Annotated in this window: 62 protein-coding genes (2 of these 62 only partly in view); 25 read left to right on the forward strand and 37 right to left on the reverse strand. The window is 68.2% G+C overall.

The window, feature by feature from the left end; all coding sequences use genetic code 11:
- A protein-coding gene (hemC, locus tag O3139_RS01695; RefSeq protein WP_269515171.1) for a hydroxymethylbilane synthase crosses the window boundary here: on the reverse strand, positions 1 to 515 show its 5' portion. Its footprint begins 421 nt before the window's first position; the window shows 515 of its 936 coding nt (coding positions 1-515); it begins with the start codon at positions 513 to 515; the stop codon falls past the left edge of the window.
- Between the two features lie 105 nt (positions 516 to 620).
- On the opposite strand from hemC, the gene tsaD reads away from it, so the two are divergent.
- The 3 genes from tsaD to O3139_RS01710 are packed head-to-tail and all read left to right on the forward strand — an operon-like array spanning position 621 to position 3,174.
- On the forward strand, positions 621 to 1,793 hold the full coding sequence (gene tsaD / locus O3139_RS01700) for a tRNA (adenosine(37)-N6)-threonylcarbamoyltransferase complex transferase subunit TsaD (protein WP_269516511.1): 1,173 nt from the start codon (positions 621 to 623) through the stop codon (positions 1,791 to 1,793).
- An 8-nt stretch (positions 1,794 to 1,801) separates the two neighbouring features.
- Positions 1,802 to 2,800, forward strand: a complete 999-nt coding sequence (locus O3139_RS01705; RefSeq protein ID WP_269515172.1) for an NAD(P)H-dependent glycerol-3-phosphate dehydrogenase — start codon at positions 1,802 to 1,804, stop codon at positions 2,798 to 2,800.
- The gene (locus tag O3139_RS01710; protein ID WP_269515173.1) at positions 2,797 to 3,174 is read left to right on the forward strand and encodes a Rieske (2Fe-2S) protein; all 378 of its coding nucleotides are present in this window, start codon (positions 2,797 to 2,799) and stop codon (positions 3,172 to 3,174) included. The genes O3139_RS01705 and O3139_RS01710 overlap by 4 nt, the downstream gene beginning before the upstream one ends.
- Positions 3,175 to 3,180: 6 nt before the next feature.
- Here the strand turns inward: O3139_RS01710 and O3139_RS01715 are convergent, their stop codons facing one another.
- From O3139_RS01715 to O3139_RS01740, 6 genes are all read right to left on the reverse strand, one after another.
- The gene (locus O3139_RS01715; protein ID WP_269515174.1) at positions 3,181 to 3,333 is read right to left on the reverse strand and encodes a hypothetical protein; all 153 of its coding nucleotides are present in this window, start codon (positions 3,331 to 3,333) and stop codon (positions 3,181 to 3,183) included.
- Between the two features lie 55 nt (positions 3,334 to 3,388).
- Positions 3,389 to 3,892 (reverse strand): phasin family protein, encoded by a 504-nt coding sequence (locus O3139_RS01720; RefSeq protein ID WP_269515175.1) that lies wholly within the window; start codon positions 3,890 to 3,892, stop codon positions 3,389 to 3,391.
- Between the two features lie 23 nt (positions 3,893 to 3,915).
- On the reverse strand, positions 3,916 to 4,668 hold the full coding sequence (locus tag O3139_RS01725; RefSeq protein ID WP_269515176.1) for a creatininase family protein: 753 nt from the start codon (positions 4,666 to 4,668) through the stop codon (positions 3,916 to 3,918).
- Between the two features lie 81 nt (positions 4,669 to 4,749).
- Positions 4,750 to 5,346 (reverse strand): TetR/AcrR family transcriptional regulator, encoded by a 597-nt coding sequence (locus O3139_RS01730; protein WP_209322318.1) that lies wholly within the window; start codon positions 5,344 to 5,346, stop codon positions 4,750 to 4,752.
- A complete protein-coding gene (locus tag O3139_RS01735) occupies positions 5,346 to 6,944 on the reverse strand; it encodes a DHA2 family efflux MFS transporter permease subunit (protein ID WP_269515177.1) in 1,599 nt (532 codons plus the stop codon). Before O3139_RS01735 ends, O3139_RS01730 begins: the two co-directional genes overlap by 1 nt.
- Positions 6,941 to 8,053, reverse strand: a complete 1,113-nt coding sequence (locus O3139_RS01740) for an HlyD family secretion protein (RefSeq protein WP_269515178.1) — start codon at positions 8,051 to 8,053, stop codon at positions 6,941 to 6,943. The genes O3139_RS01735 and O3139_RS01740 overlap by 4 nt, the downstream gene beginning before the upstream one ends.
- Before the next feature lie 141 nt (positions 8,054 to 8,194).
- On the opposite strand from O3139_RS01740, the gene O3139_RS01745 reads away from it, so the two are divergent.
- Both O3139_RS01745 and nth read left to right on the forward strand, forming a co-directional pair.
- Positions 8,195 to 9,484, forward strand: a complete 1,290-nt coding sequence (locus O3139_RS01745) for a flavin monoamine oxidase family protein (RefSeq protein ID WP_269515179.1) — start codon at positions 8,195 to 8,197, stop codon at positions 9,482 to 9,484.
- Between the two features lie 41 nt (positions 9,485 to 9,525).
- Positions 9,526 to 10,278 (forward strand): endonuclease III, encoded by a 753-nt coding sequence (gene nth / locus O3139_RS01750; protein ID WP_269516512.1) that lies wholly within the window; start codon positions 9,526 to 9,528, stop codon positions 10,276 to 10,278.
- On the opposite strand, the gene O3139_RS01755 is transcribed toward nth, so the two are convergent.
- Complete coding sequence (locus O3139_RS01755; RefSeq protein ID WP_269515180.1) at positions 10,209 to 11,081, reverse strand: ATP-grasp domain-containing protein; 873 nt, start codon at positions 11,079 to 11,081, stop codon at positions 10,209 to 10,211. The genes nth and O3139_RS01755 overlap by 70 nt on opposite strands.
- A 98-nt stretch (positions 11,082 to 11,179) precedes the next feature.
- Between O3139_RS01755 and O3139_RS01760 the strand changes: the two genes are divergently transcribed.
- Positions 11,180 to 12,187 carry an adenosine kinase gene (locus tag O3139_RS01760; protein ID WP_269516513.1) on the forward strand — a complete coding sequence of 336 codons (1,008 nt, stop codon included), beginning with the start codon at positions 11,180 to 11,182 and terminating at the stop codon, positions 12,185 to 12,187.
- Here the strand turns inward: O3139_RS01760 and O3139_RS01765 are convergent.
- From O3139_RS01765 to O3139_RS01775, 3 genes are read right to left on the reverse strand one after another with little or no spacing between them, the layout of a single operon-like run.
- Positions 12,184 to 12,762 (reverse strand): Smr/MutS family protein, encoded by a 579-nt coding sequence (locus tag O3139_RS01765; RefSeq protein ID WP_269515181.1) that lies wholly within the window; start codon positions 12,760 to 12,762, stop codon positions 12,184 to 12,186. The two genes, O3139_RS01760 and O3139_RS01765, sit on opposite strands and share 4 nt — an antisense overlap.
- Before the next feature lie 4 nt (positions 12,763 to 12,766).
- Entirely contained in the window at positions 12,767 to 13,006 is a 240-nt protein-coding gene (locus O3139_RS01770) for a helix-turn-helix domain-containing protein (RefSeq protein WP_269515182.1), read from the reverse strand.
- A 2-nt stretch (positions 13,007 to 13,008) separates the two neighbouring features.
- Positions 13,009 to 13,629, reverse strand: a complete 621-nt coding sequence (locus tag O3139_RS01775) for a DUF2975 domain-containing protein (RefSeq protein WP_269515183.1) — start codon at positions 13,627 to 13,629, stop codon at positions 13,009 to 13,011.
- A 601-nt stretch (positions 13,630 to 14,230) separates the two neighbouring features.
- On the opposite strand from O3139_RS01775, the gene rdgB reads away from it, so the two are divergent.
- From rdgB to O3139_RS01800, 5 genes are read left to right on the forward strand one after another with little or no spacing between them, the layout of a single operon-like run.
- The gene (gene rdgB / locus O3139_RS01780; RefSeq protein ID WP_269515184.1) at positions 14,231 to 14,833 is read left to right on the forward strand and encodes an RdgB/HAM1 family non-canonical purine NTP pyrophosphatase; all 603 of its coding nucleotides are present in this window, start codon (positions 14,231 to 14,233) and stop codon (positions 14,831 to 14,833) included.
- Positions 14,826 to 15,977, forward strand: coding sequence for a radical SAM family heme chaperone HemW (gene hemW / locus O3139_RS01785; RefSeq protein ID WP_269515185.1), 1,152 nt, complete (start codon positions 14,826 to 14,828; stop codon positions 15,975 to 15,977). Before rdgB ends, hemW begins: the two co-directional genes overlap by 8 nt.
- Positions 15,978 to 16,027: 50 nt before the next feature.
- Positions 16,028 to 16,903: a 16S rRNA (cytidine(1402)-2'-O)-methyltransferase gene (gene rsmI, locus O3139_RS01790; protein ID WP_269515186.1), complete on the forward strand. Its 876-nt coding sequence runs from the start codon at positions 16,028 to 16,030 to the stop codon at positions 16,901 to 16,903.
- A complete protein-coding gene (locus O3139_RS01795; RefSeq protein ID WP_269515187.1) occupies positions 16,900 to 17,307 on the forward strand; it encodes a YraN family protein in 408 nt (135 codons plus the stop codon). Before rsmI ends, O3139_RS01795 begins: the two co-directional genes overlap by 4 nt.
- Before the next feature lie 38 nt (positions 17,308 to 17,345).
- Positions 17,346 to 18,161: a SirB1 family protein gene (locus O3139_RS01800; RefSeq protein WP_269515188.1), complete on the forward strand. Its 816-nt coding sequence runs from the start codon at positions 17,346 to 17,348 to the stop codon at positions 18,159 to 18,161.
- 3 nt (positions 18,162 to 18,164) lie between these two features.
- Here the strand turns inward: O3139_RS01800 and O3139_RS01805 are convergent, their stop codons facing one another.
- Positions 18,165 to 18,491, reverse strand: a complete 327-nt coding sequence (locus O3139_RS01805; RefSeq protein ID WP_269515189.1) for a PilZ domain-containing protein — start codon at positions 18,489 to 18,491, stop codon at positions 18,165 to 18,167.
- A gap of 55 nt (positions 18,492 to 18,546) precedes the next feature.
- Positions 18,547 to 18,867: a 2Fe-2S iron-sulfur cluster-binding protein gene (locus O3139_RS01810; protein ID WP_269515190.1), complete on the reverse strand. Its 321-nt coding sequence runs from the start codon at positions 18,865 to 18,867 to the stop codon at positions 18,547 to 18,549.
- Between the two features lie 86 nt (positions 18,868 to 18,953).
- Here O3139_RS01810 and O3139_RS01815 point away from each other — a divergent pair, with 86 nt between their 5' ends.
- Positions 18,954 to 19,175 carry a hypothetical protein gene (locus O3139_RS01815; protein ID WP_269515191.1) on the forward strand — a complete coding sequence of 74 codons (222 nt, stop codon included), beginning with the start codon at positions 18,954 to 18,956 and terminating at the stop codon, positions 19,173 to 19,175.
- Complete coding sequence (locus O3139_RS01820; RefSeq protein ID WP_269515192.1) at positions 19,172 to 19,549, forward strand: PIN domain-containing protein; 378 nt, start codon at positions 19,172 to 19,174, stop codon at positions 19,547 to 19,549. The genes O3139_RS01815 and O3139_RS01820 overlap by 4 nt, the downstream gene beginning before the upstream one ends.
- On the opposite strand, the gene O3139_RS01825 is transcribed toward O3139_RS01820, so the two are convergent.
- From O3139_RS01825 to sdhC, 4 genes are read right to left on the reverse strand one after another with little or no spacing between them, the layout of a single operon-like run.
- Complete coding sequence (locus O3139_RS01825; protein ID WP_269515193.1) at positions 19,550 to 20,347, reverse strand: succinate dehydrogenase iron-sulfur subunit; 798 nt, start codon at positions 20,345 to 20,347, stop codon at positions 19,550 to 19,552.
- A gap of 7 nt (positions 20,348 to 20,354) precedes the next feature.
- On the reverse strand, positions 20,355 to 22,139 hold the full coding sequence (sdhA, locus tag O3139_RS01830) for a succinate dehydrogenase flavoprotein subunit (protein ID WP_269515194.1): 1,785 nt from the start codon (positions 22,137 to 22,139) through the stop codon (positions 20,355 to 20,357).
- Between the two features lie 6 nt (positions 22,140 to 22,145).
- Positions 22,146 to 22,550, reverse strand: coding sequence for a succinate dehydrogenase, hydrophobic membrane anchor protein (gene sdhD / locus O3139_RS01835; protein WP_269515195.1), 405 nt, complete (start codon positions 22,548 to 22,550; stop codon positions 22,146 to 22,148).
- Positions 22,547 to 22,981: a succinate dehydrogenase, cytochrome b556 subunit gene (gene sdhC / locus O3139_RS01840; protein WP_269515196.1), complete on the reverse strand. Its 435-nt coding sequence runs from the start codon at positions 22,979 to 22,981 to the stop codon at positions 22,547 to 22,549. Before sdhC ends, sdhD begins: the two co-directional genes overlap by 4 nt.
- A gap of 108 nt (positions 22,982 to 23,089) precedes the next feature.
- Here sdhC and O3139_RS01845 point away from each other — a divergent pair, with 108 nt between their 5' ends.
- Positions 23,090 to 23,758: a hypothetical protein gene (locus O3139_RS01845; RefSeq protein WP_269515197.1), complete on the forward strand. Its 669-nt coding sequence runs from the start codon at positions 23,090 to 23,092 to the stop codon at positions 23,756 to 23,758.
- Here the strand turns inward: O3139_RS01845 and O3139_RS01850 are convergent.
- Both O3139_RS01850 and O3139_RS01855 read right to left on the reverse strand, forming a co-directional pair.
- Complete coding sequence (locus O3139_RS01850) at positions 23,755 to 24,168, reverse strand: HIT domain-containing protein (RefSeq protein WP_269515198.1); 414 nt, start codon at positions 24,166 to 24,168, stop codon at positions 23,755 to 23,757. The two genes, O3139_RS01845 and O3139_RS01850, sit on opposite strands and share 4 nt — an antisense overlap.
- Before the next feature lies 1 nt (position 24,169).
- Positions 24,170 to 25,057 (reverse strand): SIMPL domain-containing protein, encoded by an 888-nt coding sequence (locus tag O3139_RS01855; protein ID WP_269515199.1) that lies wholly within the window; start codon positions 25,055 to 25,057, stop codon positions 24,170 to 24,172.
- A gap of 186 nt (positions 25,058 to 25,243) precedes the next feature.
- On the opposite strand from O3139_RS01855, the gene mdh reads away from it, so the two are divergent.
- Positions 25,244 to 26,206: a malate dehydrogenase gene (mdh, locus tag O3139_RS01860; RefSeq protein WP_269515200.1), complete on the forward strand. Its 963-nt coding sequence runs from the start codon at positions 25,244 to 25,246 to the stop codon at positions 26,204 to 26,206.
- 89 nt (positions 26,207 to 26,295) lie between these two features.
- On the opposite strand, the gene O3139_RS01865 is transcribed toward mdh, so the two are convergent.
- On the reverse strand, positions 26,296 to 26,832 hold the full coding sequence (locus tag O3139_RS01865; protein ID WP_269515201.1) for a YbjN domain-containing protein: 537 nt from the start codon (positions 26,830 to 26,832) through the stop codon (positions 26,296 to 26,298).
- A gap of 56 nt (positions 26,833 to 26,888) precedes the next feature.
- Positions 26,889 to 27,995 carry a cell division protein ZapE gene (gene zapE / locus O3139_RS01870; protein ID WP_269515202.1) on the reverse strand — a complete coding sequence of 369 codons (1,107 nt, stop codon included), beginning with the start codon at positions 27,993 to 27,995 and terminating at the stop codon, positions 26,889 to 26,891.
- 165 nt (positions 27,996 to 28,160) lie between these two features.
- On the opposite strand from zapE, the gene O3139_RS01875 reads away from it, so the two are divergent.
- Complete coding sequence (locus tag O3139_RS01875; protein WP_269515204.1) at positions 28,161 to 29,207, forward strand: aspartate-semialdehyde dehydrogenase; 1,047 nt, start codon at positions 28,161 to 28,163, stop codon at positions 29,205 to 29,207.
- Positions 29,208 to 29,211: 4 nt separating this feature from the next.
- Positions 29,212 to 30,141: an EamA family transporter RarD gene (rarD, locus tag O3139_RS01880; RefSeq protein WP_269515205.1), complete on the forward strand. Its 930-nt coding sequence runs from the start codon at positions 29,212 to 29,214 to the stop codon at positions 30,139 to 30,141.
- 3 nt (positions 30,142 to 30,144) lie between these two features.
- Here rarD and O3139_RS01885 read toward each other — a convergent pair whose 3' ends face one another.
- Complete coding sequence (locus O3139_RS01885) at positions 30,145 to 31,293, reverse strand: serine hydrolase domain-containing protein (protein ID WP_269515207.1); 1,149 nt, start codon at positions 31,291 to 31,293, stop codon at positions 30,145 to 30,147.
- Positions 31,290 to 32,525: an NAD(P)/FAD-dependent oxidoreductase gene (locus O3139_RS01890; protein WP_269515208.1), complete on the reverse strand. Its 1,236-nt coding sequence runs from the start codon at positions 32,523 to 32,525 to the stop codon at positions 31,290 to 31,292. Before O3139_RS01890 ends, O3139_RS01885 begins: the two co-directional genes overlap by 4 nt.
- A 66-nt stretch (positions 32,526 to 32,591) precedes the next feature.
- Here O3139_RS01890 and greA point away from each other — a divergent pair, with 66 nt between their 5' ends.
- Both greA and O3139_RS01900 read left to right on the forward strand, forming a co-directional pair.
- Positions 32,592 to 33,068, forward strand: a complete 477-nt coding sequence (gene greA, locus O3139_RS01895) for a transcription elongation factor GreA (protein ID WP_269515209.1) — start codon at positions 32,592 to 32,594, stop codon at positions 33,066 to 33,068.
- Positions 33,069 to 33,171: 103 nt separating this feature from the next.
- On the forward strand, positions 33,172 to 33,348 hold the full coding sequence (locus O3139_RS01900; protein ID WP_269515210.1) for a hypothetical protein: 177 nt from the start codon (positions 33,172 to 33,174) through the stop codon (positions 33,346 to 33,348).
- 2 nt (positions 33,349 to 33,350) lie between these two features.
- Here O3139_RS01900 and O3139_RS01905 read toward each other — a convergent pair whose 3' ends face one another.
- From O3139_RS01905 to O3139_RS01920, 4 genes are all read right to left on the reverse strand, one after another.
- On the reverse strand, positions 33,351 to 34,028 hold the full coding sequence (locus tag O3139_RS01905; RefSeq protein ID WP_269515211.1) for a hypothetical protein: 678 nt from the start codon (positions 34,026 to 34,028) through the stop codon (positions 33,351 to 33,353).
- A gap of 171 nt (positions 34,029 to 34,199) precedes the next feature.
- The gene (locus tag O3139_RS01910; RefSeq protein ID WP_269515212.1) at positions 34,200 to 34,952 is read right to left on the reverse strand and encodes a DUF1223 domain-containing protein; all 753 of its coding nucleotides are present in this window, start codon (positions 34,950 to 34,952) and stop codon (positions 34,200 to 34,202) included.
- Positions 34,953 to 35,043: 91 nt separating this feature from the next.
- Positions 35,044 to 37,215, reverse strand: coding sequence for a prolyl oligopeptidase family serine peptidase (locus tag O3139_RS01915; RefSeq protein WP_269515214.1), 2,172 nt, complete (start codon positions 37,213 to 37,215; stop codon positions 35,044 to 35,046).
- A gap of 54 nt (positions 37,216 to 37,269) precedes the next feature.
- Complete coding sequence (locus O3139_RS01920; protein WP_420022332.1) at positions 37,270 to 39,459, reverse strand: prolyl oligopeptidase family serine peptidase; 2,190 nt, start codon at positions 39,457 to 39,459, stop codon at positions 37,270 to 37,272.
- A 94-nt stretch (positions 39,460 to 39,553) separates the two neighbouring features.
- Here O3139_RS01920 and dapF point away from each other — a divergent pair, with 94 nt between their 5' ends.
- The gene (dapF, locus tag O3139_RS01925) at positions 39,554 to 40,387 is read left to right on the forward strand and encodes a diaminopimelate epimerase (protein WP_269516514.1); all 834 of its coding nucleotides are present in this window, start codon (positions 39,554 to 39,556) and stop codon (positions 40,385 to 40,387) included.
- Here dapF and O3139_RS01930 read toward each other — a convergent pair whose 3' ends face one another.
- Positions 40,388 to 40,609 (reverse strand): DUF1674 domain-containing protein, encoded by a 222-nt coding sequence (locus O3139_RS01930; RefSeq protein ID WP_269515216.1) that lies wholly within the window; start codon positions 40,607 to 40,609, stop codon positions 40,388 to 40,390.
- 148 nt (positions 40,610 to 40,757) lie between these two features.
- Here O3139_RS01930 and O3139_RS01935 point away from each other — a divergent pair, with 148 nt between their 5' ends.
- The 5 genes from O3139_RS01935 to O3139_RS01955 all read left to right on the forward strand — a co-directional run bounded on the left by O3139_RS01935 (position 40,758) and on the right by O3139_RS01955 (position 44,760).
- Complete coding sequence (locus O3139_RS01935; RefSeq protein WP_269515217.1) at positions 40,758 to 41,990, forward strand: argininosuccinate synthase; 1,233 nt, start codon at positions 40,758 to 40,760, stop codon at positions 41,988 to 41,990.
- 188 nt (positions 41,991 to 42,178) lie between these two features.
- Entirely contained in the window at positions 42,179 to 42,613 is a 435-nt protein-coding gene (locus tag O3139_RS01940) for a hypothetical protein (protein ID WP_269515218.1), read from the forward strand.
- Between the two features lie 93 nt (positions 42,614 to 42,706).
- Positions 42,707 to 43,234: a hypothetical protein gene (locus O3139_RS01945; protein WP_269515219.1), complete on the forward strand. Its 528-nt coding sequence runs from the start codon at positions 42,707 to 42,709 to the stop codon at positions 43,232 to 43,234.
- Positions 43,235 to 43,289: 55 nt separating this feature from the next.
- Positions 43,290 to 43,556 (forward strand): DUF6356 family protein, encoded by a 267-nt coding sequence (locus O3139_RS01950; RefSeq protein WP_269515220.1) that lies wholly within the window; start codon positions 43,290 to 43,292, stop codon positions 43,554 to 43,556.
- 10 nt (positions 43,557 to 43,566) lie between these two features.
- On the forward strand, positions 43,567 to 44,760 hold the full coding sequence (locus tag O3139_RS01955; RefSeq protein WP_269515221.1) for a CaiB/BaiF CoA transferase family protein: 1,194 nt from the start codon (positions 43,567 to 43,569) through the stop codon (positions 44,758 to 44,760).
- Here O3139_RS01955 and O3139_RS01960 read toward each other — a convergent pair.
- The 9 genes from O3139_RS01960 to sucC all read right to left on the reverse strand — a co-directional run.
- Entirely contained in the window at positions 44,757 to 45,221 is a 465-nt protein-coding gene (locus O3139_RS01960) for a PIN domain-containing protein (RefSeq protein WP_269515222.1), read from the reverse strand. The genes O3139_RS01955 and O3139_RS01960 overlap by 4 nt on opposite strands.
- A complete protein-coding gene (locus O3139_RS01965; protein WP_269515223.1) occupies positions 45,215 to 45,493 on the reverse strand; it encodes an antitoxin in 279 nt (92 codons plus the stop codon). The genes O3139_RS01960 and O3139_RS01965 overlap by 7 nt, the downstream gene beginning before the upstream one ends.
- Before the next feature lie 58 nt (positions 45,494 to 45,551).
- On the reverse strand, positions 45,552 to 46,805 hold the full coding sequence (gene odhB, locus O3139_RS01970) for a 2-oxoglutarate dehydrogenase complex dihydrolipoyllysine-residue succinyltransferase (RefSeq protein ID WP_269515224.1): 1,254 nt from the start codon (positions 46,803 to 46,805) through the stop codon (positions 45,552 to 45,554).
- A 90-nt stretch (positions 46,806 to 46,895) separates the two neighbouring features.
- A complete protein-coding gene (locus O3139_RS01975; protein ID WP_269515225.1) occupies positions 46,896 to 49,892 on the reverse strand; it encodes a 2-oxoglutarate dehydrogenase E1 component in 2,997 nt (998 codons plus the stop codon).
- Positions 49,893 to 50,131: 239 nt separating this feature from the next.
- A complete protein-coding gene (sucD, locus tag O3139_RS01980; protein WP_269515226.1) occupies positions 50,132 to 51,034 on the reverse strand; it encodes a succinate--CoA ligase subunit alpha in 903 nt (300 codons plus the stop codon).
- An 18-nt stretch (positions 51,035 to 51,052) separates the two neighbouring features.
- A complete protein-coding gene (locus O3139_RS01985) occupies positions 51,053 to 51,478 on the reverse strand; it encodes a PIN domain-containing protein (protein ID WP_269515227.1) in 426 nt (141 codons plus the stop codon).
- Positions 51,462 to 51,725 carry a DUF6364 family protein gene (locus tag O3139_RS01990; RefSeq protein WP_269515228.1) on the reverse strand — a complete coding sequence of 88 codons (264 nt, stop codon included), beginning with the start codon at positions 51,723 to 51,725 and terminating at the stop codon, positions 51,462 to 51,464. The genes O3139_RS01985 and O3139_RS01990 overlap by 17 nt, the downstream gene beginning before the upstream one ends.
- A gap of 55 nt (positions 51,726 to 51,780) precedes the next feature.
- On the reverse strand, positions 51,781 to 52,353 hold the full coding sequence (locus tag O3139_RS01995; protein WP_269515229.1) for a hypothetical protein: 573 nt from the start codon (positions 52,351 to 52,353) through the stop codon (positions 51,781 to 51,783).
- A gap of 83 nt (positions 52,354 to 52,436) precedes the next feature.
- Positions 52,437 to 53,605: the 3' portion of an ADP-forming succinate--CoA ligase subunit beta gene (sucC, locus tag O3139_RS02000; protein ID WP_269515230.1), read on the reverse strand. It continues 22 nt past the right edge of the window; only the last 1,169 of its 1,191 coding nucleotides appear in the window; its start codon lies off the right edge, out of view; its stop codon occupies positions 52,437 to 52,439.

Below are 53,605 nucleotides of genomic sequence, written 5' to 3' on the forward strand. Positions count from 1 at the left end.
GAGGCCGCCAGCAGGATGGCGTCGAAATCGCCCTCGGCCGCGCGGCGCAGGCGGGTGTCGATGTTTCCGCGCAGCATCTCGATCTGCAGATCCGGGCGCAGGGCCAGCGCCTGGGCCTGACGCCGCAGGGAGGCGGTGCCGAGGCGCCCGCCGTGGGGCAGGCGCTCCAGCGCGTCGTAGTCGCGGCTGATGAAGGCGTCGCGGGCATCCTCGCGTTCCGGGATGGCGGCGATGGTCAGGCCGGGGGGCTGTTCGGCGGGCACGTCCTTCATCGAATGGACGGCGATGTCGACCCGGCCGTCCAGCAGGGCCTCCTCGATCTCCTTGGTGAACAGGGCCTTGCCGCCGACCTCCATCAGGCGGCGGTCCTGGATCTGGTCGCCGGTGGTGACGATCTCGACCAGCACCACCTCCTCGAGCGGCAGGTCCATGGCGGCGGCGATGGCCCGCTGCATCATTCCCGACTGGGCGAGCGCCAGGGCGCTGCGTCGGGTGCCTATACGTATCGTGGCCATGCGTGTCCGTTGCGCCAATTCGTTGCTTAGTGGGGTCCGGGTCGCTACCTGAACCCGGTGGAAATCGAAGCGGACCTTACCAGCGAAAACCGTGCCGGAAAGCCGATTTCCACGCGCACCGGGGCAGAGAGCGACCGCGCCTTATGCGGCGGTGCCCTTGTCGTCCTGGGCATCGAGACCAGCTGCGACGAGACGGCGGCCTCGGTCGTGCGGCTGACGCCCGATGGCGAGGCGACCGTGCTGTCGTCCGTGGTCCATTCCCAGATCGACGATCATGCGGCCTTCGGCGGGGTGGTGCCCGAGATCGCGGCGCGCAGCCATGTCGAGATGATCGACGGCGTCGTGCGTCGGGCGATGACCGGGGCGGGTCTCGGATATGACCGACTGGACGGGGTCGCGGCGACGGCGGGGCCGGGGCTGGTCGGCGGCGTCATGGTCGGGCTGGGGTTCGGCAAGGCGGTGGCCCTGGCGCGGGGCCTGCCGCTGATCGCGGTCAATCATCTGGAAGGTCATGCCGTGTCGGCCCGTCTGGGGGCGAAGGTCGCCTACCCCTTCCTGCTGCTGCTGGTCTCGGGCGGCCATTGCCAGCTGCTGGAGGTGCGCGGCATCGGGGACATGAGCCGCCTGGGCACCACGATCGATGATGCGGCGGGCGAGGCCTTCGACAAGATCGCCAAGGCCATGGGGCTGGGCTATCCGGGCGGACCGGCGCTGGAGGCGATGGCCGAGGGCGGCGACGGCTCGCGATTCGACCTGCCGCGGGCGCTGCTGGGGCGCAAGGACTGCGATTTCTCGTTCTCCGGACTGAAAACGGCGGCGTCGCGCCTCGCCCAGGCCTGCGAGACCGACGCGGACCGGGCCGATCTGGCCGATGCCGTCCAGTCGGCGATCGCACGCCAGCTGTCGGAGCGTTCGGACCGGGCGATGGCGGCCTATGCGGAGAAACACGAACACCGCTTCAAGCAGCCTCGCTCCGCGAGCGAGGCGGTCGGCCAACAAGGTCTCCTTTTCGTGGTCGCGGGGGGCGTCGCGGCCAACCGGACGGTGCGGCGCGTGCTGGAACAGACGGCGGCGAAACGGGGATTCGGATTCCTCGCCCCGCCGATGGCCTATTGCACCGACAATGCGGCGATGATCGCCCTTGCGGGGGCGGAGCGGCTACAGCGGGGGCTGGTTTCGGATATCGATTCGCCCGCCCGCCCGCGATGGCCGCTGGACGAGGCGCGCGCCCTGGCCGATCCTGTCCATCCGGCGGGCCGTAAAGGCGCCAAGGCCTAGGAGACGGCATGCAGTTCAGGACCGCAGGGGTCATCGGCGCGGGGGCCTGGGGCACGGCCCTGGCCCTGGTCTGTGCGCGAGCCGGACTGAAGGTGGTCCTGCAGGCGCGCGAGCCGGAGGTGGTGGACAGCATCACCCACCGCCGCATCAACGAGGCCTTCCTGCCCGGCGTGACGCTGGACGATACGATTTCGGTCACGGCGGATCTGGACGGGCTGTCCGGGTGCGACCTGGTGCTGGCGGTGCCTCCGGCCCAGTTCATGCGGTCGACGCTGGCAGCCTATGCGCCTTTCCACCGGGCGGGGGCCCCGATCGTCCTGTGTTCCAAGGGCATCGAGCGCGGTTCGCTGAAGCTGATGACCGAGGTGCTGGCGGAAACCATCCCCGATGCGCCCGCCGCCGTCCTGTCGGGCCCGAGCTTCGCCGCCGATGTGTCGAAGGGGCTGCCAACGGCCGTGACCCTGGCCTGTGCGGACGTCGGTCTCGGCGAGGCCCTGATGGAGACCCTGTCGGGTCCCGGCTTCCGGCCCTATCTGGCCACGGACCTGATCGGGGCGGAGGTCGGGGGCGCGATCAAGAATGTGCTGGCGATCGCCTGCGGCCTGTCGGAGGGGCGGCGGCTGGGCAAGTCGGCCCATGCCGCCCTGATCACGCGCGGCTTCGCCGAAATGACGCGGCTGGGGGTCGCGCTCGGCGGGGAGCCGGAAACGGTGGCGGGGCTGTGCGGCCTGGGCGATCTGGTCCTGACCTGCTCCAGCCCGCAGTCGCGCAACATGAGCCTGGGGCTGGCGCTGGGCGAGGGCCAGTCGATCGAACAGGCGCTGGCCGGAAAACGCTCGGTCGCCGAGGGCTATGAAAGCGCGCCGGCCGTGCGCGAACTGGCGCACAGGCTGGGCGTGGAGATGCCGATCTGCGAGGCGACCGCCGCGCTGCTGGCCGGCGAGACGACGGTCGAGGCCATGATCGAGGCCCTGCTGTCCCGACCGCTCAAGGCCGAACGCGAATGAGCGACACGCCCGTGTCGGGGCGAAAGCGGGTCTGGACGACGCCGGCCGGCGTGGCCCTGTGCGCGCTGGACGACATCGCCGAGCCGGGGTCGCGGGGCTTTGTGCTGCAGATCGGCGAGGCCTGGTTCCACGGCTTTGTGGTGCGCAAGGCCGGCGAGGTCGCCGGCTGGGTCGATCGCTGCCCTCACCAGGGCTTTCCGATCGCCATCGAGCTGGACCGCTATCTGACGCCGGACGGGTCGCTGATCCTGTGCGGCTGGCACGGAGCGGTGTTCGAACCGCTGTCGGGGGCCTGCGTCGGGGGGCCGTGCGCAGGCGGCAAGCTGACGCCCTGGCCGGTCCGGATCGACGGGGCGGTCATCCGGACCGGGTGAGCGGCTTCAGCCTTTTTCGTCGCCGCCGAAGGCTTCGTCGACTTCGTCTTCCTTGATCCGCCTGGATCGATCGCCGGGCTGATTGAGGTTCTGTTCCTCGGTGCCGTCGCCCAGCATGCCGGGGTGTTTTTCGGTGTCCTGGGTCCTGGGGTCGGCCATGGTCGTCGTTCCTTGTGGATGACGAGGACCGAACGCCCGGAAAGCGTCGCTGTTCCTACCGCTTGAGCCGCTTCGCGTTCGCCACGGCTGCAGAATGAATGGGCCTGAGCGCATCGGCCTGGGCCTTCAGCAGTTCGGTGTTCAGGGTCAGCATCTGACCGGCCGCGCGGCCCCACCAGGCGACAGCGTAGTCGTGGTGGGCGGCCGCGGCGGCCAGGGGCGAGGCGGCCGTGGCGATCCGGGAGGCGGCGTCCCGGGCATGGCCGACCTCGTCCATGGCGGACTTCGACACGCGGGCGGCCAGGTCGCCGAGGTTGTTGGCGACGGCGGTGGCCGAGGCGGTCATGGCCTCGACCTTCTCGGTGCCCATCAGCGACATCTCGCGCATGTCGGCCTTCATGGGATTGGCCAGTCCCTCGGCCATGATGTTGAGTCGGGCGGCGATGACGTCGGAGGCCGCGCGCAGCATCTCGCCGCCGTGGACCGCATTGTCACCCGCCGAGCGGGCATTGCGGGCGGCGCGTTTGCCGTTGCGGATCGTCTTGTCGAGCGGGGTCATGTCAGGGGCTTGGGCCGGTTTCGTCAGGTGGGCAAGGGTTCATTGGCGAAGGCGACGACGTCCTTCAGCAGGGCGGGCACGGCGGCATCGATGATCCGCTGGCCCTTTTCCGGGCTGGCCTGGGCAGGATCCGAGCCGATCCGGCCGTCGGGGAAGCGCGCGCGATAGTCGGCGGCATCGCGGATCGGGCCGGACGGCGCGATCTGAGGCGAATAGTCGGCCGTCTTGATCCGGTCGGGATATGCGGCCTGGGTGACCGCGATTTCGGACGGGGTGGCGTGCATCCCGTGGCCGGTCGGGAAGATCGAATTGCACAGGCTGTTCACGCCCGGCAGGTCCCACCAGTTTCGCAGCTTGAGCACGAAGGGCGCGGGTTCGTCGACGAAGCTCCATTCGGCATAGAGCTCCGAGAAGGTCGCCTCGATGGTGGCGACATTGCCGCCGTGGCCGTTCAGGAAATAGATCCGCTCGAAGCCGTGGCGGTGGAGCGAGGACACCCAGTCGGAGATGGCGGCCATGAAGGTCGACGGCCGCAAGGAGATCGTTCCGGCGAAGGCCAGATGATGCTGGGCCATGCCGATGTTGAAGGTGGGCGCGACGATCAGGCCGTCGTCGGCCTTCTCCGCCGCATGGGCGATGATTTCCGGGCACAGCCAGTCGGTGCCGAGCAGGCCGGTCGGGCCATGCTGTTCGTTCGAGCCGATCGGGATGACGACGGTCTTCGTCGCCTTCAGGCGGGCATCGATCTCGGGCCAGGCGGAAAAGGCGATCAGCATGAAAGGGCATCCTTCTGGCGTGCCCGCTGCCCGGACGCAGCGTGCCGCCGGGTTCTAGCGCGATGCCGGGGCGGCGAGAAGTCAGACCGCGAACGCGCGAAGGAAGCGCCGGGCGGTCTCGCGGGCGCGGGCGGGGATGTCGATGGCGCGCGGCTCGTCGATCCCCAGGATGCCGCGCAGATGCCCGTGGCCCATGGTCATGCCGCTGAACATCTCGGCCGCCAGTTCGGGATCGGGCACCCGGATCAGGCCCTCACGGTCCTGTTGCGACAGCCATTGCGCCAGGCGGCGCAGACTTTCGCCCGGCCCCGCGTCATAGACGGCCTCGGCCAGGTCCGGTGCGTGGGGCGACATCAGGGCGACGCCCCGCATGGAGCTGCGCCCGTCGGCGGTGCACAGCTTGGTCAGCATGGTCTCGGCCAGGGCGGTCAGCACCGTCAGTGGATCGCCTCCGGCACGCAGCGGGGCGGTGATCAGGTCGGACCGGCGCTCGGCCAGGGCCCGGCCGATGTCGGTCTTGGAGCCATACCGGTTGTAGAGCGTCTGTTTGGACACCCCCGCCCGGCGCGCGATCGCGTCCATGGAGGCGGCGGCGCCCTTTTCGGCGAACAGGTCCATGGCCGCGTCCAGGATGGCCTCGGACTTCCGTTCGTCGATCTGACCGGCGACGCGGGCCATCAGTGGGCATCCGTGGCCGGTGCCACACTGCCCGGCTTGACCGGCTGGGCCAGCAGGGTGACGCAGGCCCCGACGGCGCAGCCGATCGCCAGCATGGCAAAGGCGTCGCCGAATGCCAGCGTCGTCGCCTGCCGGTTCAGCATGCCGTACATCGCCTTCATCGCGGCGCCGTCGGGGTCGATGGAGCCGGTCATGCGGGCCGATATGCCGGCCAGCATCTCCTGCATCCGGGTGTCGCCGATGCTGATGCCGCTGGTCAGCTCGCCCAGGTGAATGGCGGTATTGGTGGTCAGGGAGGTGTTCAGGAAGGCCAGACCGAAGGCCCCGCCCACGTTGCGGAACAGGTTCACCAGGCCCGAGGCGTTCTTGACCATGTGCGGCGGCATGGTCGACATCGTGACCTGCTGGGCCGCCAGCATGGCCAGCATGATTCCGGACCCGCGCAGGGCCTGGATGCCCGCGAATTCCCAGAATCCCCACTCGGTGGTGACGGTACGGGCGTCCCACATGCCCCACGACGCCATGACGAAGCCGCCGCACATCAGGATCCTCAGATCCAGGATCCGGACCAGCCGCCCGGCGATCGGGGCCGTCATGAACATGGCCAGACCCGACACCACCAGGGTCGTGCCGACCTCGGCCGGCGAATAGTCCCGCACGCGCGACAGGAACAGCGGCAGCAGGAAGCTGCCCCCGAACAAGGCCGCGCCGACGGTGAAGGTCATTACGATGCCGACCAGAAAGTTTCGGTTGTTGAAGGCGCGCAGCTCGACCACCGGATTCCAGTAGGTCAGCGAGCGCCAGACGAAGGTCGGTCCGGTGACCGCCGCCACGACCGACAGCAGCAGGATCAGGTCGTCGGCGAACCAGTTGTTCTTCGACCCCTCCTCCAGCACGAACTGAAGGCTCATCAGGAAGGTGGCCATCAGGCCGAGGCCCCACCAGTCGAAGCCCCTGGACAGACCGGGGTCGCCCTTGTCGAACCTGGCGTAGCGCCAGACCAGGAAGAAGGACAACAGGCCGAACGGCACATTGATGAAGAACAGCCAGCGCCAGCTGAGCGCCTCGGTCAGATGGCCGCCCAGCGTCGGCCCGATGGTGGGGGCCAGGGTCACGATCAGGCCGATGAAGACCGATGCCGTGACGCGTCTGGACGCCGGGAAGGCGGTGAAGGCCACGGCGAAGACGGTGGGAATCATGGCCCCGCCGACGAAGCCCTGGATGGCCCGGAAGACGATCATCACCTCGACCGAGGAAGACAGGCCCACAGCGATGCTCATCAGCACGAAGCCGGCGCAGCTGATCATGAACACCTTCTGGGTGCCCCACAGCCGCGACAGATATCCCGACAGGGGGATCATCACGACCTCGGGGATCAGATAGGCGGTCTGGATCCAGCTGATCTGATCGGCCGACGCCCCGACGCCCGACTGGATCTGGGGCAGGGACGAGGCGACGATCTGGATGTCCAGGATAGCCATGAACTGGCCGATCACCATCCCGGCGAAGCCCAGGATCAGGAAGGTCCAGTTGACCTTCGGCTCGGCCGTCGCCGGGGCGATCGGGGCCGGGGCACCGTCCAGGGTGGCGGCGGTCATTGGGCGGTCGCGGTTCCGGCATCGGCAAGACGGGTCGGTCCGACGGCGGCTTCGGCGAAGCTGGGCCCGCCGGGGCTCTTCAGATCGACCTTGACCTCGACCGACAGGCCGGGGCGCAGGGCCGCGCCGCCGTCGGCGCGCGACACCAGGATGCGGACCGGCACCCGCTGGGTGATCTTGGTGAAATTGCCGGTCGCATTCTCGACCGGGATCAGGGCGAACTCGGCCCCCGTGGCCGGCGCGAAGCTTTCGATCCGGCCGGTCAGGTCCTGATCCGGGAAGGCGTCGGCCGAGATGTGGACGGTCTGGCCCAGACGCAGGCGACCCAGCTGGGTCTCCTTGAAGTTGGCCACCACATAGGTGTCGCCCAGAGGCACCAGCGACAGCAGCTGGCCTCCGGGGCGGACATACTGTCCGGCACGGACGCCGCGCGCGCCGACGACGCCGGCGACGGGCGCGCGGATGACGGTGCGGTCCAGATTGGTGCGGGCCAGTTCGACCGCAGCGCGGGCCTGCTCGACGGCGGCCAGGCTCTGGCTGCGGGTCGAGCCGAGGACGCCGGCCGTGCGCTGTTCGGCGACCAGGGCGGCCTGGGCTTCGGCGACGGAGGCGGCGGCGGTCTGGGCCCCCGCCTGTTCGGTCTCGATGCGCTGCTGCGAGACCCAGCCCTGACGCTGCAGGGTGGAATACCGCTGGACCTGGGCCTGGGCCAGGTTGGCCTGGGCACGAGCCTGGGCCACGCCGGCCGCGCGCGAGGCGATCATGGCCTGTTCCTGGGCCGCCCGGGCATCGACATTGTCGACCGCCGCCAGCAGGGCCGCCAGATTGGCCTCGGCCTGGGCCAGCCTGGCTTTGGCGTCCGCGTCATCCAGACGCACCAGGATCTGACCCTGTTCGACCCGCTGGTTGTCGGACACCAGAACCTCGGCGACGTAGCCGTCGATCTGGGGACTGACCAGGGTGGTGTCGGCCTGGACGAAGGCGTTGTCGGTCGATTCCCACCGCTGCTTGTTGGTCCACCACAGGCCGCCACCGATGACCAGGCCGACGGCCACGACGACCGCCAGGATCAGGGGCAGGCGCTTCTTGACGACAGGGGGGAGGGCCATGGGTCGAAATCTCTGAACAGCGGGCGTCGGGGAAGAGCATCCGGGGGAGGATGCGGCATAAAATGGACTGTATCGTCCAAAAATCAATAACCGGTTGTCAGGTTCCCTGAACACGTCATGTTTCCGCGCATTCCAGAGCCCATGACCCAGCCCCTCCGCCTGCCTTCCTCCATCGATGTCGCCGTGATCGGCGCGGGTGCCGCCGGGCTGTCGGCCGCGCGTCGGCTGGCGGCCGCCGGTGTCGCCTGCATCGTGCTTGAGGCGCGCGACAGGGTCGGAGGCCGGGCGCACACGATCCGGCGCGAGGGGCACGGCCTCGATCTCGGCTGTGGCTGGCTGCATTCGGCCGACCGGAACGTTCTGGCCATCAAGGGGCGCGCCGCAGGGTTCACGCTCGACGAGACCCCGCCGCCCTGGCGACAGCAGGCCTTCAACCTGGGCCTGACCGCTGATGAGCAGAAACAGTTCGGTGAAGCCTACGCCGCCTTCGACGACCGGGTCGCGCGCGCCGCCGAGGGGGGTCAGGACCGGCCCGCGTCGGACCTTTTCATTCCCGGCGAGCGGTGGAACGGGCGCATGGACGCGATCTCGGGTGCGCTGAACGGAGCCCGGTTCGCCGAGGTCTCGACGCTCGACTACGATGCCTACGAGGACACCGGCGTGAACTGGCGGGTGCTGGAGGGCTATGGCACCCTGGTCGAGGCCCTGGGCCGCGATGTGCCGGTGGTGCTGAACTGCCCCGTCGAGCGGATTGACCGGTCCGGGCCGGTGCTGAAGATCGACACCGCCCGGGGGCGGATCGAGGCCAGGGCGGTCGTCCTGACCCTGCCCACCTCGGTGATCGCTTCCGAAACGGTCCGGTTCGATCCGCCGCTGCCCGACCTGATCGAGGCGGCAGCGGGCGCGCCCCTGGGGCTGGCGTCCAAGCTGCACATGGCGGTCGACGGCGCGGATGACTTCCCCCCCGACAGCCAGCTCTGGGGCCGCAGCGACACCGCCCAGACCGGTGGCTATCACCTGCGCCCGTTCGGCCGGCCGATGATCGAGGGTTGTTTCGGCGGCGATCTGGCCTGGGGGCTTGAGGCGGATGGCCCGGACGCCTTCTTCGATTTCGCGGCCGGCGAACTGGTCGACCTGCTGGGCTCCGGCTTCCGGCGGCGCCTGACCCCGCTGGCGACCTCCATGTGGGGCGCCGAGCCGTTCTCCATGGGGGCCTATTCCCATGTCCTGCCGGGACAGGGCGACCCCGGGACCGGCGCGCGGGCGCGGCTGGCCCGGCCGGTCGAGGACCGGATCTTCGTCGCGGGCGAGGCGACGTCGAAAGGCTTCTACGGGACGGCCCACGGGGCCTGGGAAGAGGGCGAACGGGCGGCCGTCGAGGCCATCGTGGCGCTGGGGATCGACCCCCGACTGTCGCGCGAGGCCGCTTGAAGACGCCCGCCCGCAAGCCCGGCAAGAAGCCCGGTGGCATCATGACCGGTGCGCCGGTCCCGGTGTTCGCCTGGCCGCCGGACGAGGACCGGGTCGAGACGATCTTCGAACGGCTGTCGAAGATCATGCCGGAGCCGAAGACCGAACTGACGTTTCAGGACTCCTTCACCCTGGTGGTCGCCGTCGCCCTGTCGGCCCAGGCCACGGACGTCGCGGTCAACAAGGCCACCGAAAAGCTGTTCGCCGTCGCCGATACGCCCGCGAAGATGCTGGCGCTGGGGGAGGAGGGGCTGGTCCCCTACATCGCCTCGATCGGCCTGTACCGGAACAAGGCGAGGAACGTCATCGCCCTGTCCCGCATCCTGCTGGAGCGGCACGGCGGGGTGACACCGCTGAACCGGGCCGATCTTCAGGCCCTGCCCGGCGTGGGTCGAAAGACGGCCAGCGTGGTCCTGAACGAGCTGGGGATCGAGCCGGCCATCGCCGTGGACACTCACGTCTTCCGCGTCTCGCACCGGCTGGGCCTCGCCAATGCCGCGACCGCCGACAAGGTCGAGGACCAGCTGCACCGGATTGTGCCGGAAGCCTTCCTGCCCAAGGCCCACCACTGGCTGATCCTGCACGGCCGCTACACCTGCACGGCGCGGAAGCCGAACTGCCCGGGATGCGTGATCTCCGACCTGTGCCCGGCGCGGGGGTTGATGACGGCGACCGGCGACGCCTTTCAGCCGGCCAGCCGCGCCCGCACGGCTTCGGCGAAGAGCAGACCCCGATCCGGAGCCTCCGACAAATAGAAGTCCGGCTCGATCAGCTCGGCCTCCATCAGCAGCCACTGCCCTTCGTGTTCGACCATGTCGATGCGGGCGTAGAGCAGGGGCTCCTCGATCGCCGCGAGCACCCGGTCGGCGAGGGCCAGCGCCTCCTCCGGGGGATGGGCGACCGCCTCATAGCGGCCGCCGAACTGGGACTGGATGCGGAAATCGCCGGGCGCTGCGGTCTTGAGGACGGCATGGCTCAATTTCCCGCCGAAAAACAGCAGCGACAGTTCTCCCGCCGTGGCCAGGTCGGGCAGGAAGGGCTGGATCATGGTGGCCCCCTCCGGCGCATCGACCAGGGCCTCGCCCCGCCCGATCTTCAGCGTCTTCCAGGCCCCGCCGGAGACCGTCGGCTTGACGATCAGGGTTTCGGTCCCGAACCGGTCGAAGGCGGCCTCGACCTGTTCCGGGGTGACGCCATCGCTCCAGGCCGTCGGGGGGATAGCGATGCCCGCCGCTTCCAGACGTCGAAGATAGGCCTTGTCGGAGTTCCAGCCCAGGACGCTGGCGGGGTTGGCCAGCCGCACGCCTGCCGCCGCCCAGGTCCGTGTCGCCTCCAGCCACAGGGCGTGATGCTGGTGATAGCCCCAGGCCAGTAAGGGCAGGACCAGTGGTAACTCGACCAGAGCCGACGCATCCCCGGCATGGTCCGGCCAGGCCATCGGACGCGTGGTGACGCCGGTCAGGGCCAGGGCGGCCGACAGTCGCTCCAGCACCACCGGCCAGTGCGGGCCATAGGTGCCATCACCGGCGGCGGGCGTCAGGACGGCGATTTCGGTCATCGAAGGCCTCTCATGAACATAAGGATGTCCTTATATCTTTTTGAGCTTGAGGGTAGGCGGGACTGGTGCTGGATCGCCGCGCCCGCTATGGGGCCGTCATGACCCGGAACGCCCCCACCTATGACGTCTGCGCCGTCGGCAATGCCATCGTCGATGTCCTGAGCCCCTGCGACGACGCCTTCCTGGCCGCGCAATCATTGACGCCCGGCTCGATGCAGCTGGTTGACGAGACCCAGAGCGCGGCCCTTTACGACGCCATGGCCGCGGGCGTGGAGGCCTCGGGGGGTTCGGCGGGGAATACGGTCGCGGGCGTCGGCAGTTTCGGCGGCCTGGCAGCCTATATCGGCAAGGTCGCGCCCGACACCCTGGGCCAGGTCTTCAGCCACGACATCCGCGCGGCGGGCGTCCATTTCGACACGCCCGTCCTCGAAGGCGGGGCCGGAACCGGCCGTTGCCTGATCAATGTGACACCCGACGGCCAGCGCACCATGTGCACCTTCCTGGGCGCTGCGAACCAGCTGTCGGTCGCCGATATCGACGCCGATCTGATCGGGTCCAGCGCCATCGTCTATCTGGAAGGCTATCTGTTCGATCCGGCCCCGGCCCGTGCGGCCTTCGAGGCCGCCGCCGCCGCCGCCCATGCTGCCGGGCGCAAGGTCGCCATCACCCTGTCGGACACTTTCGTCGTCGCCCGCTGGCGCGCCGAATTGCTGGCCTTCATCGAGGCTTCGGCCGACATCGTCCTGGCCAATGAGGGCGAACTGGCCGCCCTGTTCGAGACCGACGACTTCGACGCCGCCGCCGCGCAACTGGCCTCGATGGTCGACATCGCCGCCATCACGCGCGGCGAGCACGGCTCCGTTATTCTTTCGGGCGACGACCGGGTCCCGGTCGCGGCCTTTCCCGTCGACAAGGTCATCGACACGACGGGCGCGGGCGACCAGTACGCCGCCGGCTTCCTTCTGGGCCTGGCGCGGGGCCTGACGCTGGAGCAGTCCGGCAAGCTGGGTTCGCTGGCGGCGTCCGAGGTCATCGCCCACTGGGGCCCGCGGCCGATGGTCGTGCTGTCGGCCCTGGCGGCCGGGCATGGCCTGACGCTGAACTAGCGGCGTTTCAGCGTCACATAGATGGCGCCGTCGCCGCCGTGGCGGCGGTGGGCCATGGCGAAGCCGGAGACGATGCCCCTCAGCGCGTGGCCCTGCAGCCATTCGTGGATCGAGGCGCGGATGATGCCGCCACCCCGGCGGCCCTGACCGGTGACGACCAGGACGGCGCGCAGGCCTCGTGCCTGCGACGCCATCAGGAAGGCGCGCAGCTGGTCTTCGGCCTCGAACCGGGAAAAGCCATGCAGGTCGATGGAGGCCTCGATCGGATCGCGCTCGCGCGACAGGCGGCGCTGGCGACGGGGTTCCAGTTCTTCGGGGACGGCCCTGGGCGGCGCGGGGGCGGGCTTCGGGACCATCGGCACGGCCGCCCGGATCCGGGTCGAGGCCTTTGGCTTCATCGGGCCGGGGGGCTTGGGAACCTTGATCGTCGCGGGCTTCAGAGGCTCGTCCGGCAGGAGGGCGCCGGGGGTGACGCGCGCGGCCTTTCGCGTTCGGGGCGGCGTCACCGACCCCGCCACACGGGCCCAGATACGACGGTCTTCCGGGGTCAGGTCCGGGGGCGGGCGGCGCGCCACGGGTTCAGGAATCTTCGCCGTCGGCGTCCGGCTCGGGCGGGCCGGGCTCATAGACCAGCAGATCGCCGGGCTGGCAGTCCAGTTCGCGGCACAGCGCATAAAGCGTCGAGAACCGCACGGCCCGCGCCTTGCCGGTCTTGAGGATCGACAGATTGGCCAGGGTGACACCCACCCGGTCGGCGAGTTCGGTCAGCGACATGCGCCGCTCGACCAGGAGTTTGTCCAGCTGAACGCGAATGGCCATGGTCAGATCGTCAGCTCCGCTTCGCGCCTCAGCCGCGCGCCTTCGCGGAACACCTCGGCGAGGACGAAGACGACCAGCACCGAGAAAATGGGGGTCAGCAGTTCGCCCAGCCCTTGCGAGTCCATGACGCCCGGAGCCAGCCGCGCGGCCACCATGCCCTGGGCCAGCCAGACGCCGGCCGTAACGACCGCCAGGATCAGCCCGATCTGGCGCAGGCGGCGCACATTGTCCGGCTGGAACGGGTCGCCCATGGTCAGTGTCCGAAAGATCATTCGCAGGTTTCGCAGGATCAGCAGGAAGCCGCCGAAATAGGCGGAAAAGGCCCCCACACCAAACAGGACGAGCGCGCGCGTCAATGGTTGCTGGGTGCCGCCGTCATCATCCGTGAAGGTGATATTGTACTGGCTGACCGGAATGAAGATGGCCGCCACGAACAGCAGCAGCAGCACGGCCGTGATCAGCATGAGCAGGACATAGGCGACGTCCAGCGCGATCTTCAGCAGGCTGGAAACCGATCCGGGGCCGAGTGTCCTGAACGGGGATCTGAACGGCAGCGGGAACGGCGCGCGAAGGCCCGGCGTGGGCCATTTCGTCGGGCGTCGTTCGGGCCGCTCGGGGGGCATGGAAGGCCTCTGCCGGAAGGATCAGGTCGCGATGACCGCGCGGGGTCCGGTGAACCCCGACGCGGCTGTCTTCATCGCGTTCTTCATCACTGGCGTCAAAGCTCTCTTTTTTGAAGCGTGTCGCCAACGCTCGGCTCGCCCCCCGGTCCGATCTTCGATCGGCCGCAGGCCTGGCTATGCCTTGCTGCCTGAGCGACAAGTGTCATTTTCAATCGTCGCTCAAGTCGGGAGCGACCGCGTCGCGACCATAGCGACACGAAATGCTGGCACCCTTCCTAGAAGGCCTGGACCAGGATGGCGACCAGGGCGGTCGGCAGGGCGGCGAGGAGGGCGGCGTTCACCAGGACGGTGCCGACCTTGTCCATCATCAGCGAGGCGTTCATCGTGTTCATCGTACTATTCTTTCGATCCTGAAGCGGGTCATTTATTGCCCGCATTCTTTAACCACAGGCTTCGATTTGCTCGTTTCGATCAAACCGGGGAACGTCGTGGCTGCCGTTCTTGAGATCATAGATAGGACGTGCGTGCCTTCCAGTCACGTTACATATCGTTTAACGATATTAAACTTAGGCAATGAATTGTTACGGTCACCGGGGTTTCGATGAATCTGAAGCTTATCAAGGGGATGCGGCTGGTGGCCGCAACCCACAATGCCGGCAAGGCTCGCGAAATCCACGCGCTTCTGGACGGACATTACACCTTGGTCACCGCGACCGAGGTGAATCTGCCCGAACCCGCCGAAACCGAGGCCACGTTCGTCGGGAATGCGATGCTGAAGGCCCGGCATGCCGCGGCCTTCTGCGGTGAAGTCTGCCTCGCCGACGATTCGGGCCTGTCGGTCGCCGCTCTGGATGGTGCGCCCGGGATCTTTTCCGCACGATGGGGTGGCCCGCAGAGGGACTTCAATCTGGCCATGGACAAGATCGAGACGCGGCTGGAGGAACTGGGCGCGCGCGACCGCACGGCCTGGTTCACATCGGCCCTCGCTGTGGCCTGGCCCGACGGGCCGTGCGTGGTCGTCGAGGGCCGCGTGGACGGCGTCGTGACCTTCCCCCGTCGCGGCGAGCGCGGCTTCGGCTATGACCCCATCTTCATCCCCGAGGGGCATTCGCAGACCTTCGGAGAGATGGATCCCGCGCTGAAGGACAGGTTGAGCCACCGGACCCGGGCCTTTGCGATGCTGAAGGCCGCGCTCATTGACTGAGGCCCCCGGTGCGGTCGCCGTCTATGTGCACTGGCCCTATTGCGCCCGCATCTGCCCCTATTGCGATTTCAACGTGGTGCGGGACCGGGGCCGGCGCGACGAACAGGCAGGGCTGGTCGAGGCCATCCTGACCGATCTGTTGGCGCAGGCCGCATTGCTGGGCCCGCGGCCGCTGGCGTCCCTCTTCTTCGGCGGTGGCACGCCCTCGCTGATGCGGCCGGACGCCGTGGCGCGGGTGATCGAGCGAGCGCGGGCGCTGTTTCCGCAGGGCGGGGAGGTCGAGATCACGCTGGAAGCCAATCCGACCGACGCCGAGGCCGCCCATTTCGGGGCGCTGAGGGACGCCGGCGTGAACCGGCTGTCTCTGGGCGTGCAGTCGCTGGACGATGCGGCCCTGGCCTTCCTCGGGCGCAATCATTCGGCGGCAGAGGCCCGGCGCGCGATCGGGGTGGCGGGATCGGTGTTCGGGCGCCTGTCGATCGATCTGATCTATGCCCTGCCCGACCAGACGGTCGAAGCCTGGTCCACCGCCCTGACCGAGGCGGTCGACCTGGGGTTCGAGCACGTCTCGCCCTATCAGCTGACCATAGAGGCGGCGACGGCGTTCGGACGGGCATATGAGCGCGGGACCCTCGTTCCGCCCGACGAGGACCGGGCGGCGGATCTCTATGAGGCCACGCAGGGCGTTCTCGCGGCGGCCGGGTTCGACGCCTATGAGGTGTCCAACCATGCGCGGGGCGTCGCTGCCCGGTCGGCGCATAACCTGCATGTCTGGCGCGGTGGAGACTATGTCGGGGTCGGGCCGGGGGCACACGGACGTTTGACGCTGGACGGCACGCGGACCGCGACCGTCGCCGAGCGCAGGATCGGACCCTATGTCCAGGGGGTCGCGGCCGGTCGGCCATGGACGGAGACCTCGCGCCTCGATGCACGCGAGACCGCCGAGGAGCGGGTGCTGCTGGGCCTGCGGACAGTCGAGGGCGTCGGGATCGGTGACCTGTCTGTTCTCGGTCTGTCGATCAAGACCGGCCCGGTGGCCGGGCTGATCGAGGACGGTTTCGTTCGGGTGGCGGAGGGCCGGTTGGCGGCGACGGCGCGCGGACGTCCGGTGCTCGATGCCGTCCTGAAGACGCTGCTGACCTGATCCTCCCCCGTTCGCTTCGCTCGCAGGGAGGAATGTGGCACGGTCGGCCGATGAGCGAGCCCAGTCCCTTTCCGCCGACCGCCCCGCCGCCCCGTCCGGTGTCGGCGGGCCTTTATCTGGTCTCCACGCCGATCGGGAACCTGCGCGACATGACGCTGAGGGCCCTGGACGTGCTGGCGGCGGCGGATCTGGTGCTGGCCGAGGATACGCGGGTCTCGGCCCGTCTGCTCGGGGCCTATGGGCTGAAGGCGCGGCTGGAACGCTGCGACGACCATGCCTCGGCCCATGCGGCGGAGCTGGCGATCCGGAGGATCGGCGAGGGGGCGGTCGTGGCCCTGGTGTCGGACGCCGGGACGCCGGTCGTGTCCGATCCCGGCTTCGTGGTGGCCCGGGCGGTGATCGCGGCGGGACTGCCGGTGCATCCGGTTCCGGGGGCGTCCAGCCTGCTGGCAGCGCTGGTGTTGTCGGGTCTGCCCGCCGATCGGGTGATGTTCGCCGGCTTCCTGCCGCCCCGGTCGGCCGGGCGCCAGGCGATTCTGGCCGAACTGAAGGACGCGCGCCAGACCCTGGTCCTGTTCGAGAGCGGACCCCGGCTGCGCGCCAGCCTGACCGATATGGCGGCGGTGCTGGGTCCGCGCCCGGCCGCGGTCTGCCGGGAACTGACCAAGATGTTCGAGACCTGCGTGCGGGGATCATTGGATGCGCTGGCCATGGACCCGGCGCTGGATGGACCGAAGGGAGAGATTGTCGTGGTGATCGGGCCGGGCGAGACCGAGACCGCCAGTGCGGCCGACGCCGATGCGGCCCTGACCGAAGCCCTGGCCCGTCTGGCACCCGGCGAGGCGGCGTCGGAGGTGTCGCGAGCGCTCGATCTGCCCAGAAAGGCGCTTTATCGCCGCGCGCTGGAGCTGCAGGGGCGGGGATGAAGCCCGAACGGGTCCGACGGCCGGTTCAGCCGGTCAAGGCGGCATCCGCACAGCGTCGGGCCCGGGGCGGCCGGGCCTTTGTGGAGGGCCACGCCGCCGAATGGATCGCCGCGGTCTGGCTGATGCTGAAGGGCTATCAGATCCTGGGGTTTCGGCTGAAGACGCCGGGGGCCGAGATCGACATTCTGGCGCGCAAGGGCCGCGTTCTGGCCGTGGTGGAGGTCAAGCGGCGCGCCACGCCCGAGGCTGCGCTGACGGCCTTGAAGCCCGTCCAGCTGGAGCGACTGCGCGCGGCCGGGCAGGCCGTGTTGCGCCAAAGACCCGGTCTCAGGGGCATGATCCTGCGCGTGGATACGGTGACGCTGGTGCCCGGCCGGTTTCCGCGCCATCGTCGCGGTCTCTAGTCCCGGGGATCCGGGACGCGCCGTCGGGGGACGTCGCCATGACAAGAGACGACGCGGAGCGGATGCTGGCCCGGGCCGGTCTGGCCGACGACGACGCCTTTCCCTTGCTCGAAGCCGCCATCGCCTGTGCGATCCATGATCATCCGTTTCGCGATCCGGTACCGGTGCGACGCCTGGCCGAGGCGGCGAGAGAGCGGCTGGCCGAGCGGATCCAAGGCGAGAGCCCGGACGATGCCCTCGCCGAGACCATGGCGGCGGACTTCAGGTTCACGGGCGATCTTCTGACCTTTGACGACCCGGCCAATACGGATGTGATTGCGGTCGCGGAACGGCGCAGGGGTCTGTCGGCGGCCCTGGCGATCTTTTACCTGGATGCGGCCCGTGTGACGGGTCTGAAGGCCGCCGGCGTCGATTTCCCCAATCATTTCCTGCTGCGGGTCGAGACCTCGGCCGGGCCGGTCGCCCTGGACCCCTTCAGCCATGGACGGGTGGTCATGCCGTCGGAACTGACGCGCCGGGCGCTGCTGGCCGGATTGACCCCTCACGTCGCAGACCGCCTGGATCTGCTGATGGCGCCCGTGACCGACAGGGAGGCGCTGATCCGCCTGCAAAACGTCCAGTTCAGCCGGGCCATCCGGGCCGAGGACTATGTCGCGGCGGAACGCTCGGCCGTGCGCCGGGCCCTGCTCGCCCCCGAGGATCACCGACCCTGGCTCGACGTGGCCGCCGCGCGGGAGAAACAGGGCGCCCTGGCCGGAGCGCTGGATGCTCTTGGCCAGGCGCGGGGCTTCGCGGGTCAGGACGGTCCGGTGCACAAGGTCAGCATGGACCGGTTGCGGATGCGGCTGAACTGACCATCAGAGGGCGCTGGCCCGGACCCAGGCCTGACGGGCCTGTGCCAGTCGCGACGGCACCAGGCCGCGCACATTGGTGCCCTGGCCGACCTTCAGCCCCACCTCGACGCCCTTCTGCCAGGCGACCGTCGCCTCGAAGGCCGTGGCGCGCGTGATGTCGACCACGATGACGGTGTCCGGCAGGGCCATGGCGCGGTCGAGACGGATCCGTATTCCACCATCTGACATGTCCGCAATCAGACAACTCAGTTCACGCCCCTCGGCAATTACCACGCCGGACGTATTGCCGGGGCTGCGCGCCTGGGTGCGGCGATCCTGGAAGCGGTACATGGACACGGTACTGGAACGCGCAAAGGCCGACTCTGGCCTCACGCGATTGAAAACGTCAGTGCTGGTTGGCGGGCAGACGAACGATCAGGCCGTCCAGGGCGTCGCTGACCCGGATCTGGCACGACAGGCGCGAGTTCGGTTCGACCGCCTCGGCGAAATCAAGCATTGATTCTTCCATGGCCGAGGCCTTTCCCGCCCTGTCGCGCCAGGCCTCGTCGACATAGACGTGGCAGGTCGCGCAGGCGCAGGCCCCGCCGCAGTCGGCATCAATGCCGGGCACGTTGTTGCGCACGGCCCCCTCCATGACGGACAGGCCGGGCTTGACCTCGACGGTGTGCTCTCGACCGTCGTGCTCGATATAGGTGATCTTCGCCATGGGCGGGTCATACCAAGGCCTCGACGAGAGACAAGCCATATATTGATGCCGTATTGGATATATGGCATCATTGTCCCATGACGGAGATGCGGAAAATCACGGCCTTTCTGCCCGCGAAGCTGTTGGCGACGGCGCAGAGTGCGACGGGTGAAGGGCTGACCGAGACGCTTCGCCGCGCGCTGGAGGCGCTGAACCATGCTGAATGGTGCCGCAAGATGCTCGCGCTGGAAGGAAAGGTGCCGCTCGACATCGACCTTGACCGCCTGCGTGAAGATCGGACGTTCGACGCTGACGGAACCGCAGTTTGATTGCAGCGGACACCAGCGCCGTTCTGCATTTCCTGCACGGCCGTGACAGCCCGGCCCGGTTCGCCGTTCGGGCGGCCCTGATCGACAAGGCCCTGGCCCTGCCGCCGCCGGTGGTTGCCGAGCTTCTATCCGGGCCCGTGCCAGAGCCTCGACTGGACGAGGTGCTGGAGATCGCGTCGCGACTGCCGTTGCTGGACGGATTCTGGGAAAGAGCCGGCGGGACGCGCCGCGCGGTCCTTGCTCTCGGGCTGCAGGCCAGGCTGGCTGACAGCCTTGTGGCCCAGGCCTGTCTGGATATCGACGTGCCCCTGATCGCCGCAGACGGGGACTTTCGCCATTTCGCCGCCCACTGCGGGCTCAGACTTGCCGTCTGATCAGGCCGCCTGCTTCCTGCGGTTCGGGGCCACCATCAGCTTCTTGGTCTCGGCGATGGCCTTGGCGGGATTCAGGCCCTTGGGGCAGACCTGGGCGCAGTTCATGATCGTATGGCAGCGGTAGAGCTTGAACGGGTCCTCGAGGTCGTCGAGCCGCTCCTGCGTCCTGTCGTCACGGCTGTCCGAGATCCAGCGATAGGATTGCAGCAGCGCCGCCGGGCCCAGGTATTCCGTCTGGTTCCACCAGTAGCTGGGGCAGGACGTCGAGCAGCAGGCGCACAGGATGCATTCGTACAGACCGTCCAGCTTCGCCCGGTCTTCCGGCGACTGGAGACGTTCCGTGGTCGGGTCCGCGTCGTCGGACTGGAGGTAAGGCTTGATGCTGTCGTACTGGGCGTAGAACAGGGTCAGGTCGGTGACCAGGTCCTTGACCACCGGCTGGTGCGGCAGGGGATTGATGGCGATGGTCGAGGACGAGCATTCGTCCCAGCCCTTGGTGCAGGCCAGGGTGTTGCGCCCGTCGATGTTCATCGAGCAGGAGCCGCAGATGCCTTCACGGCAAGACCGACGGAAGGTCAAGGTCGGGTCAATGGTTGATTTGATATGGATCAGCGCGTCCAGCAGCATCGGGCCGTGGTCGTCGGCCGAGACCTCGTAGACGTCCCACCGGGGGTCGGCATCGACCTCGGGGTCGTAACGATAGACCTTGTAGGTCTTGACGTTCCGGGCCCCGGCCGGAGCCTTGTGGACCTTGCCGGCCGTGGGCTTGGAGCCCCTGGGAAGGGTGAGCTGGACCATCGGTTCCTCAGTAAACCCGAGCCTTGGGTTTGATATAGTCGATGTCCGAAGACATCGTGTATTCGTGCACCGGGCGGTAGTCGATGACGACCCCTTCGCCAGGCTTCTTCCAGGCCAGGGTGTGCTTCATCCATTCGCCGTCGTTGCGATCGGGGAAGTCCTCGCGGGCGTGGGCTCCCCGGCTTTCCTTGCGGTTGGCGGCGCTCTCGATCGTGACCAGGGCCTGATCGATCAGGTTGTCGTATTCCAGCGTCTCGATCAGGTCGGTGTTCCAGATCAGGCCGCGATCGGTGGTCCGGATGTCCGCGCCGCGGGCATGGATGTCGCGCAGCTTGGCGACGCCCTCGGCCAGGGTCTCGCCGGTGCGGAAGACCGCAGCGTCGGACTGCATGGCCCGCTGCATCTCGCCGCGCAGCCGGGCGGTCGGGGTCGAGCCCGAGGCGCGGCGGAAGCGATCCAGACGGGCCAGATGGCTGTCGGTGTGGGCGGCGGTCGCGGTCGGCACGGCCGAGGCCTTGTCCACGATCTCGCCGGCGCGCAGGCCAGCGGCGCGGCCGAAGACGACCAGATCGGTCAGGGAGTTGGAGCCCAGGCGGTTGGCGCCATGCACCGACACGCAGGCCGCCTCGCCTACGGCCATCAGTCCGGGGACCACGGTGTCGGCATTGCCGCCCACCTTGGTCAGGACCTCGCCGTGGTAGTTCGTGGGGATGCCGCCCATGTTGTAGTGGACGGTCGGAATGACCGGGATCGGCTCCCTGGTCACATCGACGCCGGCGAAGATCCTGGCGCTTTCGGAGATGCCCGGCAGGCGTTCGTGCAGCACGGCCGGGTCGAGGTGATCCAGGTGCAGGTTGATGTGGTCCTTGTTCGGGCCGACGCCGCGTCCCTCGCGGATCTCCATGGTCATCGAGCGGCTGACGACGTCGCGCGAGGCCAGATCCTTGGCCGAGGGGGCATAGCGTTCCATGAACCGCTCGCCTTCGGAGTTGGTCAGATAGCCCCCCTCGCCGCGGGCACCCTCGGTGATCAGGCAGCCCGCGCCATAGATGCCGGTCGGGTGGAACTGGACGAACTCCATGTCCTGGAGCGGCAGGCCGGCGCGCAGCACCATGGCGTTGCCGTCGCCGGTGCAGGTGTGGGCCGAGGTGGCGCTGAAATAGGCGCGGCCATAGCCACCGGTGGCCAGGATGACGAGCTTGGCGTTGAAGCGGTGCAGGGTGCCGTCGTCCAGCTTCCAGGCCGTGACGCCGGTGCACGTCCCGCCGTCCATGATCAGGTCGAGGGCGAAATACTCGATGAAGAATTCGACCTCGCGGCGCACCGACTGGCCATAGAGGGTGTGCAGGATGGCGTGTCCGGTGCGGTCGGCGGCGGCGCAGGTCCGCTGGACGGGGCCCTCGCCATAGTTCTTCGTCATGCCGCCGAAGGCGCGCTGATAGATCTTGCCGTCGTCGGTGCGGCTGAAGGGCACGCCCCAGTGTTCCAGCTCATAGACGGCCTTGGGGGCCTCGCGGACCAGATATTCGATGGCATCCTGGTCGCCCAGCCAGTCCGACCCCTTGACGGTGTCGTACATGTGCCACTTCCACGAATCCTCGCCCATATTGCCCAGCGCGGCCGAGATGCCGCCCTGGGCCGCCACGGTATGCGAGCGGGTCGGGAAGACCTTGGTGACGCAGGCGACCTTCAGGCCCTGCTGGGCGGCACCCAAGGCGGCGCGAAGGCCCGAGCCCCCGGCACCGACGACGACGACGTCATAGGCGTGATCGACGAATTCGTAGGAAGCCATCAGTCGTCAGATCCCGAAACCGGCCGGCAGCGGCGCCGAGCCCAGCGCCAGCCGCACGATGAAGAAAACGCTCGCCGCCGCCGCTGCGAGACAGATCAGGTTCACCAGGCCGATCAGCAAGGCCCTGGTGCCTGCGACATGGATGTAGTCCTCGATGATGACCTTCCAGGCCAGGCTGGCGAAACCGAACAGGATCAGGGCGGTGGCGGCCAGCAGGGCGGCGTTCACCGGGCTGGCGAACCATTGCAGCACGGCATCGTAGCCCTGGCCTGACAGGGTGAAGGCGGTCGAGGCGCTCCAGAGGCCCAGCGGCATCAGGGCGGCCAGCAGGATCTTTTCCAGCGTCCATTCGCCTGCGCCGTGGCGCTCCGAGACGCGAACGCCGTTCCGGTACCGGGCGGCATGACTCACAGCGAAATCCTTCCCGAGAGGAACAGCAGGGCGAAGAAGGCCGCCGCCAGCGGGACCGGCGCATAGACGGCGATGCTCGACAGAAGGTCGGCCGACCTGAGCGTCAGGCCACGACCGGTGTCGTTGATCAGGTGGCGGCCGCCGTTCAGCAGCAGCGAGAACAGGACCACCGTCAGGCCGAAACCGATGAAGAGGCCGAACGGTGATCCGGCGAGGGCCAGGCTCGTCGCATAGGCCTCGGGACCGAAGGCCACCGCCGCCAGCCACGCCACGCCGATCAGGGCACCGACGCTGATCGCGCCGATGGTAAAGCGGAACAGGATCGAGGCGGTCATGGTGATGTGCCAGCGCCAGGTCTGAAGATGGGGCGACAGCGGACGGGGACGGCCGTTGGGCTGGATCACGGTTCGATCCGGCGGGGCGTTCGACATGCGAAGGGTTCTCAAAACCGGGGACGTTCAGGCGAAAGCCCGATGGGCCATGGCTTTAAGGACCGCCGCGGGGCGGTGTCAACGCGATGCTGCGCTGCAAACGGCCGCATGGCCGACGTCGCGGCCCGACCCCCGGAAACCGATCACAATTTCGCGTGTTCGCCGTATCCACTGGCTATGCCCGACATCTGGCGACAGTCTGTCGGCATGCTGGTCATCGCGCTGATTTCTCTCGCTGTTTCGACCGCCCAGGAGGGCGCAGTGCCCTATGGCACCCCGGTCTATGCGCCGCCGGTCGTTCGCCCTTACGAGCCGCCGTCGAATTTCGGTCGTATCGTCGCCGAGGGCGACGGGGGCGGCGATGTCACGCGACGTCCGATCGTTCGCCCGGTCGCGGTCGAGTCCTATCGCGGCAGCTACGAATACGCGCCGACCACGGCCGAGGAGGCCTACAATCGCGGCGTGGCCCAGGCCGAAACCAGCATGGATGCGCGCATGGGTCCGCTGGACGGGCTGTGGCGGGTCAGGGATGCGGCCGGCAACACGCTGATCTCGCTGGCCTTGACCGATCCCGGCAGCGGGCGACCGGTAGAGGGCGCGTGGCGCAAGGACGGGGGCCGGGGCGAACTGGGCGTCATCGAACAGGTCGAGCGCACGGACGACGCGGTGACCCTGGTCTGGTCGCAGGGCCGGCTGGTCCTGCGCGCCGGAGCGCCCGGCTGGACCGGCGAGCTGACGCTGGACGGGCGCGCCGTGCCGGTCACGATTTCGCGCTAGCCTGATTCCAGGCTCTCCAGCGCCGTCCGGAACCTGGCCGCATAGGGCACCGATGGCCCTCGCCCCCAGACGGGGTCGGGCCACAGGCCGTCGTCGCGGCGCCGGCCGACCACATGGACATGCAGCTGGGCCGTGACATTGCCGATGGCGGCGACGTTCAGTTTTTCCACCGCCTGCCCCATCGCCTCGCCCAGCGCCCGCACCCGATCTCCGGCCCGGACGATCTCCTCCATCAGCCTGACGCGGTCTCCCCCTGACAGATCGTCCAGCTCCGTCGCGCCATCAACGCGCGGAATCAGGATCAGCCACGGAAACCGGGCGTCGTCCTGCAGCCGGACGTGGCACAGGTCCCAGTCGGCGATGAAGACCGAACCGGACGCAAAGGCCGGGTCGGGCGCGAACGAATCCACCTCAGTTCAGGCCATAGACCACGCAGGCCTGGTCGGTCAGGGTCTGCAGCGGCGGCTGCAGGGCCAGCCGCGCCGCCTCGATCTGTGCCTCGCTGGGGGCCTGGCCCGGAGCGGGCGGCGGCGGGGGCGGCGGGGGTGAGGGCATCGCCATCGCCCGTGCCCCCATGACCTCATAGGGCTCCACGGTCGTCGCCTGGGACGGGCCCGACCCATAGGACGGCCAGCCCGCCAGTACATCGGTCTGGCAGGCGCGGCCGGTGGGATCGATCACGCGAACGGACCCCAGGGTGGCTCCGGCGTTTCGGGCCGCAGCCTCGGCCCGGGTCCGGGCATCGCGCATGGCGGCCCCGGCCAGATTGGTCTTGGCGTCGTTGTCGGGTTCCAGGCTGAAATAGACCTGGCTGATCGAATTGGGCTGGGACGCCACGACCGTGGCATAGATCCGCTCCAGCAGGGCGACGTCGCGCACCGACAGGCTGACCGTCGCCTGGGCCTGATAGCGCTCGATCCGGTCGGCCCGGGTGTTGTCGCGCAGGACGCCGTTCTCGTCTCGGTACTGGTCGTAGAGAGGCTGGGTCGACAGGCTGGTCTCGACGCGGACCTTTTCGACGCCATAAGCCGCCAGGGTCTGGCTGAGGGCCCGGACCTGATCGGCGGCCTTCCGGGACGCCTCCGCCACGCTGCGGTCCACGACCTGGAAGGTGGCGGAGAAGCCCGCGCGATTGGCCTGAAGCTCGACCCGGACATAGCCGATCGACGCGATCACCGGATCGCGCATCCACCAGGGGGCGGGGACGTACTGTTGGCCGATGGTCGCGGGCGGGGTCTGGGCCAGGGTCGGTCCGGCGATCGCGGACAAAAGCAGGGCGGCGGCGAGTGGTGCGCGCATGGGTCGGCTCCTCGTCAATGGGACGGCGAGCGTCGCAGGACGCACCGTCCGGGTAAACCCCCGCTTCCCCGCTTGCGACCATGGCTCACCGGGTCTAGACCGCCGCCCGACGACTTCTGACATCGCACCGCAACAACCCGGCCTCAAGCAGCGCGACCGCGCGACAGGCCACCAGGAGGACTGCCTATGGCTCGCGCGAAGATCGCTCTCATCGGTGCCGGAATGATCGGCGGCACCCTGGCCCACGTTGCGGCGCGCGAAGCGCTGGGCGACGTCATCCTGTTCGACATCGCCGAGGGCACGCCCCAGGGCAAGGCGCTCGACATCGCCGAGGCCACCGCCGTGTTCGGCGCGGACGTCTCGCTGAAGGGCGCCAATGCCTATGAGGACATCGCCGGGGCCGACGTCTGCATCGTGACCGCCGGTGTGCCCAGAAAGCCCGGCATGAGCCGCGATGACCTGATCGGCATCAATCTGAAGGTCATGAAGGCCGTGGGCGAGGGCATCAAGGCCCACGCCCCGAACGCCTTCGTCATCTGCATCACCAATCCGCTCGACGCCATGGTCTGGGCCCTGCAGAAATTCTCGGGCCTGCCCAGGGAGAAGGTCGTCGGCATGGCCGGCGTGCTCGATTCGGCCCGCTTTGCCTATTTCCTGGCCGAAAAGACCGGCGTGTCGGTGCAGGACATCCATGCCTGGACCCTCGGCGGTCACGGCGATGACATGGTGCCCATGGTGCGGCACTCGACCATCGGCGGCCTGCCCCTGCCCGACGCCGTCGCAGCCGGCCTGTTGTCGCAAGCCGACCTCGACGCCATCGTCGATCGGACCCGCAAGGGTGGCGGCGAGATCGTGGCCCTGCTGAAGACCGGCTCGGCCTTCTATGCCCCGGCCGAAAGCGCCATCGCCATGGCCAAGTCCTATCTGCTGGACCAGAAGCGCGTCCTGCCCTGCGCCGTCTGGCTCAGCGGGCAATACGGCCTGTCGGACCTCTACGTCGGCGTGCCGGCCCTGCTGGGTGCCGGTGGCGTCGAGAAGGTGATCGAGTTCACCACCAATGACGACGAAAAGGCGATGTTCAGCAAGTCGGTCGAGTCCGTGCAGGGCCTGATCCAGGCGTGCAAGGACATTGACTCCTCCCTCGCCTAGGCGTGGGAGAGCGCTGACGCCCGGCCCGCGGGACCTCGCGGCTCGGGCGCAAGACATGAAGGGGCCCCGGAGCGATCCGGGGCCCTTCTTTATGGAGCCGGAGCCGTCGCCGCTCCCGCCGGCGTCGTGACGGTGCGTCCGAGGTCGACGGCCAGGCTGCGCCAGACCTGGAGGGGGTCGTCCAGCTGGGCGGCGCCGACGCCGGGGACCAGCAGGACGTCATACTGGGCCACGGCCTGACCCTCGCCGCCTTCGGTCTCGGGTACGGCGTAGAAGGCCTTCACGAACCGCCGCGCACCGTTCCAGCGCGAAACGATCTCTGGCGTGGCATTGGTCCCGGAAAAGACGGCGGTGAACTGGACGTCGGGACACTGGCCATCGGTGCAGGAAAACAGGGTCAGAACCCAGCGCAGGGGACCGTCCTCGACACGCAGGTAGATGCGGTCTCCGTCGGGCTGGGGCGTACCGACGGTCAGTCCGGCGGCCGTCAGCCGGGCCATGACCTCGGCGACGGGCAGGCCATTCCAGCGCGACGAGGTGGCCTCGGTCGGCGGCGAGGGGGCGGTCTGGGCGAGGGCCGGCGAGGTCAGGGCCAGCAGACCGGCGACGAGGGCGAGGGTTTTCATGGACGTCTTCCGCTTGATGGGATCACCGTAGGCGGCTTTGAGGCCATGCCAAGGCATCACTCCCCAGGCCGGGCCTGATCCAGCCAGGACGCGCTCGACATCTCGTTCAGGCGCGACACCGTGCGTTCGAACTCGAAGGCCCCGTCGCCCGTCGGATAGATCTGTTCGGGCGCGCCGACGGCGATGGCGACCAGCCGGGTTCTCGCCTCATACAGGGCGTCGATCAGGGTGACGAAACGGCGGGCCGCCTGACGCCGGTCCGGACCCAGCAGGGGAATGTCCTCGATGAAGAGGGTATGGAAGCGCTCGGCGATGGCCAGATAGTCCCGGGGACCCAGCGGTGCCTCGCACAACTCGTCGAAGGTGGCGCGGGCGAGGCCTCCGGCCGTGCGGGCGATGACGACGTCGCGGCCCAGGACGGCCAGATGGGCCGGGCATTCCGGCATGTCGCCGCGCAGATCGGCCCATAGCTGCTCGAAGCCCGTCCGGCGGGCTCCGCCCTCGCCGTTGAACCAGACACGCGACGCCTTCATCCGGTCCAGCCGCCAGTCGCGCGCGCCCGACAGCTCCACGACCTGGCAACGCTCGACGATGCGGTCGATGAACGGCGTGAACAGCGGCCTGTTGATCCCGTCCCTGTAGAGCTGGTCCGGAGCGCGGTTGGACGTGATGCAGACGACGACCTTCTTCTCGAACAGGGCGTCGAACAGCCGGCCCAGGATCATGGCGTCGGCGATGTCGGAGACCTGAAGTTCGTCGAAGCACAGCAGCCGGGCTTCCGATGCGATCAGGGCAGCGACCGGTTCGATCGGGTCGTCGCCTCGGTGCGTGCCAAAGACCCTCTGGCGCGCGGTCCTGTCGCCTTCGCGCCACTGGCGGATCAGGTCGTGGACCCGGGCCATGAAGGCGTGGAAATGGGCGCGGGTCTTTCGCGGCTCCGGCGCGCCGGCGAAGAACAGGTCCATCAGGATGGACTTGCCCCGGCCGGGCGGACCCCAGAGGTAGACGCCGGTGACCTGTGGCGCGCCGCCGAACAACCTGCGCCTGCCGAGGTCGATCTCCAGACGCGAAAGGGCGGCCACGGCACCGACCTGGGCCGGATCGCGGGTGAGCAGGCCCTGTTTCAGGCGGCTTTCATAAGCAAGGGCAATGCGAGAGGGCATGGAACTGGGGCATAGCCGTGCCGGCTGGCGCTGAAAAGCGTTGCTTCGCAGGCGCGAAGGGCTACATGCGAGGTTCGAGGTTCCTGCCTCGAAACTCCCCCATCCCGCGCTCAGGCAGCAAGCGACCGCGTCGCGAGCGTTAGCGCGTCCGAAGGACTGACAAGAATGGGCTATTCCGTCGCGATCGTGGGCGCCACCGGCAATGTCGGGCGCGAGATGCTGACCATCCTCGAGGAACTGGAGTTCCCCGTCGATGAAATGCATGCGGTCGCCTCGCGAAAATCCAAGGGGATCGAGGTCGCCTGGGGAGAAAAGACCATCAGGTGCGAGGTCATCGACACCTTCGATTTCTCGAAGGTGGACATCGTCCTGATGTCGGCGGGCGGTGACGTCTCGCGCGAATGGTCCGAGAAGATCGGCAGGATGGGCCCGATCGTGATCGACAACTCCTCGGCGTTCCGCAAGGACCCCGACGTGCCACTGATCGTGCCCGAAGTGAATCCGGACGCCATCAAGCTGGCGACGAAGAAGAACATCATCGCCAACCCCAACTGCTCGACCGCCCAGCTGGTCGTGGCGCTGAAGCCCCTGCATGACGCGGCCAAAGCGAAGCGCGTCGTGGTCTCGACCTATCAATCCGTGTCGGGTGCCGGCAAGGAAGGCATGGACGAGCTGTGGAACCAGACCAAGGCCATCTATGGCCTGGGCGACGCCAAACCAAAGAAGTTCCCCAAGCAGATCGCCTTCAACGTCATCCCCTTCATCGGGTCGTTCAACGAGGACGGCTATACCGACGAAGAGGCCAAGATGTGGGCCGAGACCCACAAGATGCTGGACCCTGCGATCAAGCTGACGGTCACCTGCGTCCGCGTGCCGGTCTTCGTCGGCCACTCCGAGGCCGTGACGGTCGAGTTCGAGCGGCCCATCAGCCCCGATGAGGCCCGGGCCATCCTGCGCGAGGCTCCCGGCATCCAGGTGATCGATAAGCAGGAGCACGACGGCTACATCACGCCTGTCGATGCGGCCGGCGAGCACGCCGTCTATGTCAGCCGCATCCGCAAGGACCATACGGTCGAGAACGGTCTGGTGTTCTGGGTCGTGTCCGACAACCTGCGCAAGGGCGCGGCGCTGAACGCGGTCCAGATCGCCCAGCTGCTGGACGAGACCGGCACGATCAAGCCGAAAAGCGGGTATCGCACCCTGACGGTCTAGGGCCGTGGCCACCCCGACCCCGACGCCTGCCCCGACCCGGGCCGCCTTCCTGTCGGCCGTGGGCTGCTATGTCATGTGGGGGTTCATGCCCCTGCTGTTCATGGGGCAGGCGGCGCTGGGCTTCTCCGCGCCCGAAATCCTGTCCCACCGGGCCCTGTGGTCGGTCCTGTTCGCCGGGGGCCTGGTTCTGCTGGCCGGTCAGGCCGGACAGGTCCGCGCGGTCCTGGGCCAGCCCCGCACGCTGGGCTGGCTGGCGCTGGCGACGGTGCTCATTGCCATCAACTGGAGCCTCTACGTCTGGGCCACGACCCATCACGCCACGCTCGAGGCCAGCCTCGGCTACTACATCAACCCCCTGCTCAACATGATCGTCGGGCTGTGGCTGTTCCGCGAGAAGATCGACCGATGGGGCTGGGTCGCCATCGGGATGGCGGCGCTCGGCGTCCTGTTCCAGGCCCTGGCCCTGGGCCGCCCACCGTGGATCTCGATCGCCCTGGCGCTCAGCTTCGGGGCCTATGGCGTCATCAAGAAGCGGATTCCGGTCGAGGCCCAGGCCGGCCTGTTCATCGAATGCCTGTTCCTCATGCCTTTCGGTGTGGTGTTCGTGGTCTGGCTGCAGACCCACGGGCTGGGCCATGCCCTGGCCAGCCCGCTCGCCTTCGGCTGGGCCCTGCTGAACGGGCCGGCCACCGTCCTGCCGCTGGCCCTGTTCGCCTGGGCCGCCCGTCGCATGCCCTTGTCGACCATGGGCTTCATCCAGTTTCTGGCCCCGACGCTCCAGTTCTGCATCGGTCTGGCGGCCGGCGAGCTGTTCACCCCGCTCAGGGCCGTGTCCTTCCTGTTCATCTGGCTGGGTGCCGGTGTGTTCGCGGCCGCCGCCCTGTTCCGCGCCCGGGCGGCGCGGCGGGCACTGGCGATGGTCGAGCCGGTCTGACCCTCAAACAGCTGAATAGAGGGCGTCAATCAACCGTTGAGCCCGGGGGTCGCCGATCAGATGCGGCGACTGGCGGGTCATGACATAGGCGGCCGAAACCCTGGCCGCCGGATCGGCGAAGGCGCAGCTGCCGCCCCAGCCGCAATGACCCAGCGCGTCCGGGTTCGGACCGAAGATCCTGAGGCCAGAATTTCGCATCAGGCCTGCCGCCCAACTGATGACATAGGGCAGGACCAGATCCTGACCATGGATGCGCTCTTTCGTCGCCTGGGCCAGGACATCGGTGGACAGGACGGTCTGGCCGTCGAGCGCCCCGCCATTGGCCACCAGGCCCATGATCCGGGCGAGGTCCAGCGCGGTTCCATGCAGATTGGCCGAGGGAATCTCGATCGTGCGCCACTCGGCCGAGCCGCGCCCGCCGGGGGCCGAGCCCCGGTCGAGAAAGGCGGCGGTCTTGATCGCGTCGATCGGCCCCAGGCCGGCAGCGGCCGAGGGCTTCCGCAGCGCGGCGACCCGGTCGTGCTCGGCCTCCGGCAGGCCGATCCACAGGTCGAGACCGAACGGCCCGGCGAAGTCCTCGCGCAGGGCCTGACCGAGGCTGCGGCCGTCGGCGAGGCGGTGGACCTCATTGGCCAGATAGCCGACCGTGACGGGGTGATAGCCGGAGGCGTTCCCAGGCGGCCACATCGGGGCCTGGGCCGCCAGTCGGTCCAGCACCGCCCGCTGATCGAACCAGATGGCGGGGTCGGTAGGTGCATCGAACCCCGGCAGGCCATCCTGGTGCGACAGCATCTGGGCGACGGTGACCTCTCCCTTGCCCCTGGCTCCGAACGCCGGCCACAGGCCCGAGACCCTCTGCTCATAGGCCAGTTTCCCCCGCTGGACGGCCGAGGCCATTAATAACGCCATGATGGCCTTGCCGGTCGAGAAGACGGGGGTCAGGGTCCGGTCCGTGAAGGGCGTTCCGGCCCGCGGGTCCGCCTGTCCGGCCCACAGATCCACGACCGTCTCGCCTGCAATAACGACCGAAAAGCGGGCCGCCTGTTCGTTCAGGCCTTCCGGGGCATCGGCGAAGTTCCGGGCGAAGGCGTCCTTCACGGCAGCGAAGCGTGGCGGGCACAGGCCGGAGATATCAGGCGCGGTCGAGATCATTCCGGCCTCTTATCCGGCCCATGGCCTGCCCGCCACTGCATTGCGCCCCGGGCCGCGACGACGCCGGAGGCCAGGCTGGCCTGCAGCAGATAGCCGCCCGTAGGCGCTTCCCAGTCAAGCATCTCGCCGGCGACGAAGACCCCCGGCCGCGCCGTCAGCATCAATGATGGATCGAGGCCCTCCAGAAGCACGCCCCCCGCCGTCGAGATCGCGCGGTCCAGACCCTGGATGCCGGTCAGCTTCAGCCGCACCGCCTTGATCCTCCGGGCCAGCTTTTCGAAACCCGCGGGCACGTCGCCGATCTCGCGCAGCACGGCGATGGCGGCGGGCGACAGCCCCCCGGCCTTGCGCAGGTGATTGGTCATGCTGTCCTTGCCGCGCGGCCGGGCGAGACGCTCTGCCAGGGTCGCTTCCGACAGGTCGGGGCGCAGATCGAGGGTCACCGTGGCCGCACCCTCCGCCGCGATCGCGTCTCGCAGGCCCGCCGACAGGGCATAGACCGTCCCGCCCTCGATGCCGTAGCGCGTCAGCAGCACCTCGCCCCGCACGGACTGGCCGTCGAAGGTCAGGGTGACGGGCTTCAGGGCCGCGCCGGCGAACCGGTCGGTCAGGACGTCGGACCAGGCGACGTCGAAGCCGGCGTTGGCCGGAACCAGCGGCGCGACATCGACGCCCTCGCTCTCGAGAAGAGACGCCCAGGCCCCGTCCGAGCCCAGTCGGGGCCAACTGGCACCGCCCAGGGCCAGGATCGTCGCGGACGGGTGCTCGGTCCGCTCGCCATCCGGGGTGTCGAACACCAGCGCCTGCCCCCGCCAGCCGATCCAGCGCGATCGGGCCCTGATCTCGACGCCCAGCCCGGCCAATCGCCCCAGCCAGGCCCGCAGCAGGGGCGAGGCCTTCATGGCGCGGGGAAAGACGCGGCCGCTTGACCCGACGAAGGTCGGCTGATCCAGACCATGGGCCCAGGCGATGAGGTCATCGGGCGAAAAGGCATCCAGCCAGGCGGCGACGGCAGGCCCGGTGTCGCCATAGCGGGCCAGGAAGGCGGCCTGGTCCTCGGAATGGGTCAGGTTGAGCCCGCCGCGCCCCGCCATCAGGAATTTACGGCCGACCGAGGGCATCCGGTCATGCACCACGACCCGCGCCCCGGCCGTCGCCAGGGTCTCGGCCGCCATCAACCCGGCAGGACCGGCTCCGATGACGTGGACGGCAGGGTCGGCGGGAACGGTCATGGGCCACCCTCTAGCCGGTCAGGCCTTGCAGAGGAACGTCCGTGTCCCCCATACGCTGGGATGATCATGAGCGTCGCCTTCACCCGCGAGGAGGATCTGGAGGCCACGGCCGCCGATCTGCCCGACCGCCCCGTCTCGCCGCACGCCAATCTTGTGACGCCTGAAGGCCTCGCGGCGATCGAGCATGCCCTGGCCGAGGCCCGTGCGGCCTATGGTGCGGCCCAGGCCTCGGGCTCGATCGAGGCGGACCGGACGGCCATGGCCCGGGCGACGCGCGATCTGCGCTACTGGTCCGCACGACGCGCCAGTGCCCAGGTCGTCGAGACCGAAGTCGACGGCCGGGTGCGGTTCGGTGGATCGGTCACCATCGAGCGCGAGGACGGTCGCACCCAGACCTGGCGCATCGTCGGCGAGGACCAGGCGGATCCCGCCAACGGCTCGGTCAGTCATGTCTCACCCCTGGCCAGGGCCCTGACCGGCAAACGCGTCGGGGACGAAGCGGTGGTCGCCGGACAGGCTGTAGACATCATCGCAGTGGACTGAACGCCCGGTGCGCCCCACATTGTACGGACCGCGCCATCCGGCGCCCAGGTAGCAACTCCCGGATCCGGTCCGGGACGCGCGTCAGCGCCCGAAGAGGACTCCCATGGCCCGCAAACCCAACTACGGCTTCGAGCGCATGGAACGGGACAAGGCGGATGCCGAGAAGGCCGCGCGCAAGGCCGCCGCGAAACTGGCGAAGAAGGAAGCCAAGGCGCGGGGCGAGGACGTCGATCACCCGGACTGGGCCCCGCAATCGGACGACGCCGACGAGCAGGCCTGAGGTCAGTTCGTCAGGATCTGGACGCGCGACCAGACCCCGCCACGATTGACGACCTCGACCCTGAGCGTGCCCGGCCGGGGATGGCTCAGGGTGCAGACGGGATAGTGATCGCGCGATCCGTCGTTGCACAGAACCACGCCCTCGGCGTCGCGGATCGTCAGGTCGATATTGGTGTCTCCGTCGCCGATGGCGGCCACCCGCAGGACCTCGTTGCGACGCGCCTCCACCGTGAAGCTGTAGGTCTCGCGCGCGCGCAGCCGACGCACCAGCACGATGGGGCCGGGGCCGAAGGGCGAGGATCGCACGCCCTTGTTCGGCGATTGCTGGCGCCGGACCCGCTCGAGGATGTCGGGATCGTCCGCGGCCAGGGTCTCGGCCTCCTGCAGCAGAACGGCGGAGGTCAGGAACGGCGCATCGCCCGATTGGGAACGATTGCGGACTTCGCCCATCATGCGGGACGCCACCAGCATGGCCTCGGCGTCACGCCGGTCGCGCGCCCAGTCCGCTACCTCTGCGGCCGTGACGATCTGGCTGATGGCGCGGGCTTCGGCGTCGAGGTCGAAAGGCTCGCCAGGCCCCGACCGGATCTGCGACCCGGCCGGGGCGGCGATCGATGTCGCGGCCAGGGCGATGGCAAACGCGATGAACCGCCCCGAATTCCCCCGACCGGATCGATCCATGCGTTGTTCCATCCTCGCCTTCCCCAAAAGCGATATCCGAGCGGCGACCCTGTCCGGATTGCGCCGTTCTCGTGACCGCGGACACTGACCGAAACTGATGGATTCGCCAAGACCTGGACGGTTCGAGGCCGCGACGCCGCTGCTCTGGAGCCTGATTCACCGCCGGGGTGTTCAGTCCTGACGTATCGCCGCCGTCAGGATGCGACGATCTGCGCGCGCCTGCACCAGGACCACGGTCCGGTCCTGGGCATCGGCGAGGGTGGGCAGGGTCAGAAGGATGGGCTGGCCGCGCCAGGCCCCCAGCCGGGTCAGGCTCCGGACCACATTGACCGAGCCGATGACCTGGCCCCGGTTATCGCCGCCGGAGACGCTGACGTCCTGGCGGCCGGGCCGATAGGTGATGGCCCAGACGTCGGCGCCGCCGGCCGGTACCCGTCCGCTGCCGATGCCGACCGCCTCGCCGCCTTCGCGGAACTGGACCTCGGGCGGGAAGATGCGGCGGGTGGCCTCCTCGTCGACCGCGTCCTGAACGGCGTCGGCATCGACGCCTGAGACCTGACGCCGGCCGTCGATCACGACCTGGGGCGTATAGACGCCACGCAGCCGCAGGGCCGCCTGATAGGCCCGTTGGCGCTGGGCGAACTCCGGCCGGGCGAAGGTGTCGGCCCAGCCCAGATAGTCCCAGTAGTCGACCGACCAGGTCAGGGCGATCACGCCGGGCGTCTCCGCCAGCGTCTCCACCACGCGATTGGCCCCGGTGCAGCCGGAACAGCCCTGGGCGGTGAACAGCTCGACCACCACCGGCTCGGCTGCGCGGACATTGCGGACTGCAGGATGTGGAGCGGCCGGCCGGGCAGCCGACTCGACCGCGCCCCCACAGATCAGGGCGGCGACCGCTGCGACGATGAAGCCCCGTGTGTTCATGGGGCGGAGTCCTAACCGGAAGCATCCGGGACCGCGCCTCATAATCGCGTGAACCCGTCCTCGTCCGCCGAGCGACGAGGGAGGACCAAATTCAGTCCATCAGCTGCTGGCTCAGATAGACATAGTGGCGGGCCCACCGCCGGGCATTGGCGACCGGGTCGGCGTCGTTCGAATGCCCGCCCGAGGTCTCCTCGTAATAGAGGTGATCGTGGCCCTGATCGCCCAGCCGGGCCGCGAACTTCCTCGCATGGCCGGGATGGACGCGGTCGTCGCGGGTGTTGGTGGTGATGTAGACGCGCGGATAGTCCGTCTCGGGCCGCAGCTGCTGATAGGCGGAATAGCGGGCGATGAAGGCGGCATCGCCGGGGATGCGCGGATCGCCGTATTCGCCGATCCAGGACGCCCCGGCCGGCAGGTCCGGATAGCGCAGCATGTCGATCAGCGGGCTTTCGATCACCGCCGCATTGAACAGCTCAGGGTGCTGGGTTATCGAGACCGAGGTCAGGACGCCGCCGTTCGACCGGCCATAGATGCCCAGGTGCCGGGCAGAGGCGATGCCGCGCGCGGACAGATCGCGGGCCACGGCGGCGAAGTCGTCGAAGGCCCGTTGCCGGTTCTCCCGCAGGGCCGCCTGGTGCCAGGCCGGACCGAACTCGCCCCCACCCCGGATGTTGGCCACCACATAGGCCCCGCCGTTCTCCAGCCACAGCTTGCCCAGTTCGGGCTTGTAGGCCGGCGGGATGGCGATCTGGAAGCCGCCATAGCCGAACATCACGGTCGGGGTGGAGCCATCGGAGGGCGCATTGCGGGGGTGCACGACGAAATAGGGGATCATCGTGCCGTCGGTCGAGGCGACCTCGAACTGTTCGACGACGTGGGTCGAGGCGTCGAACAGAGCCGGGGCCTGCCGGACCTCGTCCAGTTCGCCGGTCGCGACGTCGGCCAGGCTCAGCGTCGGCGGGGTCAGGAAGCCCTGGCTCGACACGAACACCGTGCCCCGCGAGCGGGAGGCGTCTCCCAGCGCCACGGCGCTGTTGGCCGGAACGTCGATCCCGGTCGCGTGCCAGCGAATCTGGGTGGGGTTCGTCGTGTCGGGCGTGAAGACCTTGAGCGTGCCGACGACGTTGTCGGACACGACCGACACGATCCGGTCCGACATGACCGTCGTATCCTGCAGCGACTGGCGCGGGCCGGGGTGGAAGATCACCTGCGGGTCGTTGTCGCTGCGGACGATCTCCGGCTGTTGCAACGTCGTCAGGCTTGCCGCGACCAGATCGCCCGCGGGCAGGGGGCCGCCGGGGATGGCCCAGGCCTCTTCCAGCGAGAAAATCAGCTGCGTCCCCATGGTGCCCTGAACCGCGACCCGCTCGGGCAGGTTCAGCCGTACGGCGCGCCCGTCGACCCATTGCCAGGTCTGGGCCCGGAAGGTGTCCAGCGGCCGACTGAACAGGACGGCCTCGACCACACCGTCCTTGTCACGGAAGACCTCGGGACTGACGCCATAGCCGCCATCGCCCTGTTCGCCGCGATACACCTCCGTCGCCTCGGCCAAAGACTGACCACGCTTCAGCGACTTGACGATATAGGGATAGCCACTCTCGGTCAGGGTTCCCGGCCCGAAGTCGGTGGCGACCAGCAGGGTGTCGCGATCCAGCCACTCCAGACGATGCTTGCCCTCGGGCAGGACGAACCCTGCGTCCACGAAGGCCCGGGTGGTGGTGTCGAACTCGCGCACCACGACCGCATCCTTGCCGCCTTCCGAAAGGGAAACCAGGCAGCGAGTCTCGTCCGGAGCCAGGCAGTTCGCGCCCTTCCAGACCCAGTCCCGGCCCTCGGCGCGGGACAGGGCATCGACATCGATCAGGGTTTCCCACACCGGGGTCGCGCTGCGATAGCTGTCCAGCGTCGTGCGCCGCCACAGGCCCTTGGGATTGGTCGCGTCCTGCCAGAAATTGCCGATACCGTCGCCGAGGAAGGCCGGAGTCGGGATGCGGGCGGTGGAGGACAGGATGTCGAAGGCCTGCTGGCGGAAGGTCTCGTAGCGCGGATCGCCGGTCAGGGCGGCCAGCGACCGTTCGTTCTCGGCCCGGACGAAGGCCATGGCCTCGGTCCCCTCGACCGCCTCCAGCGCCAGATGATCGTCGGCGGCACGGACGCCCGCGGGCGACAGATCGGCCGGGAGGTGGGGCGGGGGCGTCTGTGCCAGGGCGGGGGCGGCAAACACGGCGAGCACCGTGGCGGCCATCATCGACTGGATATGCATTTCGGGCTCCGTGGCTTCAATCCTCACCCGCGACGCGGGGGAGGATCAGGCGGTCTACTCCTGTGCCGGCTGATCCATCAGCCGGCGGCTCAGATAGGTGTATTCCAGGGCAATCCGGCGGGCGGTTTCCTGCAGGTTCGCCCCCGCGGCGTGGCCGCCGTCGGTGTTCTCGTAGAACAGGACCGGATAGCCGAGCTCTTCCAGCCGCGCGGCGGCCTTGCGTGCATGGCCCGGATGGACGCGATCGTCCTTGGTCGAGGTGTGGATGAAGACCTCCGGATAGGGCTGTCCCGCCCGCAGGTTCTGATACGGCGAATAGGCCTGGATCCAGGCGCGTTCCTCAGGGATGTCCGGATTGCCGTACTCCGCGATCCAGGAGGCCCCCGCCAGCAGGCGGTGGAAGCGCAGCATGTCGAACAGGGGCACCTGGATGACGGCGGCATTGATCAGGTCCGGCCGCTGGGTCAGCATCGCCCCCATGAACAGCCCGCCCTGGGACCCGCCCATGATGCCGAGGCGGGGCTGGGACGTGATGTTGCGCGCGATCAGGTCCAGCGCCACGGCCTGGAAATCCTCATGTGCGCGCTGCCGGTTTTCCTGCAGGGCCGCGTCGTGCCAGTTGGGGCCGAACTCGCCACCGCCGCGCGTATTGGCGACGACATAGACCCCACCCCGCTCCAGCCACAGCTTGCCGACCGTCGGCGAATAGCCGGGCAGCAGCGAACTCTGGAACCCGCCGTAGCCGTACAGCAGCGTGGGGTTGGATCCGTCCAGCGCCAGGTCGGTTTTGTGGACCACGAAATAGGGGATCATCGTCCCGTCGGCGGAACGGGCCTCGAACTGATCGACCGTCATGCCGTCTGCGTCGAACTTGGCGGGCAGGGCCTTGACCGGGGCGACCGCGCCGCTGGTCGCGTCGGCCAGATACAGGCTCTGCGGCGTCAGATAGCCGGAGACATTGACGAAGACCCGGTCGTCGATCTCGGAGGCCGACCCCAGGCCGATCGTGGCGTTCTGCGGCAGGTCCAGACGGCGGCGGGCCCAGTCGCCGTCGGGACCCGGCGTATAGACATAGGCCGCGCCGCGCACATTCTCGAACAGGCCAACGATCAGGTGGTTGCGGGTCGCGGTGATTGCCTCGACCGCCTCGCGTTCTGTCGGGCGGATGATGAGGCGGGCCTGAGTCGTCGGGTCGATCAGCCAATCGGTCAGCGGCCATGCGACGACGTCGCCGGTCTGGAAGGTCTGGCCGGACGGGGCGGTCCAGTCCTGCTTGATCGTGACCACCAGCTGGCCCTGGACCAGGGCGTCGATGTCCGACTTGGCCGGCAGGGCCAGCTGCGTCGTCGTGCCGTCGGGGTTCAGGCGGTGGGTCTCGCCCTCGTAGAAGCTGATGCCGCGGTTGATCAGGATGGCCTGCACGCCCCCGTCCGCATCGCGCAGGGTATAGCCACTGACCGACACGTCAGACGGCTGGCCTGTGAAGACCGTCTCGGCCTGATCGATGGTCTGGCCCCGTTTCAGCCGCTTGACGATCATCGGATAGCCCGAGGTCGTCAGGGTGCCGGGTCCGAAGTCGCGGGCGACCAGAAGGGTGTCGGCATCGACCCAGGCGACGCTGCCCTTGGACTCGGGCAGTTCGAAGCCACCCGCCACGAAGGTGCGGGCCTCGGAGTCGAATTCGCGGATCACGACCGCGTCCTTGCCGCCGTCGGACAGCGAGATCAGACACAGCCGCTCCTCGGGCGGCAGGCAGGTCGAGCCCTTGTAGACCCAGTTCTTGCCCTCGGCCGCCGACAGGGCGTCGATGTCGAGGATGGTCTGCCACTCCGGCGCGTCGGTGCGATAGCTGTCCAGCGTCGTGCGCCGCCAGACGCCGCGCACATGGTCGGCGTCCTGCCAGAAATTGTCGATCATGCCCGCGTGGGTGAACCCCGGCGCGGGGATGCGGTCGCGGGCCTGGACCAGGGCCAGGGCCTGTTCGTGCAGGGCCTCGTAACGCGGATCGCCCTGCAGAACGCCGAGCGAGCGGGTGTTGTGTTCGTTGACCCAGGCCATGGCGCGTTCGCCATCGACCTCCTCCAGCCACAGCCAGGGATCGGTCGCGTCCGAGGTGGCGAAGGCTCCGGCGGCCAGCGGGGGGTTGGGCGGGGTCCGATCGGAAGCGGTCTGGGCCATGGGGCTCGAAGCGAAGGAGAGGAGGGGCAGAAGGGTGGCGAGCAACAGGCCGGACGATAGACGCATACGGGGCGCTCCGTGAGGGACAAGGCACCTTAGCGGCGAGGCCGCACGCGGCAAGTGGGTTGGGACCCGGTGGGAGAGGGGGTATATGCAGCGCATGCAGGCCTCTACCCCTTTCGTGAAGATGAACGGCGCGGGCAACGACTTCGTCGTCGTCAATGCGTTCGAGACGCCGTTCACGCCCGACGTCGACCGGGTGCGGGCCCTGGCCAACCGCCAGACGGGCGAGGGGTTCGACCAACTGATCGCCATTGAGCCGTCGGACCGCGCGGACGCCTTCATGCGCGTGTGGAATGCCGACGGCGGCGTGGTCGAGACCTGCGGCAATGCGCTGCGCTGCGTCGGCTGGATGCTGATGCAGGCCAACGGCACCGACAGCGCCACCATCGACACCCTGGGCGGGACGACCATCGCCCGGCGTGCGGGGCCTGACCGGGTCACCGTCGACATGGGCGCGCCCCGGCTGGACTGGCGAGACATCCCCCTGGCCGAAGAGATGGATACGCGCGGCATCGAGCTGCAGATCGGGCCGATCGACGATCCCGTCATGCATACGCCCGGTGCCGTCAGCATGGGCAATCCGCACGTCGTCTTCTTCACCGACCGGCTGGACGACGTCTTCGTCACCGGCGCGGGGTCGATGATCGAGCACCATCCCCTGTTTCCGCAGGGCGTGAACGTCGGCTTTGCCCATGTGCTGGGGCCGGATCGTATCCGTCTAAGGGTCTGGGAGCGCGGGGCCGGCCTGACCCGGGCGTGCGGGACGGGGGCCTGTGCAGCCCTGGTGGCGGCCTCACGCCGGGGCCTGACGGGGCGGAGCGCCACCGTGGTCGCCGACGGCGGCGAACTGCGGATCGACTGGGACGAAGGGACCGGTCATGTCCTGATGACCGGCCCGGTCCAGATCGAGCGCACAGGTCACCTGGGCTGATCAGAAGTCGATCGCCAGACCCTTCTTCTCCCAGTCGCCGTAGCGCGTCGGCTCCGGTCCGCGGGGTCCGCCGTGCTCCTCCGGAAGGGCCTCGGCCTCGGCTGTGGCGCGTCGTTCGGCGGCCTCGGCCAGGGCGCGGCGGGCGGCGTCGGTCAGAACCCGCGGCGGCGTTTCCTCCGCTGCATTGTCGTTGAGGGCTGGCGTAGGAGCGTTGTCGGTCACGGCGGCATCCGGTGGCTGTCCTGTTCAGATAGTGCCGCCCGCCCGGACCGCCAGCCGCCCCGCCGCATTCCGGCCCTTGCATCGCGCGGCGCGAGGCCCTTTAAGCGCCGCCAATCCCCGCCGCGCATCGTTCTTCAAGGATCCCATCATGGCCAAAGCGTCCGACAAACCCGTCAAGAAGGTCGTCCTGGCCTATTCCGGCGGCCTGGACACCTCGATCATCCTGAAGTGGCTCCAGACCGAGTACAATGCCGAGGTCGTGACCTTCACCGCCGACCTGGGCCAGGGCGAGGAATTGGCCCCGGCACGGGAAAAGGCCCTGAAGATGGGCATCAAGCCCGAGAACATCTTCATCGACGACCTGCGCGAGGAGTTCGTGCGTGACTTCGTCTTCCCGATGTTCCGCGCCAACGCCCTGTATGAAGGTCAGTACCTGCTCGGCACCTCGATCGCCCGGCCCCTGATCGCCAAGCGCCAGATCGAGATCGCCCGCATGGTCGGTGCCGATGCCGTCTGTCACGGTGCGACCGGCAAGGGCAACGATCAGGTCCGGTTCGAGCTGGGCTACTATGCGCTGGAGCCCGACATCCGAGTCATCGCCCCCTGGCGCGAGTGGGAATACCGCAGCCGCGAGGCCCTGCTGGACTTCGCCGAGAAGAACCAGATCCCGATCGCCAAGGACAAGCGCGGGGAGGCCCCGTTCAGCGTCGACGCCAACCTTCTGCACTCTTCCTCCGAGGGCAAGGTGCTGGAGGATCCGGCCGTCGAGGCCCCGGAGTTCGTACACCAGCGCACCATCAGCCCGGAGGACGCGCCGGACACCCCGCACGTCTTCACCATGACCTTCGAGAAGGGCGACGCGGTCGCCATCGACGGCGTCGCGATGTCGCCCGCCACTGTTCTGACGAAGCTCAACGCGCTCGGTCACGACAACGGCGTCGGCCGTCTGGACCTGGTCGAGAACCGCTACGTCGGCATGAAGTCGCGCGGGGTCTATGAGACGCCGGGCGGCACCATCCTGCTGGCGGCGCACCGGGGCATCGAGTCCATCACCCTGGATCGCGGGGCGATGCACCTGAAGGACGAGCTGGCGGTCAAATACGCCCAGATGATCTACAACGGCTTCTGGTTCGCGCCGGAGCGCGAGATGCTGCAGGCCGCCATCGACCACAGCCAGCAAAAAGTCTCGGGCACGGTCCGGATCAAGCTCTACAAGGGCAATGTCTCGGTCATCGGCCGCGAGAGCGCCAACAGCCTCTACGATCAGGATCTGGTCACTTTCGAGGAAGGCGTTCAGGCCTATGACCACAACGATGCCGCCGGCTTCATCAAGCTGAACGCCCTTCGCCTGCGGGTTCTGGCCAAACGCAACGCCCGCTGATCCATCCTCGATCCGGAGACCCTGGTGCGCCGGATTGCCATGAATGATGCGGAAGAGGCTGAACCGGACGCGACGGAACCGGTCGACGCGCCCGCCCGCTGAGCGGCTCGGGCGGCTTACGGCGAAGTAACTTGAGACGGGACGGCAATCGGCGGACCCTGGGGTCATCAGATCCCAAGGAGTCGACCATGATCCGTGCGCTGTCCCTCGCCACCGCCGCCGCCGCTGCTGCCGCGCTGTTCGCCAGCCCCGTCTTGGCCCAGACTGCAACCCCTGCACCGACCGCCCCGGTGGCGGCGACGGCTGTCCCGACCGAGGCCGAGATCAGCGCCGCGGGCGACGCCTTCGGCGCGGACATGGAGGCCATGCAGGGCGAACTCCAGGCCGCCCGGACCGCCGCCGGAACCGATACCGCCAGGGCCAATGCCGACGCGGATGCCATCCAGGCCGCTCATCAGGTCAAGGCCGACGCGTTCGCGGCGATGTTCCAGGCCTTTGTCGATGCGAACCCCGGCATGATCCCGGCCGAGGCCGTCGCGACCATCATGACCCAGATCCGGACCGCGCCGGCGACTCTCCGCGCGGGCGTCATGTCGGCCCCGGCGGGCACGCCCGCCGCCTGAGCGCCGCCGCGCGGCGAGGGCTTACGGCGAAGTAACTTGAGGTCCGACGCCGTTCGGCGGACCTTGAGGTCATCAGATCCCAAGGAGCCGACCATGATCCGTGCCCTGTCCCTCGCCGCCGCCCTCGCCGTCCTGCCGCTGTCCAGCGCACTGGCCGGAGAGATGCCCCGCGATCCCGATGGCGCATCCCAGGCCGCGATCGAGGCTGCGGCCTCGGCCTTCGAGGCCCGCATGGAGGCCTTCGGCGAACGGGCCGAGGCCGTCTCCGCCGATGAAAGCCTGACCGCCGACCAGCGCGAGCAGCGGATCGCAGCGATCTGGGCCGAATACGCGCCCGAGGTCTCGGCCTTCACCGCCGAGATCACGCGCCACGCCGGTTCTATTGCCCAGGAAGCCCTGGCCAATATCGATGTCGAGGCCTTGGTCGCCGACGCCCTGAATGACCCCGAGGTCCACGGAGCCATGGCCGCCGCGACCGGTATGGCACAGAACGGTGCGTGGGCCGCCAACGACCCGGAACAACAGATCACCTATGGCCTGATCGCCCAGTACGCCCTCGACCAGGCCGCCGAAGCGGTCTCGGAAGCCGATGCGGACGTCACGGTCACGACCGGGGACTGAAGCCTTCCGTCGGGGCGGGGTAGTGACGCGCCGCGCGTCACGCTAGGGTGACCGGATGATCCGGCCCCTGACCCGCCTGTTCGTCGACCATCCTCGCGAGGTCGGCGAGACCTATCTGCACCACGCGGTCGCCGCCTCGCGCTTCGGGCTCCGGCTCGCGGGACTGTCCGGCGCGGCCTTCCTCCACGCCCTGGTGCCCGCCCTGCACAGGACGACGGTCTCGACCGAGATCAAGCGTATGGCCGACGATCTGGGCTATCGGGCCGAGGTCGCCCGCGAGACGCGCATGGCCGAGGCCGGTGCCTTCGATCCCGGTCTCTGACGTGACACCCATGCCCCAGGCCCTGGCGGGCGTCCGCGTGCTCGACCTGTCGCGCGTGCTGGCGGGGCCCTGGGCCACCCAGCTGCTGGCCGATCTGGGAGCCGAGGTCATCAAGATCGAGCGGCCCGGCGTCGGTGACGACACCCGCGCCTGGGGCCCGCCCTTTACGACCAAGACCGACGGATCGCGGGGCGACAGCGCCTATTTCATGTGCGCCAACCGGGGCAAGAAGTCTGTCGCGCTGGACATGGCCTCGGCGGAGGGCGCCGATACGATCCGGCGGCTGGCCGCGACCTGCGATGTGGTCGTGGAGAACTTCAAGGTCGGCGGCCTGGCGAAATACGGTCTGGACTATGCCTCCCTGTCGAAGGACCGGCCCAGGGATCGACCCGCCCTGGTCTATTGTTCGATCACCGGCTTCGGCCAGACCGGCCCGCGCGCGCAACAGGCCGGCTACGACTATATGATCCAGGCCATGGGCGGGCTGATGAGCGTCACCGGCCAGCCCGACGGTGCGCCCGGGGCCGAGCCGATGAAGGTGGGCGTCGCCGTGGTCGATCTGGCGACGGGCCTCTATGCCTCCAACGCCATTCTTGCCGCCCTGCTGCATGCCCGGGCCACCGGACAGGGCCAGCATATCGACATCGCCCTGTTTGACGTCCAGGCCGCCATGCTGGCCAACCAGGCGACGAACTACTTCGTGTCCGGCATCGCCCCGACGCGCATGGGCAATGCCCACCCCAATCTCGTGCCCTACCAGCCCTTCCCGTGCGTTGACGGGAGGGTGGTGATCGCCGTCGGCAATGACGGCCAGTTCCGGACCCTGTGCGCCGTGCTGGGAGCCGAAGCCCTGGCCGCCGACACGCGCTATGGCACCAATGCGGGCCGAATCGAGCACCGGACCGAACTGGTCGCCGCGATCTCTGCCATGACCGGGGGCATGACCATGGCCGGGTTGATGGCGATGCTGGAGCCCGCCGGGGTCCCTTGCGGCCCGGTCAACACCCTCGACCAGGTCTTTGACGAACCCCAGGCGAAGCATCGCGCGCTGGAGGTGGAGCAAACGCGCGCCGACCTGTCGGCCCCCGTCCGCACGGTCGCCTCGCCAATCCGGATGTCTCTGACGCCCGCCCGCTACGACACCGCGCCACCGGCCCTCGGACAGGATACGCGAAACGTGCTTCGCTCGATCGAGAACAGCTAAGGTTCGTCGAGCAGACGCGCTGCGAGCTCCGCCATCGTCAGCGGGTCGTCGGAAAAAGACCAGTCGGCTACGGCAAGACCCTCGACAAGTGCGAAATGACGCAGGTTCCCGGTCACCACGGCCCAACCTCGCGCAAGGGCCTGCCCCGCGATGAGGGTATCCAGGTCGCCGATTGGACGCCCCATGCCCCGCAGCGTCGCTCGGAGGCGACCTGTGACGAAGGCGTCGTCCGGCGTCAGCTCCACCAGGTTGAGAGGCATGACGAGATGATCGATCCTGGCCAACTCCTGCTCCGGCCGCACCCCGGCCAATGCTCCGCTGACCAGTTCGTGGAGGACGATCGGCGACACCACCATCGGCCTTCCCGATTCGCGAGCGCGCTCATACGCTCGTGCGACACGGGGCGTCCGCGCGCGCATCAGGTCAATCAGCACACTGGTGTCGAGCGCCAGCGTCACCACGTCTTGATCGGCGTAACGGTCTGAGGTGGTGGGTCCGGGAAGGGTTCGTCGCTCAGCGCGTCGAGCCGAGCCCAGAAGTCGTCCCATTCGGCCCGCGTCCCCGGCGTGACATGTACCGGTATGGGCTCCAGAATGACGGCGTCGCCATCCTTGCGGATGCGCACCTCCTTGCCCTCGAACCTATAGGCCTTCGGCAGCCGCACGGCCTGGCTTCCGCCGTGGGCAAAAACCCGAGCCGTTTCGGCAACGCCTTTCGGTTTTGGATCAGCCACGAGGGGCTCCCATATCTACAAAATGTAGATACTTGACATGAGCTGTCGGTTCAAGCCGTCACAGGTCCAGCAGCGCCCGCGCCGGGTCTTCCAGCAGCTGCTTGATCCGCACCAGGAAGGTCACGGCCTCCTTGCCGTCGACGATCCGGTGGTCGTAGCTGAGCGCCAGATACATCATCGGCCGGATCTCGACCTGACCGTTCACCGCCATCGGGCGCTGGACGATGTTGTGCATGCCCAGGATTCCGGACTGCGGCGCGTTCAGGATCGGCGTCGACATCAGCGAGCCATAGGTGCCGCCATTGGTGATGGTGAAGGTGCCGCCCTGCAGCTGGTCCAGCGTCAAGTCGCCGTCGCGGGCGGCCTTGCCGAGCGCGGCAATGCCCTTCTCGATGCCCGCCAGTGACAGGGTGTCGGCATCGCGCAGCACCGGTACGACCAGACCCTTCTCGGTCCCGACGGCGACGCCGATGTCATAGTGGTTCTTGTAGATGATGTCGGTGCCGTCGATCTCGGCATTGACGGCCGGGATCTCCTTCAGCGCCGCAACGACCGCGCGGGTGAAGAAGCTCATGAAGCCCAGCTTCACGCCGTGCGCCTTTTCGAACGCGTCCTTGTACTGGGTGCGCAGGGCCATGACGGTGGTCATGTCCACTTCGTTGAAGGTGGTCAGCTGGGCGGCGGTGTTCTGCGATTCCTTCAGCCGGCGCGCGATGGTCTGGCGCAGCCGGGTCATCTTGACCCGCTCCTCGCGCGGCTGGTCGGCGCGCGGCGCGACGGCCACCGCCGGAGCGGGCGTCGGCGCCGGCGCGGCCGGGGCCGGGGCGGACGGCGCGGCACCGACGGCGGCCAGGGCATCGCCCTTGGTGATGTTGCCCTTGGGCCCTGTCGGCGCGATGGCCGAGGCGTCGAGGTTGTTCTCGGTCACGATCCGCTGAACCGAAGGCGAAAGGGGCGCGTCGGCCGCCGGGGCCTTGAAGGCGGCCGATCCGGTGTTGGCCGAGCCGCCCGTGGGCGCGGCGGCAGAAGGAGCGGGCGTCGGCGCAGCCGCGGCCGGTGCGGGGGCAGCGTCGGCGGCGCCTTCGGTGACGGCCCCCAGGATCGCGCCCGGGGTCACCGTGTCGCCCTCTGCGAAGTGGATGGCCCCCAGCGTGCCGTCCGTCGGCGAGACGACCTCCAGCGAGACCTTGTCGGTCTCCAGCTCGACCAGCGTCTCGTCCTTCCTGACCGCGTCACCGACCTTTTTGGACCATTTGGCGATGGTCGCCTCGGAAACGGATTCACCGAGGGTGGGGGTCAGGATGTCGGCCATGGGGAGTTTTCCGGTCGTTCAGTCAGCGTCAGGGCGTGGCGGTCATATAGGCGATAACGGCGTCGGGCGGGAGGTGCCCGACGCCGACAGTCAGGCGAAGGCCTCGGAGGTGAAGGCCTCGAGTTCCTTCAGGTGGCGGCTCATCAGTCCGGCGGCGGTCGAGGCCGAGGCGGGCCGTCCGACGTAGCGGGCGCGTTTGGACTTCATGTCCAGCTTGTCCAGCGTCAGTTCCAGCCAGGGGTCCACGAAGGTCCAGCCGCCCATGTTCTTGGGCTCTTCCTGACACCAGACCAGCTCCGCATTGGGGAAGCGGCCCAGTTCGGTCGACAGGGACTTGATCGGCCACGGATAGAACTGCTCCAGTCGCATCAGATAGACGTCGTCGACGCCCTTCTTCTCGCGTGCGTCCAGCAGGTCGTAATAGACCTTGCCCGAGCACAGGACGACGCGGCGGATGTCCTTGTCGCCCTTGATGGTGATGCCCGAGACCTCGGGACGCGTCTGGGCGTCGTCATGCAGGACGCGGTGGAAGGACGAGCCCTCGGCCATGTCCGCAAGGGTCGAGACCGCCTTCTTGTGCCGCAGCAGGCTCTTGGGCGTCATGATGATCAGCGGCTTCCTGAACGGCCGGTGCATCTGGCGACGCAGGATGTGGAAATAGTTGGCCGGGGTCGTGCAGTTGGCGACCTGCATATTGTCTTCGGCGCACTGCTGCAGGAACCGCTCCAGCCTGGCCGAGGAATGCTCCGGACCCTGACCCTCATAGCCGTGGGGCAGCAGCATGGTCAGGCCGCACATCCGCAGCCATTTGCGTTCGCCCGAACTGATGAACTGGTCGATCACGACCTGGGCCCCGTTCACGAAGTCGCCGAACTGGGCCTCCCACATCACCAGGGTGTTGGGGTCGCTGAGCGCATAGCCGTATTCGAAGCCCAGCACGGCCTCTTCCGACAGGGCGGAATCGATGACCTCGAAATGCTGGTAGTCGCCGCCCAGGTTGTTCAGCGGAACATAGCGTTCCTCCGTGGTCTGGTCGACGATGCCGGAGTGGCGCTGGCTGAAGGTGCCGCGCACGGAATCCTGACCCGACAGGCGCACCGGGAAGCCCTCGGTCAACAGGCTGGCGAAGGCCAGGCTCTCGGCCGTGGCCCAGTCGATATCGGCACCCTTGTCGATCGTCGCGCGCCGGGCCTCGACGACGCGCTTCAGCGTCTTGTGGATGTCGACGTGGTTCGGAATGGTCGTCAGCCGGTGGCCGAGGTCCTTCAGCCTCGCCTCGGGCACCGCCGTGTCGCCGCGCCGCTCCTCGCCGTCGGGCAGGCCCACGCCCTTCCACTGGCCGTCCAGCCAGTCGGCCTTGTCGGCCACGAAGCTCTTTCCGGCCTCGAACTGCTCGTCCAGATACTGTTCGAAGCGTGCGATCTCGGCCTCGACCTCGGCGGCGGTCAGGACGCCTTCCTCCACCAGACGCTTCGAATAGATTTCGCGGGTCGAGGGCAGGCTGCGGATCTTCGAATACATCACCGGCTGGGTGAAGGTCGGGTCGTCGCCCTCGTTGTGGCCGAAGCGGCGGTAGCAGAACATGTCCACCACCACGTCCTTCTTGAACTTCTGGCGGAACTCCGTCGCGACCTTGGCGGCGAAGACGACCGCTTCCGGATCGTCGCCGTTGACGTGCAGGATCGGCGCCTGGACCATCAGGGCCACGTCCGACGGATAGGGGCTGGACCGGCTGTTCCTCGGGCTGGTGGTGAAGCCGATCTGGTTGTTGATGACGAAATGCATCGTCCCGCCGGTGCGGTAGCCCTTCAGCCCCATCAGGGCGAAGCATTCGGCCACCACGCCCTGGCCGGCGAAGGCCGCGTCGCCGTGGATCAGCAGAGGCATGACCTTGGACCGGTCCAGCGCCCACTGGGCCTCGGGCAGGCCGGCATTGGCCTCGCGGATGTCGAACGCCTGCTTCGCCCGCGCCTTGCCCAGAACGACCGGGTTGACGATCTCCAGGTGCGACGGGTTGGCGGTCAGCGACAGGTGGACGTGGTTGCCGTCGAACTCGCGGTTCGAGGACGCGCCCATGTGGTATTTGACGTCGCCCGATCCCTCGATGTCGCTGGGCACGGTCGAGCCGCCCTGGAATTCGTGGAAGATGGCCTTGTAGGGCTTGCCCATCACGGCCGCGAGCGTGTTCAGCCGGCCCCGGTGGGCCATGCCGATGACGATCTCGTCGACACCCAGGGCCCCGCCGCGCTTGATCATCTGTTCCAGCGCCGGGACCATGGCCTCGCCGCCGTCCAGGCCGAACCGCTTGGTCCCGGGGAAGCGCTTGTGCAGGAACCGCTCGAAGCCCTCGGCCTCGATCAGCTTGTTCAGGATGGCGATCTTGCCTTCCCGGGTGAAGCCGTTCTTCTCGAAGGCGTCCGGGCCCTCGAACCGCTGCTGGATCCAGGCCTTCTCCTCCGGTTCCGCGATATGCATGAACTGGATGCCGATATTGCCGCAGTAGGTCCGCTTCAGGATCGCCATGACCTCGCGGATCGTGCCGGTCTGCAGGCCCAGGACCCCGTCCAGATAGATGGGCCGGTCCAGATCGGCCTCGGTGAAGCCGTAGAACTCGGGCGTCAGTTCGGGATTGTTCGTCCTGGCTTCTATGCCCAGCGGGTCCAGCGTCGCCTGCAGGTGGCCGCGCACGCGATAGCTGCGGATCAGCATCAGGACGCGGATGGAATCATGGGCGGCGGCACGGACCTCCTCGGCGGAGGCTCCGGTCGCGGCGGGAGACGCAGGTGCGGTGGCGGCGGGTTTCGCCTTCGGGTCGGGCCGGGGGGCGGGCCAGCGGCCGTCGAACACACCGGTCTCCTCGCTCGGCTCGGTCGCCCGGGACCGGCCCCAGCTGCCGGCGGCCGAGGACGCCTGGACCGTCGCGGCCGAGTCCCTCAACTGGTCGAAGAAGGCCCGCCATTCGGCCGACACACTGGACGGATCGGCCGCCCATTTGTCGTGCAGCCCCTCGATGAAGGCGGCGTTGGAGCCATACAGGAAGCTGGTCTCGGCAAAGACCTGATTCAGCCGACCGGCATCGTCCGCCATGGTATCGTCGTCCCGACTTCGGCCCCGGGGTTGATCAGCGGTCACATCCGCGTGAGGCCAGCGCGGTTGATATAGGCGCTGTTTCCTTATGGGTCATGACCGAAGGAGGGCGAAAGGGCACTTTTTATCCTCCCCCGGAGCGCAGCAAACGGGGGAGGGGGACCGCGAAGCGGTGGAGGGGGCGGAACCACGCGCCGCGTCCGGGGCCGCCCCCGCCAGCCCCGCCATGCGGGTGAGGATCAGCCCTTCAGGACTTCCACCAGCGTCTTGCCCAGCCGCGCGGGCGAGGGTGACATGGTGATGCCGGCCGCTTCCATCGCCGCGATCTTGCTCTCGGCATCGCCCTTGCCGCCACTGACGACGGCCCCGGCGTGGCCCATGGTGCGGCCCTTGGGCGCAGTGCGTCCGGCGATGAAGCCGGCCATCGGCTTCTTGCGGCCCTTCTTCGCCTCGTCGATCAGGAACTGGGCGGCTTCTTCTTCCGCGCCGCCGCCGATCTCGCCGATCATGATGATCGAGGTCGTCTCCGGGTCGGCCAGGAACATCTCCAGCACATCGATGAACTCGGTGCCCTTGACCGGATCGCCGCCGATGCCGACCGCCGTGGTCTGGCCCAGACCCTCATTGGTGGTCTGGAACACGGCTTCATAGGTCAGGGTGCCCGAGCGCGACACGACGCCGACCGAGCCCTTCTTGAAGATGGAGCCCGGCATGATGCCGATCTTGCACTCGTCCGGCGTCAGGATGCCGGGGCAGTTGGGGCCCAGCAGGCGGGACTTCGAACCTTCCAGGTGCCGCTTGACCCTGACCATGTCCAGCACGGGAATGCCCTCGGTGATGCAGGTGATGAAGGGGATTTCGGCGTCGATCGCCTCGATGATGGCGGCCGCCGCGCCCGAAGGTGGGACATAGATCACGGACGCATCGGCCCCCGTGGCCTCCTTCGCCTCGCCGACCGAGGCGTAGATCGGCAGGCTCTCGCCATGAGATCCGGTCCAGTTCGTGCCGCCCTTGGACGGGTGCACGCCCGCGACCATCTGCGTTCCGTGATAGGCCAGCGCCTGTTCGGTATGGAACCCGCCCGTCTTGCCGGTCAGGCCCTGGACGATGATTTTCGTGGTCTTGTCGACGAGGATGGACATGACGGCTCGCTTCTGTGTTCAGGCGGGGAGGAAGGGATTTTCGACACGGACCGACCCATAGGTCTGACCGTGGTTGAGGTCTTCGGAATAGAGGATTTTCGCCCCCAGTCGTTCGGCAGCGGCGATGATGGCCCCGTCCCAGTAGGACAGCTGATAGCGGCGGGCGTGATCGATGCCCGCCACGACGACTTCAGCCGTGACCGGCTGGCAGGGCTTTAATGCGATGGCACGAACCCATTCGCGCGCCTTTTCGGACGATAGCGGCGGCGTGCCCTTGCGCGTGGCATTGTTGTAGAACTCCGCCAGCACCTGGCCGGAAGTGCAATAGTCCTCGGTCAGAACGATTTCTCGCGCACGCTCCCACCTGTGACCCGCATGATCGCGACCGAGGGCGGCGTAAAGCAGGATGTTGGTGTCGAGAAAGACCTCAGAACTCGCGATCAAACCGAGGTTCCCCGCTGTAGGTCTCTTCCCGGGTCGGGGGACGCCAGCCTTCGCCTCCACGACCTTCGGATTCGTCGATCAGCTTCAACAGCGCCTCACGCGCCTCGTCCTTCGACGCCTCCTGCTGCACCATGCTGGTCAGAAAGCCGCGCACCATCTCGTTGACGCTGGTCCGCTTCATGGCCGCCAGCACCCGCACCTTGTCGAGCAGGTCGTCGTCGATGGCGAGAGTCAGATTGCGGGTCACGCCGTCAAGTTACACGGGTTATGTGGAGCACACAATCCGTGCCGCTCAGGCAGGCTTAGCCTTGCCGGGGCATCGACGGCTGGGCGGGACGTGAAGGCGTCCCGGCCACAGGGAAAGACAACTCGATGTTGAGGCCGGAGCCGTCGGGATCGGAATTCAGATTGACCGCGTCAACCCCGCCCCTCGCGACTCCCCAGAAATCGTTGCGCCACGCCGTGACCAACCGGTTGGTGATGCTGGGCTGGACTAAATCCGCAGGGCCGAGTGCCTCGCCGCCGATGGACCAGAGCTCAAGGCTGTCACGAGTCGCTTCGACGTCACCCCGGACATGCACCGAGCACAAGGTGGTGAGGTCGTAGGCTGCCAAATACACCTGCCCTATGGCAGACTGATAACCGACCGCCCCCCGGGGGAGCACGGTGCCGCTGCGCAGGGCCTCAACCTCGGCCGCAGAGAGCGGCACCCACCGGTTTTCGACGGCGATCCGGGCCAGCTGGTCTGCGTTGCCACCGCTACTCAAACAGGCAATGTTCGCGAATTCCACCGCGGGACTGGTCGGCACCTGGGCGAACACAGGCGGGCTGACAAGGAAAACCGCAAGCACCCCAGCAACGACACGACGACGCATCCGCACCCTCCGATGGCAGGCAGCCTTTGGCCATCAATCTACCAGAGAAGCGTCACATCACCAAGGTTGTGACGCCAGGTCGCTCAGCCGACCGCCGCGACGATCTTCTGCGCTGCGTCGTCGAGGTCGTCCGCCGCCTGGATCGTCAGGCCCGACTCGTTCAGGATCTTCTTGCCCAGCTCGGCATTGGTGCCTTCCAGACGCACGACCAGCGGCACCTTCAGGCCCACTTCCTTGACCGCCGCGACCACGCCCTCGGCGATCACGTCGCACTTCATGATGCCGCCGAAGATGTTGACCAGGATGCCCTGGACGTTCGGATCGGCGGTGATGATCTTGAAGGCCGCCGCCACCTTGTCCTTGCCGGCACCGCCGCCGACGTCGCAGAAGTTGGCGGGCTCCTTGCCGTACAGCTTGATGATGTCCATCGTCGCCATGGCCAGGCCCGCGCCGTTGACCATGCAGCCGATGTTGCCGTCCAGCGAGACATAGGCGAGGTCCCATTTGGAGGCCTCGATCTCCTTGGCGTCTTCCTCGGTCTCGTCGCGCAGTTCCTTCATGTCGTCATGGCGGAACAGGGCGTTGCCGTCGAAACTGACCTTGGCGTCCAGCACGCGCAGGTGGCCGTCCTTCATCACGATCAGGGGGTTCACCTCCAGCATGTCCATGTCCTTCTCGGTGAAGGCCCTGTACAGGATGGGGAACAGGCTCTTGCCGTCCTCGGCCGCCGCGCCGGAGAGGCCATAGGCGGCGTTGATGGCGGCGACGTCGGCCTCGGTCACGCCGGTTTCGGGGTCGATGACGATGGTCTGGATCTTCTCGGGCGTGTCGTGGGCGACGGCCTCGATGTCCATGCCGCCCTCGGTGGAGACGACATAGGCGATGCGGCCGTGGGCGCGGTCGACCAGCAGCGAGCAGTACAGCTCGCGCGCGATGTCGGCACCGTCCTCGATATACAGCCGGTTGACCTGCTTGCCCGCTTCACCGGTCTGGGCGGTGACCAGGGTGTTGCCGAGCATCTCTTTCGCGTTCCTGACCACGTCCTCGATCGAGAAGGCGAGGCGCACGCCGCCCTTGGCGTCGGGGCCCAGTTCCTTGAACCGGCCCTTGCCGCGCCCGCCGGCGTGGATCTGGGACTTCACGACATACAGCGGTCCGGGCAGCTGACGGGCGGCGGCCTCGGCCTGGTCGGCGGAGGTGATGGCCACGCCCTCGGCGACCGGCGCACCAAAGCCCTTCAGGACCTGCTTGG

This window comes from Brevundimonas subvibrioides (genome assembly GCF_027271155.1).
GTDB classification, from domain to species: Bacteria; Pseudomonadota; Alphaproteobacteria; order Caulobacterales; family Caulobacteraceae; genus Brevundimonas; species Brevundimonas subvibrioides_D.

Excerpts from the sequence above, each read along its gene's own strand:
- O3139_RS01940 (WP_269515218.1), top strand. The coding sequence starts at position 42,179 with ATGATCCGTGCGCTGTCCCTCGCCACCGCCGCCGCCGCTGCTGCCGCG.
- O3139_RS01815 (WP_269515191.1), top strand. The coding sequence starts at position 18,954 with ATGCGGAAAATCACGGCCTTTCTGCCCGCGAAGCTGTTGGCGACGGCG.
- O3139_RS01805 (WP_269515189.1), bottom strand. The coding sequence starts at position 18,491 with ATGTACCGCTTCCAGGATCGCCGCACCCAGGCGCGCAGCCCCGGCAAT.
- sdhA (WP_269515194.1), bottom strand. The coding sequence starts at position 22,139 with ATGGCTTCCTACGAATTCGTCGATCACGCCTATGACGTCGTCGTCGTC.
- O3139_RS01725 (WP_269515176.1), bottom strand. The coding sequence starts at position 4,668 with ATGCTGATCGCCTTTTCCGCCTGGCCCGAGATCGATGCCCGCCTGAAG.
- O3139_RS01800 (WP_269515188.1), top strand. The coding sequence starts at position 17,346 with ATGACAAGAGACGACGCGGAGCGGATGCTGGCCCGGGCCGGTCTGGCC.
- mdh (WP_269515200.1), top strand. The coding sequence starts at position 25,244 with ATGGCTCGCGCGAAGATCGCTCTCATCGGTGCCGGAATGATCGGCGGC.
- O3139_RS01705 (WP_269515172.1), top strand. The coding sequence starts at position 1,802 with ATGCAGTTCAGGACCGCAGGGGTCATCGGCGCGGGGGCCTGGGGCACG.
- O3139_RS01900 (WP_269515210.1), top strand. The coding sequence starts at position 33,172 with ATGGCCCGCAAACCCAACTACGGCTTCGAGCGCATGGAACGGGACAAG.
- O3139_RS01905 (WP_269515211.1), bottom strand. The coding sequence starts at position 34,028 with ATGGATCGATCCGGTCGGGGGAATTCGGGGCGGTTCATCGCGTTTGCC.
- O3139_RS01910 (WP_269515212.1), bottom strand. The coding sequence starts at position 34,952 with ATGAACACACGGGGCTTCATCGTCGCAGCGGTCGCCGCCCTGATCTGT.
- sucD (WP_269515226.1), bottom strand. The coding sequence starts at position 51,034 with ATGTCCATCCTCGTCGACAAGACCACGAAAATCATCGTCCAGGGCCTG.
- O3139_RS01875 (WP_269515204.1), top strand. The coding sequence starts at position 28,161 with ATGGGCTATTCCGTCGCGATCGTGGGCGCCACCGGCAATGTCGGGCGC.
- O3139_RS01995 (WP_269515229.1), bottom strand. The coding sequence starts at position 52,353 with ATGCGTCGTCGTGTCGTTGCTGGGGTGCTTGCGGTTTTCCTTGTCAGC.
- O3139_RS01845 (WP_269515197.1), top strand. The coding sequence starts at position 23,090 with ATGGCCGACGTCGCGGCCCGACCCCCGGAAACCGATCACAATTTCGCG.
- O3139_RS01770 (WP_269515182.1), bottom strand. The coding sequence starts at position 13,006 with ATGGCCATTCGCGTTCAGCTGGACAAACTCCTGGTCGAGCGGCGCATG.
- O3139_RS01955 (WP_269515221.1), top strand. The coding sequence starts at position 43,567 with ATGCCCCAGGCCCTGGCGGGCGTCCGCGTGCTCGACCTGTCGCGCGTG.
- odhB (WP_269515224.1), bottom strand. The coding sequence starts at position 46,805 with ATGGCCGACATCCTGACCCCCACCCTCGGTGAATCCGTTTCCGAGGCG.
- sdhC (WP_269515196.1), bottom strand. The coding sequence starts at position 22,981 with ATGTCGAACGCCCCGCCGGATCGAACCGTGATCCAGCCCAACGGCCGT.
- O3139_RS01855 (WP_269515199.1), bottom strand. The coding sequence starts at position 25,057 with ATGCGCGCACCACTCGCCGCCGCCCTGCTTTTGTCCGCGATCGCCGGA.
- O3139_RS01945 (WP_269515219.1), top strand. The coding sequence starts at position 42,707 with ATGATCCGTGCCCTGTCCCTCGCCGCCGCCCTCGCCGTCCTGCCGCTG.
- O3139_RS01710 (WP_269515173.1), top strand. The coding sequence starts at position 2,797 with ATGAGCGACACGCCCGTGTCGGGGCGAAAGCGGGTCTGGACGACGCCG.
- O3139_RS01915 (WP_269515214.1), bottom strand. The coding sequence starts at position 37,215 with ATGCATATCCAGTCGATGATGGCCGCCACGGTGCTCGCCGTGTTTGCC.
- O3139_RS01755 (WP_269515180.1), bottom strand. The coding sequence starts at position 11,081 with ATGACCGAAATCGCCGTCCTGACGCCCGCCGCCGGTGATGGCACCTAT.
- rdgB (WP_269515184.1), top strand. The coding sequence starts at position 14,231 with ATGAATCTGAAGCTTATCAAGGGGATGCGGCTGGTGGCCGCAACCCAC.
- rsmI (WP_269515186.1), top strand. The coding sequence starts at position 16,028 with ATGAGCGAGCCCAGTCCCTTTCCGCCGACCGCCCCGCCGCCCCGTCCG.
- O3139_RS01740 (WP_269515178.1), bottom strand. The coding sequence starts at position 8,053 with ATGGCCCTCCCCCCTGTCGTCAAGAAGCGCCTGCCCCTGATCCTGGCG.
- O3139_RS01865 (WP_269515201.1), bottom strand. The coding sequence starts at position 26,832 with ATGAAAACCCTCGCCCTCGTCGCCGGTCTGCTGGCCCTGACCTCGCCG.
- O3139_RS01885 (WP_269515207.1), bottom strand. The coding sequence starts at position 31,293 with ATGATCTCGACCGCGCCTGATATCTCCGGCCTGTGCCCGCCACGCTTC.
- greA (WP_269515209.1), top strand. The coding sequence starts at position 32,592 with ATGAGCGTCGCCTTCACCCGCGAGGAGGATCTGGAGGCCACGGCCGCC.
- nth (WP_269516512.1), top strand. The coding sequence starts at position 9,526 with ATGACCGGTGCGCCGGTCCCGGTGTTCGCCTGGCCGCCGGACGAGGAC.
- O3139_RS01890 (WP_269515208.1), bottom strand. The coding sequence starts at position 32,525 with ATGACCGTTCCCGCCGACCCTGCCGTCCACGTCATCGGAGCCGGTCCT.
- O3139_RS01715 (WP_269515174.1), bottom strand. The coding sequence starts at position 3,333 with ATGGCCGACCCCAGGACCCAGGACACCGAAAAACACCCCGGCATGCTG.
- O3139_RS01735 (WP_269515177.1), bottom strand. The coding sequence starts at position 6,944 with ATGACCGCCGCCACCCTGGACGGTGCCCCGGCCCCGATCGCCCCGGCG.
- O3139_RS01825 (WP_269515193.1), bottom strand. The coding sequence starts at position 20,347 with ATGGTCCAGCTCACCCTTCCCAGGGGCTCCAAGCCCACGGCCGGCAAG.
- O3139_RS01720 (WP_269515175.1), bottom strand. The coding sequence starts at position 3,892 with ATGACCCCGCTCGACAAGACGATCCGCAACGGCAAACGCGCCGCCCGC.
- O3139_RS01920 (WP_420022332.1), bottom strand. The coding sequence starts at position 39,459 with ATGCGTCTATCGTCCGGCCTGTTGCTCGCCACCCTTCTGCCCCTCCTC.
- O3139_RS01745 (WP_269515179.1), top strand. The coding sequence starts at position 8,195 with ATGACCCAGCCCCTCCGCCTGCCTTCCTCCATCGATGTCGCCGTGATC.
- O3139_RS01810 (WP_269515190.1), bottom strand. The coding sequence starts at position 18,867 with ATGGCGAAGATCACCTATATCGAGCACGACGGTCGAGAGCACACCGTC.
- O3139_RS01795 (WP_269515187.1), top strand. The coding sequence starts at position 16,900 with ATGAAGCCCGAACGGGTCCGACGGCCGGTTCAGCCGGTCAAGGCGGCA.
- O3139_RS01975 (WP_269515225.1), bottom strand. The coding sequence starts at position 49,892 with ATGGCGGACGATGCCGGTCGGCTGAATCAGGTCTTTGCCGAGACCAGC.
- dapF (WP_269516514.1), top strand. The coding sequence starts at position 39,554 with ATGCAGGCCTCTACCCCTTTCGTGAAGATGAACGGCGCGGGCAACGAC.
- O3139_RS01775 (WP_269515183.1), bottom strand. The coding sequence starts at position 13,629 with ATGCCCCCCGAGCGGCCCGAACGACGCCCGACGAAATGGCCCACGCCG.
- O3139_RS01760 (WP_269516513.1), top strand. The coding sequence starts at position 11,180 with ATGACCCGGAACGCCCCCACCTATGACGTCTGCGCCGTCGGCAATGCC.
- zapE (WP_269515202.1), bottom strand. The coding sequence starts at position 27,995 with ATGCCCTCTCGCATTGCCCTTGCTTATGAAAGCCGCCTGAAACAGGGC.
- O3139_RS01935 (WP_269515217.1), top strand. The coding sequence starts at position 40,758 with ATGGCCAAAGCGTCCGACAAACCCGTCAAGAAGGTCGTCCTGGCCTAT.
- O3139_RS01730 (WP_209322318.1), bottom strand. The coding sequence starts at position 5,346 with ATGGCCCGCGTCGCCGGTCAGATCGACGAACGGAAGTCCGAGGCCATC.
- O3139_RS01950 (WP_269515220.1), top strand. The coding sequence starts at position 43,290 with ATGATCCGGCCCCTGACCCGCCTGTTCGTCGACCATCCTCGCGAGGTC.